Annotated in this window: 36 protein-coding genes and 1 pseudogene (1 of these 37 running past the window's edge); 24 read left to right on the top strand and 13 right to left on the bottom strand. The window is 33.7% G+C overall.

What is annotated here, in order from left to right:
• Positions 1 to 768, bottom strand: partial view of a 2,3-butanediol dehydrogenase gene (locus LNQ81_RS00185; protein WP_229944174.1) — the 5' portion only. It extends 300 nt beyond the left edge of the window; only the first 768 of its 1,068 coding nucleotides appear in the window; its start codon is at positions 766 to 768; the stop codon falls past the left edge of the window.
• Positions 769 to 1,117: 349 nt separating this feature from the next.
• On the opposite strand from LNQ81_RS00185, the gene lgt reads away from it, so the two are divergent.
• From lgt to LNQ81_RS00130, 11 genes are all read left to right on the top strand, one after another.
• Positions 1,118 to 1,969 (top strand): prolipoprotein diacylglyceryl transferase, encoded by an 852-nt coding sequence (lgt, locus tag LNQ81_RS00180; protein ID WP_229944173.1) that lies wholly within the window; start codon positions 1,118 to 1,120, stop codon positions 1,967 to 1,969.
• 159 nt (positions 1,970 to 2,128) lie between these two features.
• Positions 2,129 to 2,845 carry a GNAT family N-acetyltransferase gene (locus tag LNQ81_RS00175; protein ID WP_229944172.1) on the top strand — a complete coding sequence of 239 codons (717 nt, stop codon included), beginning with the start codon at positions 2,129 to 2,131 and terminating at the stop codon, positions 2,843 to 2,845.
• A gap of 395 nt (positions 2,846 to 3,240) precedes the next feature.
• A complete protein-coding gene (locus LNQ81_RS00170) occupies positions 3,241 to 5,190 on the top strand; it encodes a hypothetical protein (protein ID WP_229944171.1) in 1,950 nt (649 codons plus the stop codon).
• Between the two features lie 70 nt (positions 5,191 to 5,260).
• On the top strand, positions 5,261 to 6,070 hold the full coding sequence (locus tag LNQ81_RS00165) for a hypothetical protein (RefSeq protein WP_229944170.1): 810 nt from the start codon (positions 5,261 to 5,263) through the stop codon (positions 6,068 to 6,070).
• A 61-nt stretch (positions 6,071 to 6,131) separates the two neighbouring features.
• Complete coding sequence (locus LNQ81_RS00160) at positions 6,132 to 6,941, top strand: hypothetical protein (protein WP_229944169.1); 810 nt, start codon at positions 6,132 to 6,134, stop codon at positions 6,939 to 6,941.
• 4 nt (positions 6,942 to 6,945) lie between these two features.
• Entirely contained in the window at positions 6,946 to 7,731 is a 786-nt protein-coding gene (locus LNQ81_RS00155; protein WP_229944168.1) for a hypothetical protein, read from the top strand.
• Between the two features lie 1,193 nt (positions 7,732 to 8,924).
• Positions 8,925 to 19,673, top strand: coding sequence for a hypothetical protein (locus tag LNQ81_RS00150; RefSeq protein ID WP_229944167.1), 10,749 nt, complete (start codon positions 8,925 to 8,927; stop codon positions 19,671 to 19,673).
• Between the two features lie 63 nt (positions 19,674 to 19,736).
• Entirely contained in the window at positions 19,737 to 21,221 is a 1,485-nt protein-coding gene (locus LNQ81_RS00145; protein ID WP_229944166.1) for an L-type lectin family protein, read from the top strand.
• A 359-nt stretch (positions 21,222 to 21,580) separates the two neighbouring features.
• A complete protein-coding gene (locus tag LNQ81_RS00140; RefSeq protein WP_229944165.1) occupies positions 21,581 to 29,134 on the top strand; it encodes a hypothetical protein in 7,554 nt (2,517 codons plus the stop codon).
• 50 nt (positions 29,135 to 29,184) lie between these two features.
• Entirely contained in the window at positions 29,185 to 30,660 is a 1,476-nt protein-coding gene (locus LNQ81_RS00135; protein WP_229944164.1) for a hypothetical protein, read from the top strand.
• Positions 30,661 to 31,011: 351 nt separating this feature from the next.
• Positions 31,012 to 31,638 (top strand): 2OG-Fe(II) oxygenase, encoded by a 627-nt coding sequence (locus tag LNQ81_RS00130; protein WP_229944163.1) that lies wholly within the window; start codon positions 31,012 to 31,014, stop codon positions 31,636 to 31,638.
• 48 nt (positions 31,639 to 31,686) lie between these two features.
• On the opposite strand, the gene LNQ81_RS00125 is transcribed toward LNQ81_RS00130, so the two are convergent.
• From LNQ81_RS00125 to LNQ81_RS00100, 6 genes are all read right to left on the bottom strand, one after another.
• Positions 31,687 to 33,294, bottom strand: coding sequence for a PepSY-associated TM helix domain-containing protein (locus LNQ81_RS00125; protein WP_229944162.1), 1,608 nt, complete (start codon positions 33,292 to 33,294; stop codon positions 31,687 to 31,689).
• 19 nt (positions 33,295 to 33,313) lie between these two features.
• Complete coding sequence (locus tag LNQ81_RS00120) at positions 33,314 to 33,604, bottom strand: hypothetical protein (protein WP_229944161.1); 291 nt, start codon at positions 33,602 to 33,604, stop codon at positions 33,314 to 33,316.
• A 2-nt stretch (positions 33,605 to 33,606) separates the two neighbouring features.
• Positions 33,607 to 33,939 carry a hypothetical protein gene (locus LNQ81_RS00115; RefSeq protein WP_229944160.1) on the bottom strand — a complete coding sequence of 111 codons (333 nt, stop codon included), beginning with the start codon at positions 33,937 to 33,939 and terminating at the stop codon, positions 33,607 to 33,609.
• Between the two features lie 221 nt (positions 33,940 to 34,160).
• A complete protein-coding gene (locus LNQ81_RS00110) occupies positions 34,161 to 34,526 on the bottom strand; it encodes a DUF1801 domain-containing protein (protein WP_229944159.1) in 366 nt (121 codons plus the stop codon).
• A 1-nt stretch (position 34,527) separates the two neighbouring features.
• A complete protein-coding gene (locus tag LNQ81_RS00105) occupies positions 34,528 to 34,989 on the bottom strand; it encodes a GyrI-like domain-containing protein (protein ID WP_229944158.1) in 462 nt (153 codons plus the stop codon).
• A 43-nt stretch (positions 34,990 to 35,032) separates the two neighbouring features.
• The gene (locus tag LNQ81_RS00100; RefSeq protein WP_229944157.1) at positions 35,033 to 35,767 is read right to left on the bottom strand and encodes a helix-turn-helix transcriptional regulator; all 735 of its coding nucleotides are present in this window, start codon (positions 35,765 to 35,767) and stop codon (positions 35,033 to 35,035) included.
• A gap of 378 nt (positions 35,768 to 36,145) precedes the next feature.
• Here LNQ81_RS00100 and LNQ81_RS00095 point away from each other — a divergent pair, with 378 nt between their 5' ends.
• A complete protein-coding gene (locus tag LNQ81_RS00095; protein ID WP_229944156.1) occupies positions 36,146 to 36,688 on the top strand; it encodes a hypothetical protein in 543 nt (180 codons plus the stop codon).
• Positions 36,689 to 36,767: 79 nt separating this feature from the next.
• Here LNQ81_RS00095 and LNQ81_RS00090 read toward each other — a convergent pair whose 3' ends face one another.
• Entirely contained in the window at positions 36,768 to 36,965 is a 198-nt protein-coding gene (locus LNQ81_RS00090) for a heavy-metal-associated domain-containing protein (RefSeq protein WP_229944155.1), read from the bottom strand.
• Between the two features lie 113 nt (positions 36,966 to 37,078).
• Between LNQ81_RS00090 and LNQ81_RS00085 the strand changes: the two genes are divergently transcribed.
• From LNQ81_RS00085 to LNQ81_RS00075, 3 genes are all read left to right on the top strand, one after another.
• Positions 37,079 to 37,975, top strand: coding sequence for a LysR family transcriptional regulator (locus LNQ81_RS00085; RefSeq protein WP_229944154.1), 897 nt, complete (start codon positions 37,079 to 37,081; stop codon positions 37,973 to 37,975).
• A gap of 69 nt (positions 37,976 to 38,044) precedes the next feature.
• Entirely contained in the window at positions 38,045 to 38,989 is a 945-nt protein-coding gene (locus tag LNQ81_RS00080; RefSeq protein ID WP_229944153.1) for a YeiH family protein, read from the top strand.
• A gap of 177 nt (positions 38,990 to 39,166) precedes the next feature.
• Complete coding sequence (locus LNQ81_RS00075) at positions 39,167 to 40,090, top strand: YiiG family protein (protein WP_229944152.1); 924 nt, start codon at positions 39,167 to 39,169, stop codon at positions 40,088 to 40,090.
• A 46-nt stretch (positions 40,091 to 40,136) separates the two neighbouring features.
• Here the strand turns inward: LNQ81_RS00075 and LNQ81_RS00070 are convergent, their stop codons facing one another.
• The gene (locus LNQ81_RS00070; protein WP_229944151.1) at positions 40,137 to 41,765 is read right to left on the bottom strand and encodes an acyl-CoA carboxylase subunit beta; all 1,629 of its coding nucleotides are present in this window, start codon (positions 41,763 to 41,765) and stop codon (positions 40,137 to 40,139) included.
• Positions 41,766 to 42,485: 720 nt separating this feature from the next.
• Here LNQ81_RS00070 and LNQ81_RS18230 point away from each other — a divergent pair.
• From LNQ81_RS18230 to LNQ81_RS00035, 7 genes and pseudogenes are all read left to right on the top strand, one after another.
• Positions 42,486 to 43,148: pseudogene (locus LNQ81_RS18230) on the top strand (DUF6266 family protein); the annotation flags it as partial.
• Between the two features lie 691 nt (positions 43,149 to 43,839).
• Complete coding sequence (locus tag LNQ81_RS00060; protein WP_229944150.1) at positions 43,840 to 44,484, top strand: DUF47 domain-containing protein; 645 nt, start codon at positions 43,840 to 43,842, stop codon at positions 44,482 to 44,484.
• A gap of 17 nt (positions 44,485 to 44,501) precedes the next feature.
• A complete protein-coding gene (locus tag LNQ81_RS00055) occupies positions 44,502 to 45,599 on the top strand; it encodes an inorganic phosphate transporter (protein WP_229944149.1) in 1,098 nt (365 codons plus the stop codon).
• Between the two features lie 273 nt (positions 45,600 to 45,872).
• On the top strand, positions 45,873 to 46,268 hold the full coding sequence (locus LNQ81_RS00050; RefSeq protein WP_229944148.1) for a hypothetical protein: 396 nt from the start codon (positions 45,873 to 45,875) through the stop codon (positions 46,266 to 46,268).
• A gap of 195 nt (positions 46,269 to 46,463) precedes the next feature.
• Positions 46,464 to 47,546, top strand: a complete 1,083-nt coding sequence (locus tag LNQ81_RS00045) for an efflux RND transporter periplasmic adaptor subunit (protein WP_229944147.1) — start codon at positions 46,464 to 46,466, stop codon at positions 47,544 to 47,546.
• A gap of 25 nt (positions 47,547 to 47,571) precedes the next feature.
• The gene (locus LNQ81_RS00040; protein WP_229944146.1) at positions 47,572 to 50,736 is read left to right on the top strand and encodes an efflux RND transporter permease subunit; all 3,165 of its coding nucleotides are present in this window, start codon (positions 47,572 to 47,574) and stop codon (positions 50,734 to 50,736) included.
• Positions 50,729 to 52,165, top strand: a complete 1,437-nt coding sequence (locus LNQ81_RS00035; protein WP_229944145.1) for a TolC family protein — start codon at positions 50,729 to 50,731, stop codon at positions 52,163 to 52,165. The genes LNQ81_RS00040 and LNQ81_RS00035 overlap by 8 nt, the downstream gene beginning before the upstream one ends.
• Positions 52,166 to 52,293: 128 nt before the next feature.
• Here the strand turns inward: LNQ81_RS00035 and prfB are convergent.
• Positions 52,294 to 53,392 (bottom strand): peptide chain release factor 2 gene (gene prfB, locus LNQ81_RS00030; protein WP_229944144.1). Its coding sequence is split into 2 segments (ribosomal slippage): positions 52,294 to 53,328 and positions 53,330 to 53,392, totalling 1,098 coding nucleotides; the frame shifts between segments, so codons are not numbered across the junction.
• A 48-nt stretch (positions 53,393 to 53,440) separates the two neighbouring features.
• Here prfB and LNQ81_RS00025 point away from each other — a divergent pair.
• On the top strand, positions 53,441 to 54,466 hold the full coding sequence (locus LNQ81_RS00025; RefSeq protein ID WP_229944143.1) for a threonine aldolase family protein: 1,026 nt from the start codon (positions 53,441 to 53,443) through the stop codon (positions 54,464 to 54,466).
• A gap of 92 nt (positions 54,467 to 54,558) precedes the next feature.
• A complete protein-coding gene (locus tag LNQ81_RS00020; RefSeq protein WP_121967154.1) occupies positions 54,559 to 54,885 on the top strand; it encodes a DUF6787 family protein in 327 nt (108 codons plus the stop codon).
• A 67-nt stretch (positions 54,886 to 54,952) separates the two neighbouring features.
• Here LNQ81_RS00020 and LNQ81_RS00015 read toward each other — a convergent pair whose 3' ends face one another.
• From LNQ81_RS00015 to dnaA, 3 genes are all read right to left on the bottom strand, one after another.
• A complete protein-coding gene (locus tag LNQ81_RS00015) occupies positions 54,953 to 55,678 on the bottom strand; it encodes an SAM-dependent methyltransferase (RefSeq protein WP_229944142.1) in 726 nt (241 codons plus the stop codon).
• Positions 55,679 to 55,776: 98 nt separating this feature from the next.
• Positions 55,777 to 56,232, bottom strand: coding sequence for a low molecular weight protein-tyrosine-phosphatase (locus tag LNQ81_RS00010; RefSeq protein ID WP_229944141.1), 456 nt, complete (start codon positions 56,230 to 56,232; stop codon positions 55,777 to 55,779).
• Entirely contained in the window at positions 56,232 to 57,671 is a 1,440-nt protein-coding gene (dnaA, locus tag LNQ81_RS00005; RefSeq protein WP_229944140.1) for a chromosomal replication initiator protein DnaA, read from the bottom strand. Before dnaA ends, LNQ81_RS00010 begins: the two co-directional genes overlap by 1 nt.

Genomic DNA, 57,671 nt, shown 5'->3' with positions numbered 1-57,671 from the left:
AGAAGCTTGTACTCCTGCGCAATCTAGAAATACATTTACTCCTAATTCACCAGTTAATGCTTTAATTTTAGCAGGTAAATCAGCCTGCATGGCATTAAATACGTGGGTAGCTCCGATTTCTCTTGCTTTATCTAGACGTTTTTCTGCTACATCAGTTACAATTACAGTAGATGCACCAGCTGCCAATGCAGCTTGAGCACATAATAGACCAATGGGACCTGCCCCAGATACTAATACAGATTGTCCTACTTTTAATCCACTTTGTAATACTGAGTATACAGCCACAGCAGCAGGCTCTACTAATGCTCCTTGCTCAAATGACATTGTATCTGGGATTTTGTGAATCATATAATCCTCTACAACTACATATTTAGCAAAACCACCATTACCTGATAACCCGATAAAACCTAAGTGCTCTCCTAAATTATATTCTCCAGCGCCAACAAATGGGCTATCGAAGTTTTTATATATTGGTTCGATTACTACGCGATCTCCTACTTTAATATTTTTTACTGCTTCACCTAATTCTTCTACAATACCAGAGAATTCATGACCCAGTGTAGTTACTCCTTGATGTCCGTTAAGGGGATATGGTTTATCTAAAGGAATTAACTGTGGTCCATGTACATATTCATGCAAATCAGATCCACAGATTCCTGCATATTGCACAGCCACTTTTACTTGTCCTTTACCAGGAGTTGGTATTTGAATTTGTTCTACTCTAATATCTTTTGCTGCATACCAACGTGCTGCTTTCATTGTAGTCATAATATTATCTTTTTTATGTTTCACTCAAATATAATGATAACAAGATAAAATTTTGGTTTCTTGTTGATATTGCATTGTTAATAATTCAATAATGTTTTGTTGTTGATATGCTTAGGTTAATCTGTAAAAAGTTAATATGTAGAGTTATATGAAAAATAAAGGTCTGTTTTTTAGAGTACTAAATTAAGTGTAGTTTAAATCAAGAGTATATTGTAGAGCTTTAGTAAAATAAACTATTTTCGCTGCTAACTTTATTGTTAAAAACAACAATTTTATTAAGAAAATATTATATATACGTGTTGGTAGAAATACAGTACTTTGCAAGCTTATAAATAATTAAATCAAATAGATGAGTTTAGCTGTTGTGCTATGGGATGCTAATCCCGAAATGATTAAAATAGGTGCTATACCTGTGCGTTATTATGGAATCCTTTTTGCATTAGGTATTATAATAGGTTATAAGATAGTAAGTTATGTATTTGAAAAAGAACGTATATCGCAATTTTATTTAGACAAACTTTTATTATATATAATCCTAGGTACAGTATTGGGGGCTAGATTAGGACATTGTCTATTTTATGAATTTGATTACTATATGCACAATCCCTTAGAGATAATCATTCCTTTTGCTAAGATTAATGGTGTATATGAGTATGTGGGATTTATGGGCCTAGCAAGTCATGGTGCAGCCATAGGGGTGTTGTTTGCAATCTATCTGTATTGTGTTAAGTATAAAATAAATGTGTTTTGGATCTTAGATAAAATCGCATTAGGAGTGCCTATTGCAGGAGCGTTTATTCGTTTTGGTAATTTTATGAATTCAGAGATATATGGTAAACCAACAAACGGGGCATGGGGGGTGATATTTGCAAACGATGATATGATTCCTCGTCATCCAACCCAATTATATGAAGCATTTGGCTATATTCTAACAGGGGTGTTTTTGTGGTTTTTATATCATAATAAAAAATTGAAGAATAATGGAGTAGTCTTTGCTTATTTTTTGATTTTGATGTTTACAACTAGATTTATATTAGAATTTTTTAAGGAAAATCAAGTGTCTTTTGAACAAGATATGATGTTTAATATGGGACAGTGGTTAAGTTTACCATTTATCCTAATAGGAATATTGATGTTGGTTTTTCAACAAAAAATGCTTAGAATTAGTCATTATAATTCTGAGAATTTGCTAGAGAAATAAAATTAGTTTTATTGTTGATTATGTATCAATTATCATCTGTTTAGTGTTTGATTAATCAGACATGTTAGTCAAATAGGCTTTTTTTAAAATAGAAAGAATCCTTACTAATAGTAGGTAAATAGATGAGTTAATTTGATATTGAAATTATATAAAAAATATATGAATAATTTTTCAGATGTAGTACATAGGTATTGGAAATCTCAAATGATAAATGGAGATATTGTTCATTTTGATGAGTTACTTACTTTAGTGTCTAATCCTAAATTGGATAATTCTTATAAAATGATGATTTTAGAGATGACCAATAAGCATATCATGGTAGTGGCAAATCCAGTAGTTGCTAGTGAATTAAAACTTAGCAATTTAAAAGAGTATTCTATTGCCTCTTTAAGAAAAGAAATATCTAAATGTAAGTTAGTATTACATCCTGCGGATTGTATTTATTATTTACCTTATAATAAAGTCCCTAATACCCCTGAAGCAGAAGATGGTATAATTATTCGAGTATTGAATCGAGAGTTTGATAAACAAGTATTTAATCAGTTTGAATCGATTTGTACAGAAGATGATCTAGATGGAGCATATGTTTCGTTAGATCATTGGGTAGTGTATGGGGCATTTGATAAAGGAATCTTAATAGGTGTTTGCAGTATGTATACTTGGGACAGTACTAAATTAGCCGATTTAGGAGTGATTATAGCAGACCCCTATAGAGGCCGGGGAATAGGAACACGTTTGGTGAAGACTATCAGTAGAGATGTAGTATCAAAAGGATATGTTCCACAGTATAGATGTCAAACCGATAATAAACCATCAATAGCATTGGCAGAGGCTTCTGGTTTTGATTTATTTGGAGAATGGGAAGTAATTGTCTGACAAGACGAATAATAAAGAGTATAAAAAATTAAAAAACCCTTAATAGAGAATTATCTACTAAGGGTTTTTTTAGTTTAAAACAAAAGAGTATCCAGATAGGTGTTTTTTATAAGTAATTAATTAGATGAGTTTATTTTTTTAAAAAAAATAGTTTTATGGTCTTTTTGTTGAAGTAAAAAGACTTTTTGATTTTATTTTTTGATAAAACTTCCTGTTTTGTATGTAATAGAACAATCTTTTGTAGAGGCTACTAGGATGTAATTATTAATAATATTTGTTTTAATTGTTAATTGTGTTAATTTATTTATTAATTTCGTCTATTGTTAAGGTAATTTATGGTTGGTATAGATTATTTTTAACTTTAAAAAACAGATGAATATTATAAAAAGAATACTATGAAAAAGAAACTACTATTTGTTGGTGTTGCCTTTATGACACTAAGTGCAATACAAGCTCAAGAAGGTGTAGGTATTGGTAAATCTGTTTTACCTGATGCTACTGCGGTATTAGATGTTGGATCAGATACCAAAGGTATTTTGATTCCACGTGTAAACTTGTTAAAAGAAGATGATAAAACAACTATTAAAGGAGGAGATTATCCAGAAAGTCTATTAGTATACCATAAAAAGGGAACTGGTTCGGTATTAACCTCAGGATATTATTTCTGGAATGGAACTCTATGGAAAGCCTTGATGTCAAAGTCAAGTACTGAGTTATCTGAAACATTAACAAGTCTTTCAGTTAAAATAGAAAACAAAGAAACGGTATTGTCTTATAAAGACGAAAAAGGATTGTCAACAGATATTGAAATTTCTAAGGAATTAAAAAACAGTGAGAATTTTAAAACCTGGATTAATAGTTTAGTATCGGCTAAAGCTGCTGGGGTTTCTTTTGTAGATGGACCTGGAATAAAAGTTGTAGGTACAGACATTGGTACACCAGAGGCACCTTTGATGGAATATACCATATCAGCTTTGCCAAATGGAATTACTTTGGCAGGAGATGTAACAGGTAAGGCAGACAATACCAGTGTAGATAAAATTAAAGGTATTGAGGTTGTAACACCTGGTGATACTAATTTTGGAGAAGCTTTAATATATGGAGCTGATAAAAAATGGAAAACAGGTAAGCCAATTGTTGAGATAAAAGATATTACCAATAAAGCTGACCTAACAGGAGTTGGTGCAATTAAAGTTACTAGTGGTGGTACAGGCGCACTACTAGCAGCGACAACATTAGAGATAGATACTAAGGGTATTAAAAGTACAATGATTGATGATGCAGCAGTAACTACAGATAAGATAGTGGATGGAGCTGTAACCTTGGGAAAATTAGCTGAGGGAACTGGAGTAGATTTAGTGTTGACTACAGATGCCAATAAAAAACCAACATGGGTTGCTAAAACAGATATTGCAACTAAAGCTACATTAACAACAGGTGGTGGAATAGTAGTAGGTGATGGTACCTCTTCGGTTACCACGGCTGATAATTCAATCTTAAAGGCAACCACTATTAGTCTTAAAGATGGTGGAGTATCTGAGGTTAAATTAGCAAGTAATGCAGTAACGACAACTAAGGTGGCTGATGGTGCAATCACCTTGGGAAAATTAGCTGAGGGAACCGGAGTAGATTTAGTGTTGACCACAGATGCCAATAAAAAACCAACATGGGTTGCTAAAACAGATATTGCAACTAAAGCGACATTAACAACAGGTGGTGGAATAGTAGTAGGTGATGGTACCTCTTCGGTTACTACGGCTGATAATTCAATCTTAAAGGCAACCACTATTAGTCTTAAAGATGGTGGAGTATCTGATGTTAAATTAGCAACCGATGCAGTAACAACAGTTAAGATTAAAGATTTAAATATTACAAATGCTAAGATTGCTGCCAGTACATTGACAGTGGATAAATTGGCTACTGATCTGGCTAATAAAAATAAACATTTAACTACAGATAAAACAGGTAAACCTCAATGGGAATCTAAACATATTGTAGTTACTACCGCTACACCTATAGCAACTAATGAAGTAGTTGATGGATTTAAGGTTTATACCCTTAAAATAGCTGATGGTACTGTAGTTGAACCTAATGCTACAGGAACAGCCTTGGGATATAATTCTGCAATCAAAGCTATCCCAGTTGCTAATTTAAGTTATTTGCTTACAGCCCAGGTTTATGATAAAGATAATAAACTGCTTGTAAGTGGGGTGACAGATGTTACTAACAATGTTGGGGTATCTGTATCATTTAGATTCGGGGTAAATAATATGTATAGTGTTTTACCTGTAAAAGCAGATTACAAGGTGTTATTAAAATATGTGTCAAACGAGGCTGCTGATTAATTAGCATAGAATTTAAACTATAAAAAGCAGTAAAAATTACTGCTTTTTTTTTTACTAAAATCTTAACTATATGAAGATATTTCGCAATTACATAAACATACTATATTTAAGTTTACTTTTAGTTAGTTTTGGATATAGTGGCTATGGACAGATTGCAATGGGTAGCAATACTGTTCCAAATCCTAATACAGATTTGATATTGGGATCAGCTAATAAAGGAGTGTTGTTAAACCGCGTTAAATTGCAAAGTATAACTTCTGCTGCGCCATTGGATGTATTACATATAAAACCTGGTATGCTTGTGTATAACACAAATGTAACAACAGATTTACAAGAAGGGCTTTATTATTGGACTAGTAAAAATAATTGGTCTCGTATGTATGTGAAATCTTCACCTACAAGGGAAATGAACCAAATAGGTTTTAAAGAAACAAGTAAAGAATATTCTGTACCCTATTCTACTTCAAGTACTCCTGCTTTTGTTAATATAGATCAATTAGATTTTGATTATGTAGCTACAATGAGTGGTGATGTTTTTATAGAATTAACTGTATACGCTTTTTTTGCAGAAAATACTTCACCTAAAGCAGGAAATACTTATTGCTATACAACTGTGGTTGATAATACTGGCAAGGAGGTCTTTAAAGGAATTACAGCAATTTCGCCTTATACACTTTCTAGTAACGAAGGGTTAATGCCAACACAAGGGTACTCAAACTTTGTTTTTACAGTAGAAAAAGGAAAGACTTATCACATTAAAACAACAGCAAATGAGACTTATGCTAGTGGATGGGCTGTTTTTTTAGGAGATTATACTTTGGCTGGTAATAAATTGCATTCTTCAATAAAAATAACATTCTTATCAGAACCCAAACTATAAATATATTCAAAAGAATTTTTTTATGGCTAACCATAAGATTCTAGATTAAAAAATGAAAGTTATGAAGGAAAATAAAATTAAGTCCAAGCTTACAACATTATTAATTTGTATAGTGCAGTTGTTTTGTTTTGTAGGTTTTAGTCAAGTTGGGATAAAAACTACTTTACCCAATAAGTCTGCTGAGTTGACCTTGGGTTCAGACAATAAAGCAATACTGTTTAATAGAGTAGAATTAGTTGATAGAAACTCACCTAAACCTTTATCAGATAAAGAATTATCAGTAGGTATGATTGTTTTTAATACAAAAGAAACAACAGAGCTATCTGAAGGGTTTTACTTTTGGAGTAGTGATAAAAAATGGAATAAATTATTTATGAAATCAGTTCCTACTAGACAGTCTAATTACATTGATTTTCTGCAAACTAAAAGCTCCATCACCTTAACAAATCCAACTGTACCTTTTGAGCTGACAGATTTAAATTATGATTATGCAGCAGTAGAAGATGGAACAGTATATTTAGATTATGTTTTATACTCTACACTGAGTAATGCTGAGTTTGTTGGTGCAACCAAAACTACTTTTGTTTGTTTAGTAACTGATGGTTTGAATAATCAAGTTTTTAAAGGAGCTGTTGTTATTTCTCCTATGATGGTAGAATCTAATACAGGAAGTAATTCAATAGCAGGTAAAGGAAATTTCTTTTTTGAAATAAAAGCGGGCCAAACATATAAGATACGCATGACAGTAGTTGATAATTATACAGGAAAATATAAAAATTTAATGAAGGTTCGTGTTGGTGATTTTGAGTGGTCAAGTTATAAATCTCATTCCTCATTGAAGATAACTTTTTTATCTAAACCTAATATGTAATATTATGAAATTTAAAATCTTGTTAGTTAAAAGTATATTGTCTTTATTTATATTAATAGGTAATAATCTATATGCTCAAATTGGATTTGGAACCAATTTTCCTGATGTAAATGCCGATTTAACACTTGGTTCTGAAAATAAAGGATTATTGCTCAACAATGTAAAATTAGTGAGTGAGACTTCTTCTAGTCCATTAATCCTTAAGGACATGCTACCTGGTATGATGGTGTATAATACTACAGAAAATAGTGATTTTAAGGAAGGAATTTATTATTGGACAAAAGACAATAAATGGTCTCGAATGTATGTTAAAACTAAACCTACTCGAGATATGCAGTTTGTGACTTTTAAACAAACAAATACTCAGGTTATTATAACTAAAAGTACCTCGACAACACCTGTTCCAGAATTAAATTTTGATTATAAATCAGAGAAAAATGGCTTGTTGTTTTTAGACTATGTTTTATATGCTCTTTTGGAAAATGGTAAACCCAAGGCAGGAAATGTTTTTTGTTATACTATAGTTACTGATGATAGCAATACCGAGGTGTTTAAAGGAATAACTGCTATATCTCCATATGTTGTTATTGACAATCAAGGTAGTAATTCTTCTTTTGGACTCTCTAGCTTTGTATTTCCAGTTGTTAAAGGCAAGAATTATAAAATTAGGTTAACAACACATGAAACATATGCAAGCCCTCACGTGGTTAGAGTTGGAGATTTTAGATATGGAGGGCAGACTGCCCATTCTTCGATGAAAGTGACTTTTATGTCAGACCCAGAGTATTAGATATTATAAGAGAAAAAATATGAAAAAAAGCAGTAGTAGACTTTTGTCTACTACTGCTTTTTTTATTGTGTCAGGCATAAGTACATGTTTTAAGCACGTCATTTTACTAAACAGGGCTAGTAAATGACAAAGGTCTTCATTGTAGGGATGAATCTAAAAAGAATTCTTAGGCAAGGTTTTACCTAGGAAGCAGAAGCTATTTAGGGTTATAAATCTCAAATAAGGCTTAAAATTAAAGTTTTAAACTCAACAAAGCCATGATAGCATATATATAGGTTATGTGATATGAAAGTTATTGTTTCTTAGGCAAGTCTTATAGATAATAGGGAAAGGGAATCTAGACTTTGAATAAGAATTGCCATAACAATATAGTATGTGAATATACGGGGGATAATAGCTATAAATTTCACAAAATTTTAAACCTAAACTTTAAACAGATGTATTGTAAATAAAGGCTATATCCTTTTTACTATACCTATCTTTTATGGATAAGGACAGGATCTTAGAATTATTAGAAAAGTGTGGACTTAGACAGGGGTAATTTAAGATAAGCTAATAAAGGGAAAGGGGGGGGGATTCCAATGGTATTTCACTTTAAATGTTTTAGCCCAAATTTGTATGTTAAATGGCGTTATAGGTAGATAAAATAAATAATCTTCAACGCTTATTTAATTGATAAAAAGTCAAAATAAGAGTGTTTATGATAATAGTGTGTATTAGAAATGTTATTTCTAAATAACAATATTGTGTTAATATATTTTTAGCATGTTAAAATTTAGTATTCTAATTAGATTTTAATCTTTGGTATGATTTTAGAGTATGATTCTTTTAGATATATAGTTTTGTAGACATTTTTACATTAAGCGCATAAATAAAATAGTATTGTTAAACCCATGATCAAGTTGGTTTTAAATTGGGTAAAAGACTTGTGTAATACTTGTTTTTTTGTGAACTTGTTTTTTGAATATTGTGAAAACAAATAAAATAATATAGTGTAAAAAATGAGATTGTTAAACGGATAGTTGTGATTAAGTATTGATATTTAATAAAATAAAAATCAATATTTAATAAATATTGTTCGTTTGTTATTAACTATTTAATTTTGCTAAACTAATGTTTGTGAAAACATCATTTTATTGATGATTATTTTGTTAATAATTAAGTATATTTATGATGGAATATAACAAAGAAATATGAAAAAAAAAGTAATTACTATTGGTGTTTTGATGATGAGCGGTTTTGTGTTTTCTCAAGTTGGTATTGGCACAAGAGCACCACATCGTTCTGCATTGTTGGAATTAAAAGCTGATGCAGGTGAGTATAGAGGAGTATTAATCCCGCGTATTCCTTTAAGAGATTTAAATGATAAATCATTTATAAATAAAGGTGATGTAGCAACGAGCTTGTTAATATTTAATACTACGGATAATGCTGTATTAGCTCCTGGTTTTTACTATTGGAAGGCAAAAGAATGGGTTCGTGTTATAGATAGTAAAGATGTAATAGACAATCTGGATAATTTTCCTAGAAACAGTGTATTGGGGGTTGTGGATGATAAATTAGTTCTTGAGGATACTAAAGGAGGTAAAGTAGAAACTCCTATAAAAGATCTTAATATTGTTACAACAATTAAAGAAATTGACAAAGGGAAGTATGTTTATACAAATGAAGCTGGAGTTACTCAGGTAATAGATGTAACAGGAAGTGTAATTAATAATATTACTGAAATCCTTAAAGATGAAAAAGTAGTAGAACAAATATATACTAGCGTAGCTGCAAAGGGTAAGGCTGCAACTACAGCAGATGGATCGATAAAAATTGACAATGGAGCAAAAGCTGTATTACATCCAATGCAGTTATCAGTAGCAGAACGTGGAATTACTCCAAAGAAGATGGCTCCTGGGGCTAATGGTAGTTTTTTAATTACCACAAATAGTGGTACTGTAAAATGGGTGAGTGCTACAGATGAGTCTATTAAAGAAATATTATCATTAAATCAGGCCATTACGTTATTGCAAGACAATAACGATGGTACTCTTACTTATTACAATGAATCATGCTTTGATAAAGAGGGTAAATTTATAGCTGGATCAGTAGGGCAAAAATTTGATTCTAATACCTTGAGAATCGATGCTACAACAGATGGAAAATACAAGTTTTATGATGGACGTAGTAAAGATACTCCAGTGGCAATTATTGATGTAAAGGGAACTGTAATAGAGAATATCACAGAAATCTTAGAAAACAATACAGTTAAACAACAAATATATCAAACAGTAGCTGCTCAAGGTAAGAAGGTATCAGGTGATGAAGCTATAGCTATAAAGGATGGGGAAAAAGCTGTATTAACAGAAATGACTATCTCTTTAAAGGATAAAGGAATCAATATAGGTAAATTAAAACCAGGTGGAAATAAACAAATATTAGTTACAGATAAAAATGGCAATGTACAATGGGTTGCGGCTAATGATGAAGTTATCAAAGAAGCTATTAAATTTAATGAACGCGTAACAGTTTTAGAGAATCATCACAATGGTACATTCACATATTATAATGAACATGGTGTTGATGAACAAGGAAATGTTATTACAGGTAAGGGGATTTATTTCGATGCAAATACACTTCGCATAGAAGAAAGAAAGGGAGCTAAAGGTAAAGGTGTTTATGACTTCTATGATGGAATGAAAACAAAAGAAAAAGCAGATCCTTTGATGACCATTAATACTCGTGCTAGTGCAATTGTATATGAAAATAATTCAACAATCATACAGGGTGATAATTTACAAGATGTTGTAAATAACATTATTGCCAAAGTAGAGATAGCACAAGGTGCGCCACAAGCTGTAAAAGGTGATGGAATTTTAATCAATGATAATGCGATTTTAGCAGGAGCAGTTTTAAAGGAAATGCTATTGAGTATTGCAGACAATGCTATTTCAACAGATAAGATAGTAGACGGAGCTGTTACTTCATATAAGTTAAAAGATAAGGCTGTTACTACTGCTAAGATAGAACCAGGGGCAGAAAAGCATATTTTAGTTACTAAAAATGGAGAAGTTAAGTGGGTGCCTTCTACAGATGAAATTATCAAAGAAGTAGTAAAAACCAATGAGGTTGTAACCCTGATTGTAAACAATAATAATGGAACGTATTCTTATTACAATGAAAAATCAATAGATACAAATGGGCAACCTATTGATGCAAAAGGAGTTTTAATTGATGCAAACACATTAAATATTACAGATGACACAAAAGGGAAGTATATATTTAGTGATGGTACAGGTGTTATAGCTACTATTGATATTAAAGCAACAATCCTAACCAATATTGATCAGATATTAAACAATACCACTGTTCAGGATACAATTTATACCACTGTAGCTGCTAAAGGACAGAAATTAGAAGCAGAGGATACATCTATCCATATTGATGCAGGAGACAAAGCTGTTTTAAATAACACGAAAATATCTGTTGCTAATCAAGGAATTACAACAGCGAAGATAAAACCAGGCATAGATAAGTACTTATTGGTTACAAAAGATGGAGAAGTTAAGTGGGTTCCAGCTTCGGATTCAATTATTACAGAGGTAATAGATAGTAATGAAACAGTTACATTATTAACAGTTAATCCTAATGGAACGTTTACTTATCAAAATGAAAAGAATATCAAAGAAGCAACAGCAGGTGTTGAATTTGATGCAAATACTCTAAAGATACAAGAAAAAGCAGGGGCTAAAGGAGTTTATATCTTCTATGATGGAAAAACAACTTTAGCAGCTCCACTTATGACTATTGATATAGCGGGGACTGTGATTGAGAATATCAAAGAGATATTAAATGATACTACAGTACAAAATGATATTTATACAACAGTAGCAGCACAAGCACAAGCAGTGACTTCTGCTAAGGGATCTATTGAATTAGTAGGAGCTGATAAAGCAGTATTGAATCAAATGCAGCTTGATATTGCTAAGGATGGAGTTACCACTGAAATGATAAAAGATAAGACTGTAACGCCTGGTAAATTAGCCCCAGGGACTAAAGTAGGGCAGTTATTAGTGACAAATGTGAATAAGCAGGCACAGTGGGTAGATGCAACCGATCAAGTGATTAAAGATTTTTTAAAAGGAAATCAAGCAATTACAGTGATTAAAGATTTAGGCAATGGTAAGTTCACTTATTTCAATGAAGATTGTTTTGATGCAGATGGTACACCTAATGGCCAACCAGGGATTACATTTGATGCAAATACATTAAGAATTGACACAGAGAAAGTAAATAATAAGCAAACAGGGAAGTACACTTTTTATGATAAAACAAGTACAACTGCGTTGGCGACAATTAATGTATCTGAAGATGTAATCAATAATATTACAGGTATTCTGAACAATGAAGATGTAAAGAATCAAATATTTAATACAGTAGCCTCAAAAGGTAAAAAAGTCGAGAGTACTGATGGTTCTATGGCTATTACTGGTGGCGATAAAGCAGCATTAAGTCAGTTGACTATTAATATTAAAGAAGGTGGGGTGACTACTACTAAGATTAGCTCTCAAGGAGCAGATCAAGGAAGTGTACTAACTGCTGATGGTCTAGGCAAAGTTGATTTTAAGACTCCTACAGAATCTGTAGCCCCTGCCATGAAAGGAGATTTAGTTGGAGAGGATACAGTAATTAAAATTGATGGAGGAAAAGATGTTCTTTTTGGAGTAGATGGCAAAGAGACTAAGATATCTATTAATACAGGAGGAATTACAAGTAAGCATATCCAGAATGAGACAATCCAGAATGATGATATTGCCAATAAAACAATAACAGCTACTAAATTAAGTGCTGATACAGCCATTGAAGGAGCTGTGGCAACTGCTCAAGCAGATGGTACAGTTGTATACTCACCACTTTTAGCTAGTAATATTGCCAATAAAGCAGATATTAAAGTAGAAGATGGTATTGCTGTAGATAACGGAACAGGAAAAGTGTTAGCAGATGTTACTTTAAGTTTGAACGATAAAGGAGTATCACCAACAAAACTAACTCCTGGTATTGATAAGTATCTTTTAGTAACTAAAGCAGGAAAGGCAGAGTGGGTAGAGGCAAAAGATGATATTATAAAAGATGCAATTAGCAGCAATGAGACTGTAACTGTATTAAAAAATTTAGGTAAGGGAATTTATACCTATTTTAATGAAGATGCTGTTAAGAACAATACTACAGGGGTAAATATTGATGTAAACTCACTGTCTATTGATAGTAGTAAACCAGGAGTATATGTATTTAAAGATTTGTCTTCAGATAATCCACTGGCTACAATTGATATTGCAAGTGATGTAATTAATTCTATTGTAACTATTTTAGGTGATAACAATGTTAAGTTAGAAATATATAAAATAGTAGCAGCACAAGGAAAAGCAATTACTTCTACTGATGGTTCATTGAGTATTCCAGTTGGAAATAAAGCAGGATTAGCAGACTTAAATATTGAAATTGCTAAGGATGGTGTTACAACAGATCACATTGCTGATAGACAAGTAACAGCAGCTAAATTAGTAGCAGACTCAATTACTCAAGAAGGTTTTGTAGCAACAGTGAATGCCGATGGAACAGTAAGTTATAAATCATTGACAAGTACTGATGTATCAGGTAAAGCTGCAGCTTTAAAAACAGATAATATTATTCAAGTAGATGGAGGTAATTCTAAGGCAGGAGTACTATTCTCTGAAGCAACTTTAAGCATTAAAAATAAAGCAATAGGAACAGATCAATTGGCCGATGGTGCCGTTACTACTGCCCAAATAGAAGATCATGCCGTTACTACTAATAAAATATCTTCAGAAGGTGTTGGAGAAAAAAGAATACTAGTAAGTGGACCTGGTAATACTGTAGTTTGGAAAGAGATGGGAGATTTTGAAGAAATATCTTCAGGAGATTTAACTACAGATAATATCATTACAATGTCTACAAATGGTAAAGGAACAATTTTAAAAGATATAAAATTAGGGATAGCTGATAAGAGTATTACAAAAGCAAAATTGAGTTCAGAAGACGATTCTAATATTGGTACTAATATTTTAAAAGATAGAATATTAGTAACAGATGGCAATGGAGGTTTTGATTATGTAAGTAAAGATGCTGTTTTAATGGGAGGAAAAGATTTATTTGTAGGCAATGCACTTGAATTTACCCAAGGAAACGGAAAAAGCACAGTTTTAGTAGAGACTAATATTAATGTAAAAGACAAAGGTATTACACCTGCTAAGATCTCTTCAACTGGAGCAGATAAAAATACTGTATTAACTGCAGATGGACAAGGCAATGTGGCTTATGAAAAACTTAGTGAAACTGCTTTTGATGGAAAAGGAGCTGAGTTAAAATCAGAAGGATCATTAAATATTGCTGCTGGAAATCAAGCTGTATTAAAAGAAACAACAATTGATATTGCAGAAAAAGGAGTTCAAACCAAACATATTGCCGATGAGAATGTAACAGTAGATAAATTAAAAGCTGGAGTTGCTAAACAGTTATTAATTACTAATGCAGGAGGTAAGGCACAGTGGGTTGATGGATCAGACACAATTATAAAAGATATTGTTGCCACCCATGAAAAGATAACAGTTTTAACAGATAATCAAGATGGTACATTTACCTATCAAAACGAGGCTGATATAACCAACGGTACACCAGGTATTAGGTTTAGTGCCAATACATTGACTATTACGGATAATGGAAAAGGGAAATATGTTTTTACAGATAAATCTGGAAATGGAGATTTAGCAACTATTGATATTCAGGCTACTATAATTAGTAATATTACAGAATTATTAAAAGATATAAATGTAAAACAAGAGATATACAATGTAGTAGCAACTCAGGGGAAGAAAGTATCTGAGGGAGATGCTATTGCCATTGAAGGTGGTGAGAAGGCTGCTTTAAGTGAAATGACAATTTCTCTTAAAGATAAAGGGGTAACCACAGCTAAGTTATCCTCAATAGGAGCATCAAACAATACAGTCTTAACAGCAAATGGAAATGGGGATGTGGCTTATAAGCCATTAAGCACAGGAGCTTTTGCAGGATCAGAAGCAGAGTTAAAAACAGATGGCTCACTAAATATTCCTTTAAATAATAAAGCAGTTTTAAAAGAAACAACTATTGGTATTGCTGATCTGGGAGTTAAAACAAAACATATAGCTGCTAAGGTTGTTACAGTAGACAAAATAGGCACTAATGAACCTGAAGGAAAAGTATTGACATCTAACGGGGAAGGTGGAGCTGCCTTTAAAACTCTAAAAGAAGTAGTCGCAGAGCAAGGTAAGGCAATAAAAGGTGATTCGGCCATTAAGGTAGAAGGAGGAACACAAGCAGCGCTTACTGAGGTAATGCTTACGCTTAATGATGCAAGTATTACTAATTCGAAGTTAGCCACTGATGCGGTATCAAAAGATAAGATTCAAGATAAAGCAATCACTGCGTCTAAGATGATGGGTGAACAGGCAAGAACTATATTAATTACGGATGCTATAGGTAATGTAAGATGGGCAGATGCAAATGAGAACGTAATCAAAGATATGGTTAATCATGCAGAGTCATTGACTTTGTTAAGAGATAATACAGACGGTACATTTACTTATTTTAATGAAGATCAGGTAGACAATAAAGGGAATGTTGTTTCTGGAGCAAAAGGCATAACCTTTGACGCAAATACGCTAATGGTTGATACAAAAACTCCTGGTGTATATGTATTGAAAGATAAGTCTGCAAAAGAAAACCTAGCAGTAATAGATACACGTGCAAGCCATATCATCTTTGAAGGTGATAATATTGAATATAATAATGTAGAAGAAGCTATTGTATCTATTACTAAAAAAATAGAGCAATTAGAAAAAGTAGAAATACAAAAAGCTCCCTTATCAGGTAAAGGTATTTTAGTGGATGGCAAAGCAAGTGTAGCTGATGTTGTCTTTAAAGCTGTAGAATTGAGTATTGCAGATAATGCAATTACTACTTCTAAAATTGCGGATGAGAATGTAAGTGTTCAAAAAATAAAAGCAGGAAAAGCAAAACAGCTTTTAGTTACCAATATTACTGGTAAAACAGAGTGGGTAGATGCCTCAAGTGATATCATTAAAGATATTGTACAGACACAAGAAAGAGTAACTATTTTAGAGGATAATCAGGATGGTACATTTACTTATTTTAGTGAGAAAGACCTTGATAAAGATGGAAATAGAATAGGGGATGGTGTAACCTTTAATGCCAATACCTTAAAAATCGAAGTAATAGGTAAAGGCAAGTATGAATTTTACGACAAATCACAAGGTGCTCCTTTAGCCACAATAGATGTTGCTTCTGATGTTATTGAGAACATTTTAGAGATTATTAAAGATATAAATGTTAAGGAAGAAATCTATAATACAATAGCAGCTCAAGGTAAGAAAGTATCTGCAGGTGACGCTATTGCTATTACAGGGGGAGATCAGGCTGCTTTAAATGAAATGACAATTTCTCTTAAAGATGAAGGGGTAAGTTCTGAGAAGATAAAAGGACACGCGGTAACAGAAGATAAACTATTTGCAGCAGAAAATAAAAAGGATTTTGTGCCAGTAGTACAAGTAGATGGTACAGTGAAGTATCAACCAATCTCAACTGTAGTTACAGGGCAGATGTTAACAACTGATAATTCATTAACAGCTACGGGTAATGTATCTAAAGCGCTATTACAAGAGTTGGATTTAAAAGTAAGTTCTCTTGGTATAGGCAATGAACATATTCAAAGTTTGTCTGTAACCACAGATAAAATTAGTTCTAAAATAAAAGATGGTGTTGCAATAAAAGGCGACGTTCTTACTGCCGATGGAGTTGGTAATACTGTTTTTTACTCAGCAAAAGAGATTGTTAATTCTGCTACTCAAGCTGACTTAGTAGGAGAAACTGGTGTTATTGTTGTAAAAGAAGGAGAGAATGTCTTGTTTGGAGATGCAACAAAGAAAACAACAATTCAGATTAACAAAGGAGGAATTAAAGGAGGGACAAATGGACATATTGCAGCAGGAACTATTCAGGATTTGAATATTGCAAATCAAAGTATTACTGTTGGTAAATTAACCGGTGCAGATGCCATAGAAGGTACAGTGGCAACTGTGGGGAAAAACGGTACAGTAAGTTACCAGCCTATAAGTCCAAATGTTATTACAAATAAAGGAACAGTAAGTGTAACAGATGGTCTTACATTATCTGAAAATGGAATAGATAAAGTATTGGCTGATTTTAGTATTGGTATAGAAGATACCTCTATTTCTATTACCAAGTTAGATGGTGGTGGAGCAGTAGCAGGAAGTGTTGCAACTGTAGGAGCTAACGGTCAGTCTGTATCATACCAGCCAATTTCTACAACAACATTAGCAAACAAAGGAACCTTGTCAACAGATGGTGTTATTTTGGTAGATAATGGGGTAGATAAGTTGTTAGAAAACACAAAACTGAGTATTGCTGAAGGTGGAATTTCAAATAAACACCTAGCAGGAAAAGCAGTTACAGTAGATAAGATGTCTTCTGTAGGTGTTGGTGAAAAAAGAGTCTTAATTAGCGGGGCGAATGATGAAGTAAAATGGGGTGAATTAGGAGATATCGTAACAAATACAGCAGGTAATTTAACCACTGATGGCATTGTTGTTCTTGAGCAAGGAACAGGTGTAAATACTCTATTGGCAGATGCAAAATTAGGTATTGCAGCAAATAGTATTACAAGTGATAAATTGAGTTCTAAAAAAGACAACCTACCTGTGGCTATTGATTATATTTTAGTTACTGATGGACAAGGTGGATTTGATTATGTAGAAAAAGAGGCAGTTCAAGCAGGAGGAGTTGATTTAAATGTAGGAACAGCACTTGAGTTTACCAATGGAACAACAGGTAAAAATGCTGTTTTAGCACCAACTTCACTTGATGTAAAAGACAAGGGAATTGGTACTGGTAAATTAACCGATGGAGCTGTAACAGTAGATAAAATATCTTCTGGAACCGCTGCTGCAAATACAGTATTGACCTCTTTAGGACAAGGTAAAGTAAGCTACAAAGCTTTAAGTAATACTGCTTTTGAAGGACAAGGGGTTGATTTGAAATCAGATTCGTCTATTAAAGTTTTAGCAGGAAATAAGGCATTGTTAAAAGAAACCAGCATTGAAATAGCTGAAGCAGGAATAGAAGCAAAGCATATAAAAGAAAAAGCAGTAACTCCAGATAAAATTAACTCAGTTAATGGCAAGGATAACTTTACAGAAGGAACATTCTTAGCTGCAGATGGTAAAGGAGCAACTACATATCAAACAATAGATAAAATTGCATTAACTCAAGGAAAAGAAGTTACCTCAGGAGATAAATCAATTGCAGTAACTGCAGGTAATAAAGCAGCTTTACAAAATTTAGATATTGCCCTTGCAAAGGGTGGAGTGAAAAATGAGCATATAGGTGCTAGACAAGTAACAGTAGATAAAATAGGATCGGGTGATACCGCACAAGGTTATTTATTAACCACTAATGGCCAAGGTGGAGCAGAATTTAAAGATGTAGGACAAGCGATGTCTGAAATAGGAAAACCTTTAGTAGGAGGAACGGGAATTACAGTTACTGGTGCAGGAAAAGAACATGCTTTGTTAGGCGATGCAACAATTAATATAGCAGAAAAAGGAGTTGGAGAACTACAGTTGGCAGATAACTCGGTTACAATGAGTAAAATAGCTTCTAAAAATGTTTCTGTTGATAAGTTAAGTGGTAAAGAAAAGGATAAAAATGTCGACAAAGGAAAAGTATTGACATCAGATGGTCAAGGAGGAGTAATTTTTGAATCACCTGCAGGAGCTACTACAACGGGTGAGTTAAAAGGGTCAGTTTCTATTAATGTAAATAATGGAAAAGGCGCCTTGTTACATGAGGCAGACATTACAGTTAAGGCAAGCGGAATTAATACTGTTCATTTAGCTAATGGTGCAGTGACAAATGAGAAGATTGCAGATGGAACAATTACAACAGAAAAAATAGGTAAAGAAGCTATTAAAAATGGGCAGATTGCTAAAAGTGCTGTTGGTAGAGATCAAATTTATATTCAAAATATTGATGAGAAACATTTTTCTACAGGAGCAGTAAGTACAAGAGCGTTAGCTAAAGATGCTGTAGCTACAGAGAAAATATCAGACGCAGCAGTAACTACAGCTAAAATGAATGCCGTAGGATCTACTATAGGACATGTATTGACAGTTGAATCTGGAGGAAAAGTTGCTTTTAAAGCTCCAACAGGTAGTAGTATTACTAAGAAAAATATTACTGAGTCAGCAACTATTAAAGCAACAAAAGGAGCAACAGGTTCTGTTCTAGAAGAAGTTCAATTAGAGATAATGAATAATAGTATAACAGGAGATCACATTAAGTATAATACTGTTGGTTATAAAAATATGCAAAGCAAAGCTGTTGGTCATAATGAACTTAGAGATGATGCTGTTTCTGGACGTGTAGTAGAGGATAAGGGAATAGGAGAAGAGAAAATTAGCTCAGGAACAACTGATGAAGGTTATGTTTTAACCTCAGATGGTCAAGGAGGTGCAGAATTTAGAGAAATAAAAGCAGGGAATGCTAAAGCAGCTATGCCTAAATTCTTTTATGCTCCAGCATTTTATATTACTGTTGAGCCTGGAGAAAAAGGAAGTGTAGATGTTTATGAATATTATGCACAACAATTTGGGGCTCCTAAAGCAATCAATTCAAGTGCTCAAAGAAAAACATTACCTGTCTTGGATTATGATGAATTAGATTATTATGTACTTTATTATGATGAACAAGTATTTAAAAATGTTGAAATTACAGATGGAGGAGATTTGAAATATGAAGTTAAAAATGATGCACAAGTAAGTACAAATACTTATTTTAATATAGTGTTTGGAGTAAGAGAGTAGAAGTTAATAAAGCCTATTTTATATAAAATAGGCTTTATCTAATAGGTTTAATAGAGATATAAAATGAACAATAAGATAGTTGTAATAATAGCATTAATCGTTACAAGTTTTGTTTTTGGACAACAAGCAAGAACGTTTCCCTATTTTCTTTCTTTAACTGGAGATGATAAGCCTAGTGTTATCACAGAATACTTTGGACGTGATGTTTTTGAAAAATCCGAGCGATATTCAGAAGATGGTTTAGCTTTAACTTTCAAGACTTCAGATGGAGAGACACAAGAATTTAGTGGTTTTGCTTTAGATGAAATTCCTTTTACTTCTGAATTTGGTATCATCGTAGAGTTTAAGTATGCCATGATAGATGGTATAAAATATGGTAGTAGATATGGAGATGGATTAACGATGTTTTTATATGATAGTGATAAAAAATTTGAAATAGGAGGACATGGAGCGAGTTTAGGATATACTTATCGAAATAGTATCGGTACTGCTGCCCCAGGGCTCAATGGAGGGTATCTTGCGGTAGGATTGGATGTGTACGGAGATTTTAAAGCAAGATCTGTTGCTGCTTATGAAAAAAAGGAAGGTATTGCAAAGTATAATTGGGATGAAGTAGGGAGCCATGTTACTGTGCGTGGCGCTCAGTATTTAAGCAATAGATATAAAGGATATCCAGTATTGTATACTATTAATGCAGATAACTTATGGAGAGAGAATAAAGCCTTTTTAGATTATAATACGGGTGATTATGAATTTAGAGAAGATAACTTTAGCAAAAGGTTTAAAATGTATACAGGTCATGATGATTATGATAATATACAGTATAATACAGTAATTGTATCAGTTTTTCCAGATAATGATAGGGGAGGAAGTTATATAGAAGTAAAAGTAAAGGATGGAGGAAGTGATGATCATAAAAATGTAATTGATAGGTTTTTCTATCCGAACGAATTTAAAACAAGAGATCAAGAAGGAAATCTATATGATTTTAAAACAAACGTACCTAATAATTTTAAGGTTGGTTTTGCTGCCGCTACAGGAGGAGCTTATGAAAAGCATCTAATTAAAGATGTAAAAGTAAGTTTGCCTTATGAACCGGACATGGATGATATGTTTGCAAATTTGTGTGCAGGAAATACCGATGGGAAGGTAGTTCGTATAGCGCCTTATGAAGGTGCTTGGTTTTATTCAGGTTCTGTAAGTAATCCAAGAGGAGGGAATGATAGTAGATATATAAATTATGGTAGTTTCCGCTTTGAAGATGAAAAAGGATATGCTTTAAGTTCAAGTAATCATTTTAAATACAACCAATCTGGTGTAGGTCAATGGGAATACAACTCTAGTAATGGAATAGTAACTTTTACAGCGACTGAAAATCTACCAGATGGAGAGTATTCTGTATATTTTTCTGCAACAGGACAAAATAATGGACCAGGTGGATTTGGTCCTTTTGGTCGAGAAGAATATCGCTCAAGACCTACTAAGTTAGCAATAGTAGTTAAGGAGTGTAAAATATTCTTTAATCCCAATCAACCAATTAAAGTTTAAGTACAGTAAATGGCTGAAAAGCATACAAAAAAGGAGAAGCTAATCGCTTCTCCTTTTTTTGTTCAATATTTTCTTGTACAGGGCTATTTTCTTATTGACTTTTCATATAGTTTAATTTATATAATATCTAAATAATTAAATAAAACAAAATGTAATGTTGTGATTTCTATGTGTTTAGTTTTTTTTAAAAATGTTTAGTTCGCAAATGGTATGGTTTTTGAATTTTGTATTGCAAATCAGTGAATTAGTGTCTTTTTGCAGGTCGTTTGTCTTTTTCATTGATAAAAAACAATATTTTAAGTATTAAGTGTATTGTTTTTTACGAATTAAGTAATAAAATATTTTAAAACAAAGCTGTTATGAATAAGAAGATAATTACAATTGGTGTTTTGATGATGGGGGGTATCGCATTTTCACAAGTTGGTGTGGGGATTAAACAACCACATAAATCAACACTTTTACATTTAGAGAATAAAAAGGATGATTACAAAGGAGTATTTATACCGAATGTTCCGTTAAAAGGATTGAAAGATGGTAGTCTTATTAATAATGGAAATATTTTAACTAGTTTATTAGTTTATAATACAGAAAATCAAGCAGATGTGACCCCTGGTTTTTACTACTGGAAAGCAAATGAATGGGTACGTGTAATTGATCACAAAGATATTTTGGAGAACTTAGATAATTTTCCAAAAAACAAAACCTTAGCTGTTAAAAAAGAAAATAATATTGATGTATTGTATGTTGAAGACACACAAGGTCATATGGTTTCAGTTCCATTAAAAGATATTAATATAGTTACAACATTGATAGATGGTGGAAATGGAAAATACGTATTTACAAATGAAGAAGGTACTCAAACGACAATTGATATTCCAAATACAGTTGTTGAGAATATTACTGAGATCTTAAATCAAACTACAGTAAAACAGGAAATATATGAAACTGTTGCTGTTCAAGGAAAAAAAGTTAGTTCCATTGATGGATCAATTCAAGTAGACAATGGTGATAAAGCAGCTTTGAACGCTATGCAAATATCTATTGCAAAAGGAGGGGTTACTCCTGAAAAGATAGAAGCAGGAGGAAACAAGCAAATCTTGATAACCAATTCAAAAGGAGAGGTTGTATGGGTAGATGCTAGTGACGAGGTGATTATCGATGCTGTAAAGAATAACGAAACAGTAACAGTATTAGTAGATAAAGGCGATGGAACTTTTGAGTACTACAACGAAAAAGCAATAGATGCTAATGGTGATTTGATTCAGGCGAATGCTGTAAAGTTTAATGCCAATACACTAAGCATTGTAGAAAGACAAGGAAAAGAGCAAGGTATTTATGACTTCTTTGATGGAGAACATAAAGATACTCCTTTAATGACTATTAGCACTCGTGCCAATTCTATCTATTTTGACAACAGTTCAACTACAATTAAGGGAGATAACCTACAAGAGGTAATCGAGAATATTATCACTAAAATAGAAGTAGCTCAAGGAACTCCATCATCAATTAAAGGAGGAAGAGAGATCTTAATCAATGGAGAGACAGAATTAGGGGAAGCAGTCTTAAAAGAGATGACCTTAAGTATTGCCCCAGGAGCTATCACAACAGAAAAGATAGAAGCAGGAGGAAACAAGCAAATCTTAATTACCAATTCAAAAGGAGAGGTTGTATGGGTAGATGCTAGTGACGAGGTGATTATCGATGCTGTAAAGAATAACGAAACAGTAACAGTATTAGTTGATAAAGGCGATGGAACTTTTGAATACTACAACGAAAAAGCAATAGATGCTAATGGTGATTTGATTCAGGCGAATGCCGTAAAGTTTAATGCCAATACACTAAGCATTGTAGAAAGACAAGGAAAAGAGCAAGGAATTTACGATTTCTTTGATGGAGAGCACAAAGACACTCCTTTAATGACTATTAGCACTCGTGCTAATTCTATCTATTTTGACAACAGTTCAACTACAATTAAGGGAGATAACCTACAAGAGGTAATCGAGAATATTATCACTAAAATAGAAGTAGCTCAAGGAACTCCATCATCAATTAAAGGAGGAAGAGAGATCTTAATCAATGGAGAGACAGAATTAGGGGAAGCAGTCTTAAAAGAGATGACCTTAAGTATTGCCCCAGGAGCTATCACAACAGAAAAGATAGAAGCAGGAGGAAACAAGCAAATCTTAATTACCAATTCAAAAGGAGAGGTTGTATGGGTAGATGCTAGTGACGAGGTGATTATCGATGCTGTAAAGAATAACGAAACAGTAACAGTATTAGTTGATAAAGGTGATGGAACTTTTGAATACTACAATGAAAAAGCAATAGATGCTAATGGTGATTTGATTCAGGCGAATGCCGTAAAGTTTAATGCCAATACATTAAGTATTGTAGAGGTATTAGGTGAGAATCAAAATGGAACAGGAGTATTTAACTTCTATGACAAGTCTCAAGAAACTCCTATTGCTACTATCAATGTGCCAGAGAGTGTGATTAACAATATCGTGGAGATATTAAATGATGAGAGTGTAGTTAATGTTATTTACGATAAAGTAGCAGCGAAGGGCAAAGCGGTTACTTCTGTAGATGGCTCTATTCACATAGACAATGGAGATAAAGCAGCTTTGAACGCTATGCAAATTTCTATTGCAGATGGTGGGGTTACTCCAAAAAAGATTGCAGCGGGAGGAAACAAGCAAATCTTGATAACCAATGCAGAAGGGAATGTAGTATGGGTAGATGCTAGTGACAAGGTGATTATTGATGCTGTAAAGAATAACGAAACAGTAACAGTATTAGTTGATAAAGGCGATGGAACTTTTGAGTACTACAACGAAAAAGCAATAGATGCTAATGGTGATTTGATTCAGGCGAATGCTGTAAAGTTTAATGCCAATACACTAAGTATTGTAGAAAGACAAGGAAAAGAGCAAGGTATTTATGACTTCTTTGATGGAGAGCACAAAGACACTCCTTTAATGACTATTAGCACTCGTGCCAATTCTATCTATTTTGACAACAGTTCAACTACAATTAAGGGAGATAACCTACAAGAGGTAATCGAGAATATTATCACTAAAATAGAAGTAGCTCAAGGAACTCCATCATCAATTAAAGGAGGAAGAGAGATCTTAATCAATGGAGAGACAGAATTAGGTGAGGCAGTCTTAAAAGAGATGACCTTAAGTATTGCCCCAGGAGCTATTACAACAGAAAAGATAGAAGCAGGTGGAAAGAAACAAATCTTGATAACCAATTCAAAAGGAGAGGTTGTATGGGTAGATGCTAGTGACGAGGTGATTATCGATGCTGTAAAGAATAACGAAACAGTAACAGTATTAGTAGATAAAGGCGATGGAACTTTTGAGTACTACAACGAAAAAGCAATAGATGCTAATGGTGATTTGATTCAGGCGAATGCTGTAAAGTTTAATGCCAATACACTAAGTATTATAGAGGTATTAGGTGAGAATCAAAATGGAACAGGAGTATTTAACTTCTATGATAAGTCTCAAGAAACTCCTATTGCTACTATCAATGTGCCAGAGAGTGTGATTAACAATATCGTGGAGATATTAAATGATGAGAGTGTAGTTAATGTTATTTACGATAAAGTAGCAGCGAAGGGCAAAGCGGTTACTTCTGTAGATGGCTCTATTCACATAGACAATGGTGATAAAGCAGCTTTGAACGCTATGCAGATTTCTATTGCAGATGGTGGGGTTACTCCAAAAAAGATAGAAGCAGGAGGAAACAAGCAAATCTTGATAACCAATGCAGAAGGGAATGTAGTATGGGTAGATGCTAGTGACGAGGTGATTATTGATGCTGTTCAAAAGAACGAAAGAATTACTCATTTAGAAGTGAAAGAGGATGGAACTTTTATATACTATAATGAATTAGCAGTTAACGAAAAAGGAGAAATTATAGCAGAAGGAGTTGCATTTGATGCCAATACACTATCAATTGAAGAAAGTACAAATACACCAGGTATTTTTACTTTTTCAGATAAAAAAGGAGTAATTAAAGATTTAGATATCCGTGCGAGTAAAATTATTATTGATGATAGTACTATCGGCTCTGGAAATGATAATGTACAAGATATATTAGAGACTATTTTTGAAATTATCAACAATATAGATAGTCAAAAAAGAGATCTAAAAGGGAATGGTATCTTAGTTAATGGTAAAACAATTGCTGAAAAAGCTGTTTTAGCGGATTTAGAGTTGTCTATTGCAGACAACGCAATTACAACATCTAAACTTGGAACAAATGCTGTAACAACAGAAAAAGTAGTAAATCATGCTATTACAGAAGACAAGTTATGGGCAGGAGAAGGCAGAGAGAAACAAGTAGCTGTAGTACAAGTGGACGGTTCTGTTAAGTTTCAAGAACTTAACGCTGTTGTTACAGGAAAAATGTTGTCTGTAGATAATTCTTTACTTGTTAAAGGAGATGCTTCAAAGGCATTGTTACAAGCAGTAGATATTAAAGTAAATGATTTAGGTATTGTAACTAAACACATAGATCACAATGCAGTTACTGCTGCTAAGATCGGTTCTGAAGAGGCAGTCTCTAATGAAGTTTTAACAGCAAATGGTTCAGGAGGAAGTGTTTTTATGCCTATATCTTCAGTTGTTGATTCTGCAATGCAAGGAGATATACAAGGAGATGATGCTATTATTGTAACTGGAGGAGAGAATGTTGTTTTTGGAGATAATCAAAAGAAAACATCAATCACATTAAATAATAGAGGAGTAAAAGGGGGGCATATTGCTACTCAAACAATCTTAAATGAGAATATTGCTAATACAACAATTACTGCAACTAAACTAAATGGAGAAGCAGATAATGTAAATGCAGTAGCTACAGTAATTGATAAGAAAGGAACAGTAGCTTACCAACCTTTAAAAGCAGATGCTATCTCAGATAAAGCAGCTTTAAAAACAGATGGTATTATCATGGTTGGTGGACTTGATCAACAAGGAGGAACTTTACTTAAAGAAGCTACTTTAAGTATTGCTTCAAAAGGGATTAATACTACTCAAATAGCAGATAATGCAGTTGATAACTTACAAATAGCAAACTTAGCTGTATCATCTGATAAAATAACATCAGGAACAGTAGGGACAGGTAGAGTATTGTTAAGTGATGTAGATGGGAAAACCAAATGGGGAGAGTTAGATGATATTACGACTCAATTAGCAGGTGATTTAACAACAGATGAGATTATCAAATTGACTTCTCAAGATGGAGAGGGAAAGAAAGCGTTATTAAAAGATGTAAAACTAAGTATCAATGATAACAGTATCACAAAATCCAAGTTAAGCTCTGTTGAGGCAGATGGTAATGTAGATGAAGATATGTTATTAGTTGCTGATGGACAAGGAGGCTTTAAGTATATTAAGAAAGAAACCGTATCTATTGAGACAGAAGATCTTGTTTTGGGATCTGCACTAACTTTTATTAATAAAAGTACAGGTAAAGATGCTGTGTTAGTAAATACTTCTATTGATGTAATGGAAGGTGGAATTAATACTTTAAAGTTAGCTGATGCAGCAGTAACAATAGATAAAATAACTTCTGGTATTGCTAAACAAAACACAGTATTAACAGCAATAGGTAACGGTAAAGTAGAATACAAAAAACTTTCAAATAGCGCATTTGAAGGCAGCGAAGCAAATTTGTTATCTGATGGATCGTTATTAATTCCTTTAAATAATAAAGCTGTATTAACAGAAACAACTATTGGTATTGCTAAATCTGGAGTACAAACACAGCATATTGCAGCAAGAGCAGTTACAGTAGATAAGATAGGAGCAGAAGGAACAAGCAATGGTTTAGTACTGGTAACTAAAGATGGAGGAGCAGAATTTACTTCTCTCTCAGAAGCTGTTGCTGGAACAGGAAAAGATATTAAAGAAGGAAGTGCTATTAAGATAACTAATGGAGCACAAGCAGCATTAAAGGATGTAACAATTGAGGTAAAAGATTTGGGAATTACCAATGCTAAAATAGCAGAGAGAACAATTCAAGCTTCTAAATTTGATGCAACAGGAAATGCCCCTGGAACGGTACTAACTTCTCTAGGAGATGGAGAAGCGAAGTATGTACCACTAAATCAGTATGCAAAACCATTAAAAGCAGATTCTTCAATAAAAATATCAACAGATAATGGGGTATTATTAGCAGATGCAACTATTAAAGTAAATGATTCAGGAATTGATACAAAACATTTAGGAGCAAAAGTAGTAACAACTGATAAAATATCTTCTAAATTAGGTAATGGAGTTGCAAATGAACAACAAATCTTAATGGCAGATGGTAAAGGAGGAGTTTATTTTGGAACTTCAGAGAATGTTGTAACTAAAGGCAATATTAATGAGGGAGCTACAATTAGCGCTACTAAAGGAGCTACAGGTGCAGTATTGCAAGATGTAACTCTTGAAGTAAAAGGATTGTCTATTAACACAGAACATATTAAAGATAATGCAATATCTCAAGCTAAAATTAATGCTAAAGCAGTAACCGAAGATAAGATAGATACTAATGCAGTAACTGAAACTAAAATCGCCAGTAAGGCTGTGACAGAGAATAAAATTGCAGATAAATCTATTAGTGATACTAAAATAAAAGATTTAGCAATTAGAAAAAACCATATTTATATTCAGAATATTGAAGAAAAGCACTTAGCTAGTAATGCTGTAAGTACAAGAGCAATTGCTAATAACGCTGTTACAACAGAAAAAATAGCTAATGATAATGTGACTAATTATAAAATTAAAGATGGTGCAGTCACAACAAATAAAATTAGTGCTGAAGACGCTTCAGTTGGTCATGTTCTAACTGTAGAGAAAGATGGTAAAGTAGCTTTTAAGGCAGCAACTGGACAATCGGTAACCAAAGGAAAATTAACAGGTAGTGGGCCAATTTATGTAGATAATGGAGTAGATGCTGTATTAAAAGATGTAACTTTAGATATAAGTGGTAAATCTATTAAAACAGAGCATATTGCAGATCGTACAATTACAAAAGAAAAAATAGGTTTTGGGCAAATTTATAACGAACATATCACTACAAGTGCAGTAGATAGCAAACAAATTAAAAATGGAGCTGTTCAGGGCGATATTATCAAAGATAAAGGAGTTGAAACTGAAAAGATAAGTTCTTACGGCGCTAATGAATACGAGGTTTTAACTTCTGATGGTAGAGGTGGAGCTCGATGGGAAAAAATATCTGGAACAAGTGATACGGGTTCTGGAGATTTGAAAGAGAGTAATACTATTGAAATAGCGGAGGGTGAAGGTAAGCAAGCATTGTTTAATGATTTAAAACTTGAAATTAAAGGTGGGTCTATTCAAACAAAGCACATAGCAGATAATGCAGTAGGTACAGACGAATTGAAAGATAAATCAGTTGGTTTTGATCAGTTACAACACAATTCTGTTTATAATGAGGTTATTCATGATTATGGTATTAAAGCTTCAAAAATGAATTCAGAAGACGATAGAGGTAAAGATACTCCTGAGGGATATGTTTTAACATCAGATGGAAATGGAGGAGCTCATTGGGAACAAGCAACTAATGGAAATGGAGGTAGTGATATCGCTTCACCTAAGTTCTTTTACTTGCCAGCTATCTATGTGGAGATGGTATCAGGTCAAAGTAATTCTATAGAGTTGTATGACGAGTATAAAGAGCAATTTGGATCACCTATGTTATCAAGTAATGGTAGTTCTACTTTACCTGTGTATGATCAAGATGATTTAAACTATTATGTAACATACTATGATAAGAATGTGTTTGAAAATGTACGTTTAGATAGTGATGGAGAGTTACATTATACTGTAAAACAAGGGGCTAAACCAACGGGCAGAACATTCTTTAATATCGTTTTAGAAGTGAAACAATAATTTATATTCCCAAGAAGAAGTAATCTTCTTGGGGATTCAAAAAATGACGTATGAAAAAGTATTATTATTTAATGATAGCGTGTTTTAGTTTATTGACTTTGCAGGCACAAGTACATGAATATCCTTTAACAGGTACAGAAAAACCTCTAGGAATTGTAGAAGAATGGGATAGAGGGGGGAGTGCCCCTTCTGGAAATGAACGATATACTACAGAAGGGATTGTATTAAGTCATGATAGGGTAGGGTATAGTGGTTTCGCTATTGATGATTTAGAAATTGATTTAAGAAAAGGTGCAAGAATTGAGTTCGAGTATGCAATGAGTGCTATTTATGGTACAGGTTATGGCGCGGGAGGAGGAATGACATTTTTTGTATTTGATGCGGATAAAAAATTTAAATTAGGGTATGGAAGAAGTGCGTTAGGCTATGCTTATAATGAATCTAACTCTACGGCAAGATTAGCAGGGTTAGCAGGAGGATATTTAGGAATAGGTTTTGATCTTAGTGGGGGATTTAAAGGGACAGGTACAATGAAATCCTATGAAATGCGTGAAGGAATTACAGATAAGCGATATACCGAAGCAGGGGTTACACCTAATGTTTTTGGAAATTATTATGGTAGTCATATTACGTTAAGAGGAGCTATACAAGGGAATTTAGGATTTAAAGGGAATCCAATACTTTTTTCGCAGTATCAAGGTTCCCAGTTACCATCATCAAATTCAATTACTAATACAATAATAAATTATAATACAGGAGGATATGAATTTGGAAATACTAAGAATACATCAAATTTTGATATCGCTAATAGTGGAACTTCTACTAATCCTAATTTTCAAAAGATTATTGTAGAGTTAGTTCCTGAGGAAGATGAATCTGCAATGTATGTTACAATTAAGGCTAAAGAAGGAAATAACGAAATAACATTGATTGATAATTTTTATTATAAGCATTCTTTTAAAACTTATGGAGTTGATGGATATGATTTTTCAGGTGAATTAAAAGAATTTGAATATGAGTTTAATACAAGAATTCCTAATAGAGTTAAAATAGGTTTTGTAGGATTATCAATTGATTTTGCTCAACAAAAAACCATTATTAGAAATGTAAAAGTATCACCAATTGATGAGGGTGGAGTAGAAGAAGGTGTAGAGTTAGAAAATGAATATGAAGAGATTTGTATAAGTGAAAATAGTAGTAGTGAAGGAGCTGTTGCTTTTATTGATATTTTAGAAGATACAAATCACAATGTAGATTGGAATAGTTTTATGTTCGTGGATGAAAACGGAAATAAGAAAGGAGATCATTCTTATGCAGATTTTTATGCTAAATGGGAGTACAATAACCGAGATAGACAGGTGAAGATGACAGTTGAGTTTGATTACTATAAACCTGAGCAGGATTTAGCAATCTATTATAGTGTAGAAGTTGAAGGTGTTCGCTCTAAGCCTGCTAAGATTAATGTTAGAAGTATAGAATGTGGGGCAGTGATTAATCCTCATATTATTACTAAAAGTAATTACTAAGATGGACTTATTGAAAAAATGTACAAAAAAGAGGAAGCAAGTGTTTCCTCTTTTTTGTGCAGTTAGGTGAACTATTTTATTTGACTATTACTACATTTTAGAGAGTGAGCGATGTTTTTGAGTTTCAAGTCTGTTTTTTGTAAAAACAAGACACAGGTATTTTGTTATAAATGATGCGAATTATTTTAAAAAAAAGCATATTAGGTCGCTCTCAAAAGCATTTTTATCGCTATAGATTATCAAATCTGTAAAAGTGAATTTTAGCAACGTATATATTGAAAAAAACGCGGTTTTTGATATTGATTTTTTTCTAATGTAAATTATATTTGCTTACTTTTTATTTGTTAATGTATGGGTGATTTTGAAGTAAATCCATTTTATGAGTTAATTATAGACGATTTGGTGAATCGTAAATATTCGGTAGTTGACTGTTTCTTTTCAGAGGAGGAAATCAACTCATTAAGAGCAAATTTGCTTTTAAAACAAGACTTGCACAGCTTTAAGAAAGCAGCTATAGGGCAGGCAAGCAGTGAACAAATAATAGACGAAGTTAGAGGAGATTCTATCCTATGGATGGATGAAAAAAGTCCTGATGAAGTAGAGCAGATGTACTTTAATAAAGTGAACCACTTCCTAGAATATGTGAACAGAACTTGCTACTTAGGAATTCAGGAGGGAGAATTTCATTATGCGTGTTATCCTCCAGGTACCTGTTATAAACGTCACCTAGATGTTTTTCAGACAGATAGTAGAAGAACACTATCTGTAGTACTATACCTAAATGATCAAGACTGGACACCTGCTTATGGAGGGGAGTTAGCTTTGTATCTTCAAGACCAGCAAGGTAATGAACAAGAAGAGATTGTGTATGCACTACCAGGACGTTTAGTTGTGTTTGATAGTAAAAGCATAGAACATGAAGTAAAAATGGTTAATAATACCCGCTATAGTATTACGGGGTGGTTAAAGACTAGATAATCAAAAAAGCCTTTATATATTGGTATATAAAGGCTTTTTGAATTTCAGTTATTCAGTAATAGCTTTTTCGTCTTCTTTAATTTTTTGTTCATGCTTATTGCGTACTAGTTTCCATGCATATAATGTAACAATAGGAACTATAACCCAGAAAAGATCTATTATAAGTATATCTGAATAGTTTTTAGACCAGCTAATCCATATCCAATTATCCGTCATAACACCATTAAAAATGGGTATAGTTAAACCAATTAGACTTCCTATTAATAAACAGTCTCTATTTGTTTTATAAATACTTTTTCTTATTGAAAGAAGAATAGATGCTATTAACCAAGACCATAAATAGAATGAATAAATAAAATCTTGCCCTCCTGAAGGATTGAGTTTAACAGCGATAAACGTTAATGCTGTTACAGGATACATCGACAAACAAATTGACATGTATATGTTTGCTAACCAAAAGTTAAACTTGCGTTTGTGTTCTGGAACATTCTTTTTATCTCTAGCAACTAACCAAATCAGCACTCCTGAGATAATAACAATACAACCAGCTATACCTACTAAGAAATATACAATACGTGTTGCGTATCCTCCAAATGAACCAAAGTGTAATAAATATACTAGATTAGCAAATACATAGTTATAACCAGCATATTCATTTGGATTGTTGATTTCTTCTACTTCTTTTGTGTGAATGTGATACTTTATATTTCCTCTACTATTTAACTGTTTTTTATTGTCAGCCCTTCCGCTTATAGCGATAGTCATACTTTCATCTCCATAGTTTAATATGTACACATTAGATATGTATGGATCATCCCATCTGTCGATAGTCTTTTCTATATATTCATTGATATTTACTTTTTTATCTATGGGAATGTTTAAGAACTCAATTTCTTTATTTACCCTAGCTTCACTAACATCTTTTTGAAACTTTTCTGAATCACCTCCATAACCTAGATGAGTCATCGTATTAGAAACTAAGCTATAATTCAATAAAAAATAAGCTCCAGTGATAGCAAAAACTAGTTGAAATGGAAACGATATTACACCTAATGCAGTATGCAAGTCTGTCCAAACGGTTTTTAGTTTTTCCCAAGGTCTAAATACATAAAAGTTAGAGACTATCTTTTGCCAATGTACTAGTAATCCAGTTATTAAAGCAAATAGAAAGAAAAAAGAAACTAAACCTGCTAGAAAATAACCAAAAGGAGCAAATTTAATATCGACTAAACCATTTAATTGAGCTAAGAAATGTAATCTATATAAGAATTCACCTAAAGAATAAGCTTCGGTATATGTTTTCTTTTCTTTAGTTATAGGATCAAACATGCTATATGTTCTTTCACTAGCTTTTGGATTTAGTGAATCTTTTGAAGGAGAAACATTGTAATTCATTATCCTACTTCTATCATTGAAGTAGAAGGTAATATCTCTACCATACAAACCTAGTTGGTTATCTAAAGAGTCTATTAAGGTATTATAGTTAAGGGATTGGGCAGAGAAGTTCTCTTTTGGCGTATTATTTTGCCAGTTGTTGATCTCATTTTTGAAGAAAGCAAATGAACCTGCAAAGAATATTACATAAAGTAATACTGTTATAAAGATTCCACTTATTGTATGTAAATGGAAGTATTTATTATAATTTTTAATATTCATAATAATAGTGGGTCTTGTATTAGGTATGTAAAGGAGCTATTAAATAGGGTAGATAAAATAGTATGCATAATCCTATATAAATTAACCAAATCTTAAATCCATTGTCAAATAAGAATGCAATAACAAACAAGATCGCCCATACTACATATCCGGTAACATACATAGTGGTGAAAACAGGAGGGGCAGAAAAAAAATACATTAAGAATAAGTGTAATGTAATACTGACAAAAAATCCTCCAACAAATCCCGCAGTGATTTTTAATATACGTTGCCAAACAGAAGTTTCTAAGTGTTTTTTATTTGCTGGCATGATTAAAAGATTATAAATTCTATAAATAGAGATACACCTATAAAACTAACAATGTGTTTAGTTTTAAATGAGAGCATAGGATAAAAAGTTAGAATACTAGAACCTATGAACATTAAAAAGATAAAGAATGTTAGACTACCTACTCCAATACCTTCATAAATAGACTCTATAAATAAGACGATTGTTAATAAGCTATAAGCTATGATTTTGGACAACTTAGTGTTTGACCTAAGCCATGTAGTCAATGTACATTTCTTCTCATATTTTACCTTTTCAGAAGTATTATATAGCATAAAGAATGCAAATGCTGTGATTGAAAATAATATGGTATGCATTTTATTTAGATTGAGTAAAAACAAATGTATAACATATTTTATAGTTTTCAATAACAAAATATTAAACTTTTTTAGAAGTTAAATTTTTGTTTTTAATTATTGATTATTAGGTGTTTGTGTTTTGTTTTTGATTTCATTGTGTGATAAAAAAGCCTAATTGTATATACAATTAGGCTTTTGCTATTAGGTGATTAATGCTTGTTAAATGGTATGAGTCTAAATTATTTTGTTTTTATCACACCTTGATAATATAGATTTAAGGCTTGTTCTAGAATATCAATAATAGCCTCTATAGGTAGGTCAGTATTAGCATCGAGACTAAGTGTTTTCATTCGCTTTCTGTTGCCTATTTCTAATAAAGGATGTTTTATTGTCAAGCCCTCTACTATTAGTAGATAAGGCGATTTAGGTTCTTTTGTTAAAGCTAGGAAACAGAACATACGATTCTTATAACTAAAACAAGGAGTACCCCATTTGAGAGACTCTGTAATGTGTTTATCTAATCCTAAGATTATACTTCTTAAAGCTTGTAAGCAACTTCGATTAGGTTCTGTTTGTCTTAAATAGTATTGTTCTGTTTCTTTCATTTTAGTCGTTTATAGCTACGTATATACTTACTTCAGCATCTAAGGGATTTACAGTTTTTTCATCATAGACTTCGAAGTCTGCAGTGTATTTTCTATCCCAGTTTTGATTCCATATCTTCACCCATTCATTGATTACTAAACCCTGTGTTAAGTCTCCAGTTACAGTTACTTTAGTATAATTACTTGCATCTACAGTATGTCCAATCATACCTTTAGGAATATTTGATAAGTCAGATACCTCACAGCCAATGATAGTTGTATAAGGCATTGTGTAATCTCCTTCATAGTTGGTGTACATTGAGTAAACAGCTGTGCAAACTTTGTTGGGAATGTGATTTAGTACATCTTCTTGCCAGAAGCGTTCCCATAATAAAGGGATGTCATTGGCAGCCTTGTTTTGCTCATTAGTTGTTCGAACTTCAATACCGATAAGGTAGAATTGATCAAGTGTTACTGTAGTCATGGTGTATTCTATTTATTGATTATACTACAAATTTACTCTTAGCCTATGACATAGGTATGTCAGGGGTGTGGTCTTGTGGATAATATTTTTCTCTACATGCTTTTAGATATTGCTCCATCGTGATTTGATGAGGTTCGAATACTTCTAGGGTATCGTGTAGACTCTGAATGCAGTCTAATCTAAACGCTCTAAAGTCATTTCTCAATCTACAGTTTGCTATTAGTATCCAATTATCTTGTGTAGTATATAAGGCAAATGGCTCTATCTCACGTTTACTCTCTTGGTTTTCTAAAGATAAGTAACCAAGTGAAAGCACCTGATGATTAACTATTGCTGATTGTATTTGCATTAAGTAATTACTGGTTTGTGTTTTATCAGGATTATCCCTTACTATGATCCTTTGGGATAAGAAGTCAGCTTGATCTTTTTGCGTATAGCGCAGTACTGCTTTAAGTTTAAGGATAGCATTCTGATATTGCATGATTAACGAAGCGTCTTTATTCTTTAAGATCAATTGCTCTGCTGTGATTAGCGCATTAGCTTCATCTTGAGAAAACATTACAGGTGGTAACGCATAGCCTTCTATTAACGAGTATCCCTTTCCCTCTTCAGTAAATACAGGAATTCCCGACTGCTCTAAGGTTCTTATATCTCGGTAAACAGTACGTATACTTACATTGTGCTTCTTTGCTATTTCGGTAGCAGTTACGATACGCTTAGATTGTAACTGTGTGAGAATAGCAGTAAGTCTGTTTAAACGCGGTTTACTTTCTGACATAGATTAAAGGTGTTTTTTTTACAAAGATAATAGATGTTTTAATAGTTAAATAATGTGAGATATATTGAGGAAGTTTAATTCATCATACAGATAGAATACGTTTTTAGAAGGTCATTTATATTGTCGAATTCGATGGGTTTACAACCAAAAAAGATTAAGCAGTTTGTTACTTTTAATATTATAATGGGGTAATTGATATAATCAATAAAAATTGTTAAGTATATAAAGCAAGATTGATTAAAATTGTTAAGGTTAAGAGTAATACCAGGTTATGAGTTTTGTTTTTTTATTTGGAGTATTTGTTGATATCATTGTTGTTTAATATGTTTTTTATATTTTTATTAAAAATTTATATTATTATTAATTGAATCAAAGATTATGAGGAGTTGTGTTTTAGTTATGATTGTTTTACTTTCTTTTTCGTCTATGGCACAGAAGAAAGATGAGTATAAAAGTAAGTTTTTTGCACAGACTACTTTTATGAGTGTAGAAGCAGGTAGAGATTTCTTGGTAGGAGATAACTTTTTTGTGCAGACAGGTATAGGTCTTGGGGCTGGATATGATGTTGGGAATAATAGTATGTCGATGGCTTTGAATTTTTCTAAACCAATTCCTTATTTAAAAGCGAGTGCTGATTGGTACTATAATAAGAATAATAGAATAGATAAGAATCGTACGCTAGCGAATAACTCTGGTAATTATCTAGGTATACAAACAAAGTACAGTTTTGGTGATAATGATGAGTATAATAGTTATCTAAATAAAGTCTTGGTAAGTGAAGCACATTGGGGAATCAAACGTTCTTTTGGTGGAGTGATGTATTATAAAGTACAGTTAGGAGTAGCTCATTATAAGGATTATGATACCACATATACTGAAGTATATCCTTCAATAGGATTGTTTATAGGAGCAACTTTTTAGCGAATAGTTTGAGCAGGTAGAAATATTCTTGTAATAAATAAGGCATATATAGATTGTTCTGTATATGCCTTGTTTGTTTTTATAGTATCTCGTACTTTCCAGCAGAAGTTAATATCTGTTGTATTTCTTCTTTTGCCACCTCAGGTGATTTAATCTCGATGCTATGTGTGTCTAACGTTACTGTAGCCTCTATATGCGGGTGTTTCTTTAGTTCTTCTTGGATTTTACCTACGCAGCTGCTGCATCCCATTCCTTTTATCTGATATACTGTTGCCATAATTATAAATGTTAGTTTATTTTTGTAGTACAAATGTATGCTAGTCGATAAAAAGAGTTGTTATACGATTTGTGGTAATTGTTATATAATTAAAACTTTAAGGATAGTAGAGTATGTTTGACTTTCGATTAAAAGTATTTTACACAGTAGCAAAGAGGGGAAGCTTTACGAAGGCGGCTAAGGAATTACTGATTTCTCAGCCTGCTGTGACTAAACATATTCAAGAGATAGAGTCATCTTATCAGACGAAGCTATTTGTCAGAGATGGTATGAAAATATACCTTACTGAGGCAGGGGAACTCTTGTATATTTATGCAGAGGAAATCTTCTCTATTTACCGCAATCTTGAGTTTGATATACATGCGCTAAATGCTAAGATGGATGGAAGTCTAAGAGTAGGAGCGAGTACCACAATCTCACAGTATGTATTACCGCCCTTATTAGCGGAGTTTAAGAAGAAGGTCAATGATCTGCACTTAGATGTAGTCTCTGATAATACTACAGTTGTCGAAAATCTATTGCTTACTAAAAGCATTGACGTAGGTCTTGTAGAAGGGTATTCTAAAAATCCTCAAATAAAGTATATCGATTTTATTAAAGATGAGATTGTACTTGTCTGTGGTAGTAATAATGAGCTTGCGAAGAAAGGGAGTATCAAGCCTCAGGAGCTTAGGAATTTGTCTTTTTTATTAAGAGAAACAGGGTCAGGTACTTTAGATGTAGTAGATAGTAGCCTTAAAGAAATAGGTATAACTATAAGTGATTTAGAGAACGAAATGAGTTTCTCTAGTACAGAGAGTATTAAGATGTATCTAATGCATTCACACAGTGTAGCTTTCTTATCGGTACACGCTATCTTAAAAGAGTTGAGGTATAATGAGCTTAGTATAATAGATATTGATGGTCTTGATATCAGTAGAATATTCTCACTAATTCAGCGCCAAGGACAAGAGAGTGCCTTGGTAGAACTATTCATTCGTTTTGTTCAGAATTATAACTTAAAGTTATAAGTTATAACTATTATGTATTTTCTTTTTTTCTGCTGATTAAAGACATTTGTGTCTGTAAATATTATACAAATGACAACAGAAAATAACACTCGTGACATTTTAGGTAAAGTATTGCTAATTGGGCTAGCTTTACTTAGTTTATTTCCATTTATATCCTCTGCAGTAGCTTTGGTTATTGGTATTATCTACGCACAGATATTTGAGAATCCTTATAGTAAGGAAACTAAAAAGGCAACAGGACTATTATTAAAAATAGCAGTGATTGGTCTTGGTTTTGGGATGAATGTATATAGTGCACTATCAGCAGGCAAAGACGGTTTTATCCTAACTGTATTCTCTATATTCTTGACTTTAGGATTAGGCTTTATTTTGGGTAAAGTATTAAAAATAGATAAAAAGATTTCTTATTTAGTATCTTCAGGTACAGCTATCTGTGGAGGAAGTGCTATAGCAGCAGTATCACCTGTGATCAAAGCAGATGAGAAGCAAATATCAGTAGCATTAGGAATCGTGTTTATCTTAAATTCAGTAGCTCTAATCATCTTCCCTCCAATAGGACATGCACTGGGATTAAGTCAAGTAGACTTCGGATTGTGGTCAGCGATTGCTATACACGATACAAGTTCGGTAGTAGGAGCAGCTGCCAAGTATGGTGACCAAGCTCTAGAAGTAGCTACTACTGTTAAGTTAGCTCGTGCATTATGGGTGATACCTGTAGCTTTCTTATCTATGGCTTTCTTTAAGACCAAAGGAAGTAAAGTGAAGCTACCTTACTTTATTGGGTTATTCGTTTTAGCGATGTTAGCAAACTCTTATATCCCAGCGGTACAGACTGTGGGACCATACATCGTAGAGGCTTCTAAAGCTGCATTAACACTAACATTATTCTTAATCGGTACCTCGTTATCATACCGCACAGTCAAATCTGTCGGATTCAAACCTTTATTAGAAGGAGTAGGACTGTGGATGTTTATCTCTGTGACTTCACTACTATACATTATGTATGTGAATTAATAGAATTAGTTTATTGAAAATATAGTCAAATATCACAAGATTAAAACCATAAGGCATAAGTGATTTATGCCTTTTTTTATGTTTATAAGCTAGATCTACTTGATTTAATAAATGTGTTTTATTTTTAATAATAATTAATATTTTATTAAATTTGGTTAAAATGTAAAATTATTATTTATGAAAAAGGTTATTATTCTATTAAGTGTTTGTTTTTTCTTAGCAGTAGGTTGTAAGGATAACAAAGAAGTAGGGGCTGAGAATGTTAGCAATATAGAACAGGCAAATCAAATTATTACATACACTAACAATGTAATAGACTACATGAATGAAGTGAATTCATATCTGACTAGAAGTGAAAGAGCAATGAAAGCAAGTATAGAAGCTGCTAAAAAGAAAAAAGCTCCTTCTTATCTTCCTAGTGGACCACTATTTTTTAATGCTGGGAATAAAATAAAAATAGAAGAATTAACTACACCACCAACTGTTTTGTCAGAAGAAGAGCAAATGTTTTTTAAAGAGAAAGTTGGTTATTTTAGAGAGCAGTTTAATGGTTTGACCAAAGCAATAAGTGATTTTAAAGCATATATGAAAAATGAGGATTATAAAGATGATTCATGGGCAAAAGCTAACGAGTATGCGGAAATTATAGAAAAAAATTATCAAAACTGTATTGATATCCGTGCTGAAATTTCTGAAAAACTGGATTTAGTGACAGATAGAGCAGAGGGGATAATACTGGAGGATTCCCCTATAAAAGAGGCTATTTTCACAGTGAAACATGATTTAAAGCTAGTAAATAAACTTACAGATGCTTTTTATGAGCAAGCAGAGGGCGAAAATAAAGTAGAAGAATTGGATAAATATTATACTGAATTAGAAGCTAATATATCTAAAAATAAAGAGCTTTATAAAGAGTTGCTAGAAAAAGAAGGCAAACTGTCTAGTTATCAGTCTTTTTATAGTTCAATAGAAGGAAATTTAGGAGATTATAGAAAACTACTGAGAAATGTAAAGGCAAACAAGAAAGTAAGTGATAGTGATATTTCAAATTTAAATAGTAAGTATAATACTTTAGTAGGGCGTTATAATAGTTTTATCTAATAAAATAACAAGCGGGAAGTTTATAAAACTTCCCGCTTGTTATTTATCACACCTGTATCACCCCTAAGTTAAATGGTTTCTCGATAGGAGCGTGGTTTGCTGCCTCTATTCCCATAGAGATCCACTTACGCGTATCTAGTGGATCAATGATAGCATCTGTCCATAGACGCGCTGCTGCATAATACGGAGATACTTGCGTATCGTATTTAGCTTTAATTTTATTGAATAATTCTTCTTCTTGTTCTTTTGTTAGTTCTTCTCCTTTAGCTTTTAGAGAAGAAGCTTCGATTTGAAGTAATACTTTTGCTGCCTGAGCACCTCCCATTACAGCAAGTTCTGCACTTGGCCAAGCGAAGATAAGTCTTGGGTCATATGCTTTACCACACATCGCGTAGTTACCAGCGCCGTATGAGTTACCCACTACTACCGTAAACTTAGGTACTACAGAGTTAGATACTGCATTTACCATCTTAGCTCCATCTTTAATAATACCACCATGTTCTGACTTAGATCCTACCATAAATCCTGTTACATCCTGTAAGAATACTAACGGTATTTTCTTTTGGTTACAGTTAGCGATAAAGCGAGTAGCCTTATCAGCAGAGTCTGAGTATATCACCCCTCCGAACTGCATTTCACCTTTCTTCGTTTTCACTACTTTACGGTGATTCGCCACGATACCTACTGCCCATCCATCAATACGCGCATACCCAGTGATGATCGTTTGTCCATATCCCTCTTTGTATTCTTCAAATTCAGAGTTATCCACTAGACGCTTGATGATTTCCATCATATCGTATTGTTCATTACGAGCCTTAGGTAGGATACCGTAGATGTCTTCTTGGTTTAGAGCAGGCTTTACAGCTTTGATACGACTGTACCCAGCCTTGTCAAAATTACCTATTTTATCAACAATATTTTTGATTTTATCTAAAGCATCTTTATCATCTTTGGCTTTATAGTCCGTTACACCTGATATCTCACAGTGTGTAGTAGCACCACCTAATGTTTCATTGTCAATACTCTCTCCGATAGCCGCTTTTACTAAATAACTACCAGCTAAGAAGATACTTCCTGTTTTATCTACGATTAGTGCTTCATCACTCATGATAGGTAGGTAAGCTCCTCCAGCTACACAACTTCCCATTACAGCGGCGATTTGTGTAATTCCCATACTGCTCATCACAGCATTATTTCTAAAGATACGTCCGAAGTGTTCTTTATCAGGGAATATTTCGTCTTGTAAGGGTAAGTAAACCCCTGCGCTATCTACCAGATAGATAATAGGTAGTCTGTTTTCGATAGCTATTTCTTGTGCTCTTAGATTCTTTTTTCCTGTGATAGGAAACCAAGCTCCAGCTTTCACAGTAGCATCATTAGCTACCACGATACACTGTTTTCCTTTGATATATCCTATCTTAACTACTACACCTCCAGAAGGACATCCACCGTGTTCTGTATACATGTCTTCTCCTGCGAATGCACCAATCTCTATACTATCTGCTTTAGCGTCTAATAGGTAGTCGATACGTTCTCTAGCAGTCATCTTTCCTTGTTCATGTAGTTTGGCAATGCGTTTTTCACCACCACCTTTTTTTACTATAACTAATTTTCTCTTAAGGTCTGAAAGAAGTAGCTTATTGTGGTCTTCGTTTTTATTGAAGTTTATATCCATAGTTTGTTGGGTTGATTCACAGTTGTTTTTAATCGTTTTCGCTAAAGTACAAAATATCCTTAGATTTTTTACTAGCGAAATTTGGCAGTCCCATAATTTTTAGAAAACTAACATATTCCTCAAAAGGAAGAACAATATATAATAAACAAGGACTATAACCTCCTATTAAACGATAGACATCTAAACGAAAAGCAAATTTTGTATTACCTCTAAAAACTGAGGGACATTTTTTTATTCTACCGCTTGGCTTCTAGCATTCTACAAGTTTCATATTACGTACATTTTTTTGAAATTTTTGTTTAGATAAAATATTGATGATGAGTTGTTTGTTTTGATTGTTGTAAGATTGATAGTTATCTATGAAGCTCTTTAGTCCTAATGCAATAGCGCAGTGGTTGTGAATTATAGGACATTTAAAGGAAAGTAGTAGGGCTGAGAGAATTTTGCCCGTGTATGTTCTTGTTGATTATCTTGATTTTACTTTTAAGCCAATGTCCAGGAGTATATGCTAGAGAATCAAAATTTGGCTGAAATTAGAGGTAGTTCACTGAATGAAGCTGTTTTTTAAAAGAAAAATTGAGTTGAAGTGACAGCTGATTGATATCAAACTAGAGTAGGAGTGGGATGAATAGCTAAAAAAGTTTTTCAATCTATATGTATTTGGTATTTATGTATTACAAAATCTAAAAACCAAAAACAAATCACAAAAAAACAGGAATTATGACAGAAATTAAACAAGGAATATTAGGAGCAACAAGAGGTAAGGTAGGTCCTGTGGTAGGGTATATATGGAGAGGGAAAAACTGGCTGCATTCTAAACCTAGCAAAGCAAGAAAAAATGCTACAGCGAAGCAGCTGCTTCAGTGGGATGAGTTTAGATTTAGTTATGCAAGTAAGTTTAGAGACTTTGTCAATGCACATTGCCCTGCGGTTAAAATGGGTGATAAATGGATGATTGGCAAAGAGCAAATGATTTCAAGGATGATGAAACAGGGCATTATAATGATCAATGGGGTACAACATATTGCCATTGAGAAAACGATATTATCTATCGGTAACCTTGCACCAGCTGTGATTATAAAAATCAATATTCTGAAAACAGGTAAGATTAAAGTATAGTGGGATAACAGTTTGGTCAATGCATTAACATTAGATACAGATTCACTGACAATGATGCTGTATAACGAAGCATTAGACAAGTTTATCGCGATAGCGAATGTAGGGGATCTCATAGATAAGTACGCACATTTTAGTGTCCCAACAGAATGGAAAAGTGGGAAAGTGTACTTCTGGAGCATGTGGAAGTCTGCCGATGGTGGTATGCATAGTACTAGCTGTTTTCAGGGGATGATAGAGCTTATTGGGAAGCAAAAAACTGGGAATAGGAAAGGGAAAGCTGGGAACAAAAAATAGATAGCAGGTAATACAAAATAAGCAATAACAATAGTATTACCTCTTGAATAAGTACAAAGAATAGCATTAAAACAGTGTCTAGAAAAGATAGCTTCTACTGCCAATGTAGAAACAATTACCTCGTCTACCAGTTGTGTTATTAAAGTAAAAGAATTGAAAAAGTGGACTCCACTAGACTATATACGTTGAGTAAAAAAACGAATTTTAAAAGAGAAGGCTGAAGTAGATAATAGTACTGAGATCAGCAAGGAACAGAGTTCTTCTAAACCTAGTGGAATAATTAAAGGAGCACATTCTATTTTAGAAACTAAGGATGTTAGAGAAGAGCAGAAAGAGTAATCTACTATTTTGTTGTGGATAGTGAGGTGTTAGAAAATGAATATTATGAAAAAGAATAATCTTTGTGGATGCAAAGTGATGTTCTAATGCATGCTTTGTAGAGTAAAAGATAGTACATTGTAAGATTATTAGCACATAACCTCAAAATTATTGACTTAACATTAATTTAATGTAGTAAAATACTTTTATCTTTGTATGACAATTAGTTACGGTTTTATAAGGGAAATTGATTTATTAACACAGGGGTAAAAATTAACGTTAAGGAAACATTGGGATAACTTAAATGGTTTACTTTTGCGCCTGATTATTATCATTTATTAAAATGTCATTAAACAATATTTTTCAGTTTTTAGTGCCAAAGGATAAGACTTTCTATCCATTATTTGAAAAGGCAGCAGGTAAGATTAAGAAACTATCAGAAACTTTAAATGAAGCAGTAAATGCTCCAGCTAAAGAAAGAGATCAGTTATTAAAAGATGTAGAAGTATTAAAACAAGAAATTGAAGCTATCGCTCAAACTACACGTGTAGAACTTGGAAAAAACTTCATTACTCCTTTTGATCGTGAGGATATTCACAACTTGATTACAGCAGTGGATGATATTGCAGATCACTTATCTGATGCAGCATCTCGTATGAGATTATATCAAATAGACAAAGTCACTAAACCTTTGCGTAAGTTAACAGAAGCAAATCTTGAAGCTTGCAGCGAAGTTGCTAAAGGGCTTTTAATCTTAAAAGACAATAAGAACTTCGAAGCTTTGGCAGAAATAAGTAAAAATATCTCTCGTCTAGAACGTAAAGCAGATAAAGTATTTGATAAAGCAGTAGCTGATATTTTTGAAAATGAAACTAACGCTATTGAAATTATTAAATATAAAGAGGTAATGATGGCTCTAGAAACAGCAACAGATAGTTGTAAAGACGTTGCTAACGTATTAGAGACAATTACAGTAAAATACGCTTAATTAAAGGAACATTATTTATGGATTTTTTCTTAGGAATGTTTACTAATCAAGCTGGTATCATGCTGATGATTATTATCGTCTTAGCATTAGGGTTTGATTATATTAATGGTTTTCACGATGCTGCTAACTCTATAGCAACTATTGTGACAACTAAGGTGTTGACACCATTCCAAGCAGTATTGTGGGCTGCAGCATTTAATTTCGTTGCTTACTTCATCTCCTTATATATCATAGGTGAGTTTAAGATTGGTAATACAATAGCAAAGTCAGTAAATGAGAATTTTATTACGTTAGAAGTGATCTTTGCTGGTTTAGTTGCAGCTATTATATGGAACTTGATTACGTGGAAGTTGGGTATTCCTTCTTCTTCTTCGCATACACTTATTGGTGGATTTATCGGTGCAGCAGTGGCTCACGCTGGAGGTTTTTCTGCAGGTGGAGAAGCTGTTATCGTTTATGCGAAAGTTATTCCTATTTTCTTATTCATATTCGGGGCACCATTCTTAGGGATGATCCTGGCTTACTTTATAACAGTAGGTATTATGTGGATTTGTAGAAATGGTAATTCACATAAATGTGATACTTGGTTTAAACGTCTTCAATTAGTGTCATCTGCACTATTCTCATTAGGACACGGGGGTAATGATGCTCAGAAGGTCATGGGGATTATCGGTGCTGCAGTTATATTCTATCACTTAAATGTAGATATAGATCCTGATTATATTAAAGGGAGTGCTGATAATTTTAGTGTATTCGTATCACATTGGTGGTGGGTACCGTTAGCATCATTCTTATTTATTGGTCTAGGTACTCTTTCTGGAGGATGGAAAATCGTGAAGACGATGGGATCTAAGATTACGAAAGTAACACCATTAGAAGGTGTAGCTGCTGAGACTGCAGGTGCTGTAGCATTATACGTTACGGAGCATTTAGGTATTCCAGTATCTACTACGCATACAATCACAGGGTCTATCATAGGGGTAGGAGTTACAAAACGTATCTCTGCTGTTAGATGGGGTGTGACGATTAATTTATTGTGGGCATGGATATTAACGATACCAGTATCTGCTATTATAGCTATGGTTACATACTATATTATTCATGCGATTGTATAGGGTTATTATTTAAGATTAATATATAAAAGTGGTACAGCGATGTACCACTTTTTTTTGGTCTTAATTAAAAAGGCGTGTTTTATTATAATGCATTATATTTATTAAAACAGAGAGTATAATGATTATTGTTTGATGTTCTGTTTCGGATTTAGTGATTTTTAGAGGCTTTTTTTAGTTAAAACTCGTTTAGAAGAAAAAGTTATAAGTAAGCTGTGTTAAATAGTGTTAAGGCGAATTGTGAGTTCAAATCTAATACTAAATTTGATGCTAGTTATGAGACATATTCTATCACATATTATCGCCATATTTATCCTACTATCTGTAGTGGGGGTGAAGGTTATGGATACAACTCAAGCTAACTATTCTTCTCAATATTTAGGAGCTTCGCGCGGTGTAGATAACATTAGTTATACTATCAAAGGGGAAGTTCAAAAGAGAATTAAAGAGTATAGAATAGACAATTCTTTTTTAAGCATAGAGACAGATAACAGCGATGATGTACATACTTTAGACCAATTGGTTTTAGTAGCGACATTAGTAAAGGTATTTGTATGTGCTATTTTTATTCATTTCGTTTTATTTGCTTATAGAAGACGCCGTTCTTTCTATGAAGCTTTGATACAATTATTTGATCATAAATACATTGTATATCGTACACTGAGAATTTGATCTAAGATTCTCATATCCACTTATAAGCTATATCGTTTCTTATAGATTATTGGCTTATATAGTATTGTGTTTGCTTCAAGAGCACTTATTATCCCCATGTCTGTATTGGTATATATTACATCATTAAGTGATGTTAATACTGCTATTCCATATTTGGGACTTATCGAAATCAATTTAATTAGCAAAGTTTATTGTATGAAAAGAGTAGCATTTATTGTTTCTCTAAGTACTGTATGGGCAATGGTTAGCTGTAACTCGCACAAACAGGAAAAAGAAGAAGTTAAGGATTATCCTATTACTAATCCTATAACAATGGATACCATAGTGACTAAAGATTATGTATCACAAGTTAAGTCAATTAAAAATATTGAAATCCGCACACAAGAAAAAGGATATCTAGATGCCATCTTAGTAGATGAGGGACAGTATGTCAATCAAGGGCAAGTAATGTTTCGCATCAATGCACAGTTGCACAGAGCTGAATTAGAAAAAGCGAAAGCAGAGGTAGCAGAGGCACAGATAGAACTTCAGAATGTAGAGACTCTGTCTTCTAATAATGTGGTGTCTAAAAGTGAGAAAGCTGTAGCTCAAGCTAAGCTACAAAAGGCAAAGGCCGAGATGCAATCTGCTCAAATACACCTTTCTTATACAGAGATTAAAGCGCCATTCTCAGGGTATATTAATTATCTACCTAAGCGATTAGGAAGCTTATTAGAAGAGGGAGAATTATTAACTAGCCTATCTGATAACTCTAATATGTATGCGTACTATAATGTATCAGAGATAGAATATCTTAATTATAAAGAGGAAGCTAAGAATCACGATGCTGTAGAGGTAGGCTTGGTCTTAGCTAACGGAAAGCTATTACCAAATAAAGGGATAGTAGAAACAATAGGAGGTGAGTTTGATAATGAGACAGGTAATATTGCCTTTAGAGCCAAGTTTCCTAATCCTGATAAGTTACTTCGAAATGGAGAAACAGGTAAAGTGAGAATGACAGTGCCTTTAGTACAGGCGATGATCATTCCTCAGAAAGCAACTTACGAAATTCAAGATAAAAAATATGTGTTCGCAGTAGATTCTAAAGGAGTAATACACGCTAAGAATATCACTATATCAGGGGAGTTACCAGATTTGTATATAGTGGGGTCAGGACTTTCTTCTAAAGATAAAATACTATTAGAGGGAATTCAGAAAGTAAAAGAAGGAGATCAAGTGAAGGTTGTGTTTAAAGAACCTAAGCAAGTAATCTCTTCGTTACGCCTTAGCGCAGATTAATCAATTTAATAAGTAATTCAACATTATGTTTAAGACATTTATTCGCAGACCCGTTCTGTCGATTGTTATTTCATTGATTATAGTTTTCTTAGGAGTATTATCATTATTGAAACTACCTGTAACACAATTTCCTTCTATCTCTCCTCCGAAAGTAAATATTACTGCGGAATACCCAGGAGCGAATGGGGAGTTAATGATTAAATCTGTTATTATTCCGTTAGAAAGAGCCTTAAATGGTGTACCAGGGATGAAGTATATGACTTCGGATGCGGGTAATGATGGAGAGGCTTCTATACAGGTGATATTTGATTTAGGTACTGATCCTAACTTGGCGGCTGTGAATGTGCAGAACCGCGTATCTTCTGTAGTGAACAAACTTCCCCCTTTAGTAGTACGCGAGGGAGTTAAGATCACACGTGAGGAGTCTAATATGTTGATGTATGTGAATTTATACAGTGATGATCCACACGCTGATCAGAAGTTCTTATATAACTATGCTGATATTAATATCCTTTCAGAATTAAGAAGGGTACCTGGAGTAGGAGTAGCAAGTATATTAGGAAATAGAGAGTATGCGATGCGTATCTGGTTAAAACCAGACCGTATGACAGCATATAAGATATCTTCTGATGAGATAATGAAGGCATTAGAAGAGCAGAGTTTAGAGGCATCTCCTGGACGTGTAGGAGAGAGTTCTGGTAAGAGATCACAGGCTTTTGAATATGTATTAAAGTATTCTGGACGTTACAGTAATGAGAAAGAATATGGTGATATCATCCTTCGATCTAATGCTGCTGGTGAAATATTGAGATTAAAAGACGTAGCAGAGATAGAATTCGGAAGTACGATGTATGACATCTACTCTAATCTTAATGGTAAACCATCTGCGGCTATCGTGGTTAAGCAATCTTTCGGTAGTAACGCTAGTGATGTAATTAAAGATGTCAAAAGCTTAATGACCAAATTAGATAGTGACTTTCCTAAGGGAATGCATTATGAGGTGAGTTATGACGTGTCTAAATTCTTAGATGCATCAATAGAAAAAGTAATACACACATTAGTAGAGGCTTTTATATTAGTAGGGATAGTGGTGTTTATGTTCTTAGGAGACTGGCGTTCTACGTTGATACCTACACTAGCGGTACCAGTTTCATTGATAGGAACATTTGCTTTGATGGGGGTATTGGGTATTACATTAAACCTTATCTCATTATTTGCTCTGGTTATGGCGATTGGGGTGGTCGTGGATGATGCCATTGTAGTGATAGAAGCCGTCCACGCCAAGATGGAGGAGAAGCATCTCTCCCCTTATAAGGCAACGCAAGAGGCAATGCACGAGATTAGTGGAGCGATTATCGCGATTACATGTGTAATGGCAGCGGTATTTATTCCTATTGCTTTTATGAGTGGGCCAGTGGGGATATTCTATCGTCAGTTTGCTATTACTATGGCAACAGCTATTGTGTTATCAGGGATTGTGGCATTGACATTGACACCTGCTTTATGTGCGTTGATATTAAAGAATAATCACAGTGTGTCTAGAAAGAAAACAGTTTTAAATAGATTCTTAGATGGATTTAATAGATTGTTTGTAATAGGAGCAAGTAGATATAATAACATCCTTCTTAAGATAGTAAATAAGCGAACATTGACATTCGGGATGTTAGCAGCCTTCTGTGCAGGAGTGTACTTTTTGAATAATAGTCTACCGACAGGATTTATACCTAATGAGGATCAAGGGATGTTCTATGCGATTATACAGACACCTCCAGGATCTACATTAGAGCGTACAAATCAGGTAGCTGCTAAGTTGCAAAAGATAGCTGAGGGAATAGACGGTGTACAGTCTGTCTCTTCATTAGCGGGGTATGAAATCCTAACAGAGGGAACAAGTGCAAATACAGGTTCGTGTCTAATCAACTTAAAAAGTTGGGAAGAGCGTAGCAAGTCTGCACAGGAGATTATAGAAGAATTAGAAGAGAAGTCAAAAGAGTTGACAGGTGCGAATATTGAGTTCTTCCAGCCACCAGCAGTGCCAGGATATGGAGCGGCAGGAGGTTTTGAGTTGAGATTACTAGATAAATCGGGAAGTGTTGACTATGCGAAGATGGAGCAAGTGAGTAAAGACCTAGTCAAAGAGCTGAGTAAACGCCCTGAGATAGGATCTGTATTTACCTTCTACAGTGCTAGTTTTCCTCAGTATTTATTAAAGATAGACAATGATAAAGCAGAACAAAAAGGAGTGTCTATTGCTGCTGCGATGGAGAACTTGTCTACTTTAATAGGAAGTAACTACGAGACGAGTTTTATCAAGTTTGATAGACCTTATAAGGTAATGGTACAGGCGCTTCCAGAGTATAGAGCATTGCCACAAGACGTGCTGAAGATGTTTGTGAAGAATGATCAGGGAGAGATGGTGCCATACTCTGCTTTTCTAACTTTAGAGAAGGTATATGGGCTATCAGAGTATACCCGTCATAATATGTATAACTCAGCAGAGATAAGTGGTGCACCAGCTCCTGGATACAGTAGTGGGGCTGCTATTAAAGCGATTACAGAAGTAGCAAAAGAAACATTGCCAAGAGGATATGGTATAGATTGGGCAGGTATCTCTAAAGACGAGGTATCTAGAGGTAATGAAGCAGCTGTCATATTTGCAATCTGTTTAGGATTTGTGTACTTGATCCTTGCAGCGCAATATGAGAGTTTCATCTTACCTCTACCAGTTATATTATCACTTCCAGCGGGTATTTTCGGAGCGTATTTTTGTTTGAGTTCTTTAGGATTAGAGAATAATATTTATGCTCAGGTGGCGATGGTGATGTTGATCGGGCTACTTGGTAAGAATGCTGTGCTGATAGTCGAGTTCGCTATCTTCAGGCATAGAGAAGGGCACAGTGTATTTAAATCTGCTGTAGAGGGAGCTATTCTACGTTTTAGACCTATTCTGATGACTTCGTTTGCTTTTATCGCAGGGTTAATTCCTTTGGTAATAGCATCAGGACCTGGAGCTATAGGAAATAGAACGATTGGAACGGCTGCGGCGGGAGGTATGCTAATCGGTACTATTTTCGGATTGATTATCGTGCCAGGGTTATACTTTATTTTTGGAACAATAGCGGATAAGACTAAGCTGAGTCGCTATGAGAATGAAACACCATTATCAGAACACATTGAGATTGATGAATAAGCAAGATATAAATAGAATAGGTATTATAGCCATAATGGGAATAAGCTTGTGGAGTTGTAAGACTCCACGAGCTGCTATAGACTTTGACAGTAAAGCAAAGTTACCTACAGTTTATAGTGTGTCAAATGACACACTAAATAGTGGATTAACGCCTTGGCGTCAGTTTTTTACAGATAAAAACTTGACTTCTCTAATAGAAGAAGCATTGACTAATAATCAAGAGTTGCTAATCACTCTTCAAGAATTAGAAGTAGCAAAGAATGAAGTACTTTATAAAAAAGGGAAATTATCACCTAAGGTAGGAGCAGGTATAGGTACAGGAGTTGAGAAAGTAGGAAGATATACAAGCCAAGGAGCTGGTGATGCGAGTACTGATATAGAACCAGGAAGAAAGATGCCCGAGCCGTTAGGAGATTTCTCTGCGGGTATTACAGCGAGCTGGGAAATAGATATGTGGGGCAAACTTCACAATGCTAAGGAGGCTGCGGTAAAGAGATATTTAGGTACAGTAGAAGGGAAGAACTTTGTACTGTCTAACTTAATCGCTGAAATAGCGAGTTCGTACTATGAGTTACTAGCTTTAGATAATCAGTTAGACTTAACCTTGCAATATATCGAATTGCAGAAGCAGGCTCTTGACGTAGTGAAAATACAGAAACAAGCAGCAAGAGGAACAGAGTTGGGGGTGAAGAAGTTTGAGGCTGAACTGTTGAAAGCACAAGGATTAGAGTTTGCGATAAGACAAGAGATTACAGAAAAAGAGAACCGTATCAATGCTTTGCTAGGACGCTATCCGCAAGCAATAGTTAGGGATAAAGAGTACTTTATGGCATTAGTGCCAGCTACCGTAAAGACAGGTATCCCTGCTCAATTACTATCTAATAGACCTGATATTAAGCAAGCAGAGCTAGAGTTAGAGGCAGCTAAGTTAGATGTAAAGGTGGCTAGAGCTGAGTTTTATCCTTCGTTAGATATCTCTGCTAGTTTTGGATTAAATGCTTTTAAACCTTCGTATTTGACGAAGTTACCTGAGTCGATGATGTATTCATTAGTAGGTGAGTTGGCAGCACCTTTAATTAATAAAAGCGCTATAAAAGCAGAGTTTAATACTGCAAATGCTCATCAGGTACAGGCGCTATATGAGTATGATAAGAGAATAGTGAATGCTTATCTAGATGTGGCAAATCAGATGTCTAAAATACAGAATATGCAAAAAGTGTATGAGTATAAAGACAATGAATCTAAGACCTTGTCAGAGTCTGTGAACATCGCTAATCTGTTGTTTAAATCATCAAGAGCAGATTACTTAGAAGTACTGATGACGCAACGTGAAGCGATGGATGCTAAGCTCGAATTAGTAGAAACTAAGGCTAAACAGTTAAACGCTGTAGTAGACATCTATAAAAGCCTTGGAGGCGGATGGCAATAAGATAGAATAATGCTGATTTGATTTTGATAAAATCCTATACTGCTTAAGAGGTGATAAGGAACTCTTAGGTATATAGGTGAAAAAAGGAGCCATTGGCTCCTTTTTTTGTAATAATCTGTTTGAGTATATTATTCCTCTTCTCTCTGTCCCATCATCATTAGATATGCCTTTAAGAATTTGTCAATCTCTCCATCCATCACAGCATCTACATCAGTAGTTTCAAATTGTGTACGGACATCTTTAACTAATTTATAAGGATGCATCACATAGTTTCTGATTTGCGATCCCCATTCAATCTTCTTCTTATTAGCTTCGATTTCATCACGCATAGCTTGTTTCTTCTTCAACTCTATTTCGTATAATTGAGACTTTAAAAGTTGCATAGCTTTCGTTTTGTTATCTAATTGAGAACGAGTTTCTGAGTTCTCAATGATAATACCAGTAGGGTGGTGACGTAGACGTACAGCAGTCTCTACTTTATTTACGTTTTGTCCACCAGCACCACTAGAGCGCATAGTTTCCCACGAAATATCAGCAGGACTTACTTCTATCTGTATGGTATCATCCGCAAGCGGGTATACATAAACAGATACAAAGGAAGTATGTCGTTTTGCATTACTGTCAAATGGCGAGATACGGACAAGGCGGTGTACACCGTTTTCTCCTTTTAGATAACCAAAAGCAAATTCTCCATCGAACTCGAGTGTAACGGTTTTGACACCAGCTACCTCTCCGGCTTGATAGTTCAGTTCTTTTACATTTATCTTGTTTTTCTCCCCCCACATAATGTACATACGCATCAACATCGCTGCCCAGTCACAACTCTCAGTACCACCAGCACCAGCTGTAATCTGTAATACAGCACTCATGTTGTCTCCTTCATCAGATAGCATATTCTTAAACTCTAGTTCCTCGATGATTTGTAGAGTTTTTTCATATTGATCGACTACCTCTTCTTCTGTGTATTCTCCTTCTGCATAAAACTCTAAAAGAATCTTTAGTTCTTCTAAATTAGCCATAGCAGACTCATACCCTTCTACCCATTTCTTTTTGGATTTGAGGGCTTTAACGATAACTTCTGCTTCTTTTGGGTTGTTCCAAAAATCAGGAGCAAAGGTTTTTTCTTCCTCGTTAGTTATTTCGATAAGTTTCTTATCGACGTCAAAGATACCTCCTTAACGCACCAAGGCGATCAATAATATCCTTCTGTTGTTCTGTGGTTACCATAATTTTTAATACTTTTATAGCACAAAAATACTTATTCCTATTCAATTTATGGAAATTAATTTAATCAGTGATACAATCACTAAGCCTACACCTGAAATGTTGAATTATATGATGAAAGCAAGGGTAGGGGATGATGTTTATAAGCAAGATGGAAGCACGAATGAATTAGAAATTGCTGTAGCTGAGTTGTTTGGAATGGAGGCTGCCCTCTTTTTTCCATCGGGTACGATGGCAAATCAAGTGGCAATTAAGCTACATACCCAACCAGGAGATCATCTTATTTGCGATAAAAGCTCTCATATAAATATGTTTGAAGGGGGAGGAATAGCTGTGCATAGCGGCGTTAGTTGTGCATTAGTAGATGGAGATAGAGGAAGAATAACAGCTGAACAGGTCTTAGAAAACTATAATGATCCAACTAATTTTCACTTGCCAACAACTAAATTAGTGTGTTTAGAGAATACAACTAATCTAGGAGGTGGTGCGTGTTATGAGTTAAATGAGATTGACCGCATTCGCGAGGTATGTAATCAGAAGGGATTAAAACTACACTTAGATGGAGCGAGATTATGGAATGCTTTGGTAGCCAAATCACAGCATCCTAGTCAGTTTGGAGCTTTGTTTAATACAATATCAGTGTGTTTCTCTAAAGGTCTTGGTGCGCCAGTTGGTTCTGTGTTGTTAGGATCTAAAGAAGATATAAAAAAAGCTATACGCATTCGAAAACTTATGGGAGGAGGAATGCGTCAGACGGGGTATCTTGCAGCAGCAGCATTGTTTGCTCTTAAGAATAATGTAGGACGCTTACAACGTGATCATTTTAGAGCAAAGCAAATAGAGGCTGTTTTAAACAAGAAAATATGGATTAATGAGGTTTTACCTGTGCAAACTAATATCGTTGTTTTTAGACTACATGAAGTGGCTCAAAATAGAACGCTATTAGATAAGTTAAAGCAAAAGAATATTGCGATTAGTGAAATGGGAGGAGGCTGGCTTCGTATGGTGACACATTTAGATTATCGCGAAGTTATGCATGAGTATGTCATGGAAGCTTTAACTAGACTTGAGCTCTAATTTGATACTTTTGTAATCTGTTTATATTTAAGACTTTTTATGTTTTTAGATAGTATAAATTGCTTTACCTTTGTTTAGAATTAAATTAAATAATGGAAAAACTAAAACAGCGTTGGGGACTTACGTCAAACTTTCAAGTAGTGGTTATTTTGATTGTCTTTGCTATTACGGGATCGACAGCCGCATTTATAGCTAAACCTATTTTATCGTATTTAGGAATTGAAAGAGGTGTAATGAATCCAGTGTTATATTGGGTTTTATACATTGTATTGATTTTGCCAGTATATAAAGTTATTTTATTGTGCATTGGTACTTTATTTGGTCAACGTGAGTTCTTTTGGAACTTTGTAAAAAAGATGTTGAAGAATATGGGAATGGGATTTTTGTTCCCTAAAGAGAAAAAAGAAGAGAATAAATAAATTACGCATTGAAATAAATTATGTGAAAAAGGCTACCTATATATGTGGGTAGCCTTTTTTGTATAGTTTAGTTTTTATGAATGATAAAGATACACGGTCTTTTGTGTAAATCTTCTTTCGTATTCTTCCATTGAGAAGCTGGTTTGGTTTGTATAAACTCAGTTTCTAGGGTGATATCACATGCTACACAGATTAAGGTATTCGGATTTAATATCTGTACCATATCTTGTAGTAATTGGTTATTTCTATAAGGTGTTTCTATGAATAGTTGTGATTGGTTTTTGTCTTGAGAGAGTTTCTCTAAAGCTTTAAGTGTCGTTTTTTTGTCACTTTTATCTATTGGTAGATATCCGTTAAAAGCAAAACTTTGACCATTCATACCAGAAGCCATTAAGGACAGTAGGATAGATGAAGGACCGACTAAAGGTGTTACTTTGATATTTCTCTTATGCGCTAGATCTACGATAACAGCTCCAGGATCAGCTACTCCAGGACATCCTGCTTCACTCATTACTCCGACACTTTTGCCTTCTAGAAGAGGTTTTATATACTCTTTGTATTCACTTGTAGTAGTATGTTTATTAAGGGGGTATAGAGTTAAATCTGATTGTTTCTTTTCAGGGCAAATGCTTTTAATAAATTTTCTAGCAGTCTTTTCATTCTCTACAATAAAAATATCAAGCATTTCGATTGAACGTTTTACAGTTTGTGGTAAAACATCCATTGGATTAGTAGTTTCTCCTAAAGTAATAGGAATAAGGTAAAGTGTACCTGTAGGTATAGAATCTTTCATTTGTATTTTTCTCTCATATAAAGTACAAAGGTAAAGATAAAGTATAGGACAAAAAAGAAAAGGAAGAAAATGACTTTCTTCCTTTTACTTACATATATCTAAGATTTTAAATCTTTGGCTATTATATTACAAACTTCGTTTAACAAATGATAAACGTGTTCAAATCCATCTTCTCCACCGAAGTATGGGTCTGGTACTTCTGCATTCTGATTAGGTGTACTTTCATTTAAAATAAGTTTTACTTTATTTTTAGCCTCTTTATTTGGAGCAAGTTTTACCACATTATCATAATTAGATTTATCCATTACATAAATGCGGTCAAAAGTATTAAAGTCACTTATCTTAAATTGTCTAGCACGCTGAGTCGTTAAATCAATATTGTATTTTTTGGCAACAGCTATTGAGCGTTTGTCTGGTAAGCTACCTATGTGCCAATCACCTGTACCGGCGGAATCAACAAAAAAACTTTCAGTAGAAAGCTTAGATTGTAATATTCCCTCAGCTAAGGGCGAACGGCATATATTGCCTAAACAAACCATCAATACCTTTGTCATTACATACTGAATTTAATATTTATATCATCGTGGAATTTTTTGAATTCCTTATCAGTTTCTAATAGGTTGTCAATGGTCTTACAAGCGTGTAATACAGTTGCGTGATCACGATCTCCTATTTGTGAACCAATACTTGCTAAAGAAGATTTAGTATATTTCTTCGCAAAGAACATTGCTAATTGTCTCGCTTGTACGATGTTTCTCTTTCTAGTTTTAGAACGTAATGTTTCAGTATCCATTTGGAAGTAGTCAGAAACAATCTTTTGAATATAATCGATAGATATTTCTCTCTTTACACTCTTAACGAATTTCTCTACGACATGTCTAGCTAATTCGATAGTTACTTCACGTTTATTAAATGAAGATTGAGCGATTAATGATATGATAGCTCCTTCTAACTCTCTGATATTCGAGTTAACATTCTTAGCTACATATTCGATTATTTCTTTAGGCATTTCAACACCATCACGGAATAGAATTCCTTCTACTATTTTTACTCTTGTTTCAAAGTCAGGATGAGATATCTCAGCAGATAATCCCCATTTAAAACGAGATAAAAGACGTTGTTCGATATCTTGAATATCTACTGGTGCTTTATCAGAAGTAAGGATTACTTGTTTACCATTCTGGTGTAAGTGATTAAAGATATGGAAAAATACATCTTGTGTTCCTGACTTACCAGATAAGAATTGAATATCATCGACGATAAGTACATCTATTAACTGATAGAAGTAGATAAAGTCATTACGTGTATTCTTACGTACAGAATCGATATATTGTTGAGTAAAGACTTCAGCAGAAATATATAAAACAGTTTTCTCTGGATAAAGATCTTTTATTTCAACACCTATAGCGTGTGCTAAGTGAGTTTTTCCTAGTCCAACTCCTCCGAATATAAGAAGAGGGTTAAACGAAGTTCCACCTGGTTTATTTGCTACAGCCATACCAGCAGAACGTGCCAATCTATTAGAATCACCTTCTAAGAAATTATCAAATGAGTAATTTGAATTTAGTTGTGATTCGATTTTTACGTTTCTGATTCCAGGAATTACAAAAGGATTTTTTAACTCTGGATTCTTGTTTTGGATAGGTACATCTAATTCTTGAGGTTTAACAGGACCTCTTTGTGTACTTGGTAATTGTTCTGTATAAGGTTGTTTGCTTCCAGTGGTGTTTTCCATTTGGATCTTATACAATAACTTTGCTTCAGCTCCCAACTGTTTAGTTAGGGCTACTTTTAGGATTTTTACATAGTGTTCTTCCAACCACTCGTAAAAAAACTTACTAGGCACCTGAATATAAAGAGCACTCTCTGTAAGCTCAATAGCCTTAATAGGCATGAACCATGTCTTGAATGCTTGTTCTTGGATGTTATCCTTTATGAATTCAAGACAATTATTCCATACAGATTCTGCTGACTTAATTGTATTATCGTGCAT

The organism is Myroides oncorhynchi (assembly GCF_020905415.1).
Lineage (GTDB): Bacteria > Bacteroidota > Bacteroidia > Flavobacteriales > Flavobacteriaceae > Flavobacterium > Flavobacterium oncorhynchi_A.
Note: the sequence above shows the minus strand (reverse complement) of the source record. Positions and strands in the feature narration are given on the sequence as shown.

Bases quoted from the DNA above. Each gene is read 5' to 3' on its own strand.
- dnaA (WP_229944140.1), bottom strand. From the start codon at position 57,671: ATGCACGATAATACAATTAAGTCAGCAGAATCTGTATGGAATAATTGT.
- LNQ81_RS00145 (WP_229944166.1), top strand. From the start codon at position 19,737: ATGAACAATAAGATAGTTGTAATAATAGCATTAATCGTTACAAGTTTT.
- lgt (WP_229944173.1), top strand. From the start codon at position 1,118: ATGAGTTTAGCTGTTGTGCTATGGGATGCTAATCCCGAAATGATTAAA.
- LNQ81_RS00105 (WP_229944158.1), bottom strand. From the start codon at position 34,989: ATGACTACAGTAACACTTGATCAATTCTACCTTATCGGTATTGAAGTT.
- LNQ81_RS00080 (WP_229944153.1), top strand. From the start codon at position 38,045: ATGACAACAGAAAATAACACTCGTGACATTTTAGGTAAAGTATTGCTA.
- LNQ81_RS00020 (WP_121967154.1), top strand. From the start codon at position 54,559: ATGGAAAAACTAAAACAGCGTTGGGGACTTACGTCAAACTTTCAAGTA.
- LNQ81_RS00085 (WP_229944154.1), top strand. From the start codon at position 37,079: ATGTTTGACTTTCGATTAAAAGTATTTTACACAGTAGCAAAGAGGGGA.
- LNQ81_RS00175 (WP_229944172.1), top strand. From the start codon at position 2,129: ATGAATAATTTTTCAGATGTAGTACATAGGTATTGGAAATCTCAAATG.
- LNQ81_RS00170 (WP_229944171.1), top strand. From the start codon at position 3,241: ATGAAAAAGAAACTACTATTTGTTGGTGTTGCCTTTATGACACTAAGT.
- LNQ81_RS00060 (WP_229944150.1), top strand. From the start codon at position 43,840: ATGTCATTAAACAATATTTTTCAGTTTTTAGTGCCAAAGGATAAGACT.
- LNQ81_RS00110 (WP_229944159.1), bottom strand. From the start codon at position 34,526: ATGAAAGAAACAGAACAATACTATTTAAGACAAACAGAACCTAATCGA.
- LNQ81_RS00120 (WP_229944161.1), bottom strand. From the start codon at position 33,604: ATGCCAGCAAATAAAAAACACTTAGAAACTTCTGTTTGGCAACGTATA.
- LNQ81_RS00025 (WP_229944143.1), top strand. From the start codon at position 53,441: ATGGAAATTAATTTAATCAGTGATACAATCACTAAGCCTACACCTGAA.
- LNQ81_RS00045 (WP_229944147.1), top strand. From the start codon at position 46,464: ATGAAAAGAGTAGCATTTATTGTTTCTCTAAGTACTGTATGGGCAATG.
- LNQ81_RS00095 (WP_229944156.1), top strand. From the start codon at position 36,146: ATGAGGAGTTGTGTTTTAGTTATGATTGTTTTACTTTCTTTTTCGTCT.
- LNQ81_RS00130 (WP_229944163.1), top strand. From the start codon at position 31,012: ATGGGTGATTTTGAAGTAAATCCATTTTATGAGTTAATTATAGACGAT.
- LNQ81_RS00010 (WP_229944141.1), bottom strand. From the start codon at position 56,232: ATGACAAAGGTATTGATGGTTTGTTTAGGCAATATATGCCGTTCGCCC.
- LNQ81_RS00100 (WP_229944157.1), bottom strand. From the start codon at position 35,767: ATGTCAGAAAGTAAACCGCGTTTAAACAGACTTACTGCTATTCTCACA.
- LNQ81_RS00075 (WP_229944152.1), top strand. From the start codon at position 39,167: ATGAAAAAGGTTATTATTCTATTAAGTGTTTGTTTTTTCTTAGCAGTA.
- LNQ81_RS00155 (WP_229944168.1), top strand. From the start codon at position 6,946: ATGAAATTTAAAATCTTGTTAGTTAAAAGTATATTGTCTTTATTTATA.
- LNQ81_RS00165 (WP_229944170.1), top strand. From the start codon at position 5,261: ATGAAGATATTTCGCAATTACATAAACATACTATATTTAAGTTTACTT.
- LNQ81_RS00090 (WP_229944155.1), bottom strand. From the start codon at position 36,965: ATGGCAACAGTATATCAGATAAAAGGAATGGGATGCAGCAGCTGCGTA.
- LNQ81_RS00160 (WP_229944169.1), top strand. From the start codon at position 6,132: ATGAAGGAAAATAAAATTAAGTCCAAGCTTACAACATTATTAATTTGT.
- LNQ81_RS00125 (WP_229944162.1), bottom strand. From the start codon at position 33,294: ATGAATATTAAAAATTATAATAAATACTTCCATTTACATACAATAAGT.
- LNQ81_RS00140 (WP_229944165.1), top strand. From the start codon at position 21,581: ATGAATAAGAAGATAATTACAATTGGTGTTTTGATGATGGGGGGTATC.
- LNQ81_RS00040 (WP_229944146.1), top strand. From the start codon at position 47,572: ATGTTTAAGACATTTATTCGCAGACCCGTTCTGTCGATTGTTATTTCA.
- LNQ81_RS00050 (WP_229944148.1), top strand. From the start codon at position 45,873: ATGAGACATATTCTATCACATATTATCGCCATATTTATCCTACTATCT.
- LNQ81_RS00115 (WP_229944160.1), bottom strand. From the start codon at position 33,939: ATGCATACCATATTATTTTCAATCACAGCATTTGCATTCTTTATGCTA.
- LNQ81_RS00135 (WP_229944164.1), top strand. From the start codon at position 29,185: ATGAAAAAGTATTATTATTTAATGATAGCGTGTTTTAGTTTATTGACT.
- LNQ81_RS00055 (WP_229944149.1), top strand. From the start codon at position 44,502: ATGGATTTTTTCTTAGGAATGTTTACTAATCAAGCTGGTATCATGCTG.
- LNQ81_RS00015 (WP_229944142.1), bottom strand. From the start codon at position 55,678: ATGAAAGATTCTATACCTACAGGTACACTTTACCTTATTCCTATTACT.
- LNQ81_RS00035 (WP_229944145.1), top strand. From the start codon at position 50,729: ATGAATAAGCAAGATATAAATAGAATAGGTATTATAGCCATAATGGGA.
- LNQ81_RS00070 (WP_229944151.1), bottom strand. From the start codon at position 41,765: ATGGATATAAACTTCAATAAAAACGAAGACCACAATAAGCTACTTCTT.
- LNQ81_RS00150 (WP_229944167.1), top strand. From the start codon at position 8,925: ATGAAAAAAAAAGTAATTACTATTGGTGTTTTGATGATGAGCGGTTTT.